The sequence below is a fragment of the Bacillus sp. SN1 genome, assembly GCF_002796895.1.
In the GTDB taxonomy this organism is placed as follows: domain Bacteria; phylum Bacillota; class Bacilli; order Bacillales; family Bacillaceae; genus Bacillus; species Bacillus inaquosorum.
Window position 1 is genome coordinate 479249 of sequence record NZ_PHIE01000002.1, and the last position, 57671, is coordinate 536919.

Here is a 57671-nt window from a genome sequence, read left to right on the forward strand (position 1 = left end):
GATTCATCAAATGGCGTACTCAAAGGGATCATTCCAAGTTCCCGGCATTTATCGAAGATTGGTTTATGCCATTCCCATGGGGTGTACGCTTGTTGATATAATGTATAGAGCGTTCTGCCGGACCAGAGACTATTCTCATCCTCAATTTTAAAATCTTTCGTATTCATATTTAATGTCATCGTGTCAGCGGTATATGTTTGTATTTTCAGAGCATGTGCACCTGCTTTGGCTGCTTCTTCTATAATGTTAAAAGCGCGCTCTAATGATTGATTATGGTTCCCGGACATTTCAGCAATAATAAACGGAGGATGATGCGGCCCGATTTTTCTTCCTTCTATATTGATTTCGTTCATTTTTGCACCTCCTTCTTTTTACAGTGATATCAGCCATGCAGCAAGGGACTTAGATCAAGTGATTTTTTTTTTCAGATCATCAGTTCATTAAAATTTGTATCAAGGTCTTTTTTATCTATTCCTCTTTCAGCTAATTTCTTCATCACTTTCGGTTTTTCCGCTATCCATTCTTCCTTTAAAAGACCGTATCTGATTACATCAAGATAGTTGTTATTCATTACGATATGGTTTCGGAAATGACCTTCTTTGCTAAAACCAAGTGATTGGTGATATGACAAGCTTTTTTCGTTATTCGACAGGACTTCTCCGTATACTTTCTCAACCTCTAACTGTTGAAACGCCCATTCTAATGCTAAAAATCCCATGACAGAACCGGAGCCTTTTGGACTCTGGGCCTCTCCGATGTAAAAACCCCAATAGCAATGGTTATTTTTATGGTCAACATCTTTAAAACTCACAAAGCCGGTGTCTGTATGATCAATTGTAAAGATAAAATAATGTTCTGTTTTGGAGGAATTCACATTCTTGAACCATTGCTGATGCTGTTTTTCAGTAATGATTTGGTCGTTATACATTGATTGCCTGATTCTTTCATCGTTCCGCCAACGGAGAACTGTGTCTAAGTCTTTTTCTTTTAATGTCCTAAGGGAGTATTTGAACACAGATTTATCCCTTCCTTACTTTAAAATTTCGAATAAGAGATTTTGGCGCTTATCCATATTTCCTTCTAGAAGCATGCGGGCCTTTTTTGACATTTGTATTAATGACGAGGGGTTATTTATCATTTCGTTAATGGCGGAGGCGATATCGGATTCCTTGACTGATTCTTTAGGCCCCAGATATTGAATAGCACCTAATTGATCAAGCGTTTGAGCGATCAGTTCTTGATTTTCAGCGACGGTGATGACGATGGCTGGAAGGCCAAGAAAGCAGCGCTCCCAAGCGGCAGTTCCGCCCGCACCTAGTGCAAGGTCGGCATTGTACATTAATTCTGCAATATGATTCACTTGGCAGTGAAAGCTGCAGAAAGCATGTTTTTTGCAAATGGATTCAATTTCATTCTTATGGGTATTGGTATTTCCAATCACGATGTCCAGCTCAATATCATGGGAGGAAAGCTGTTGAAAGGCATTAATGACCTTTTTCGTTTCATTGGTGGGATCAGTGCCTCCAAAAAAGACAAGAATCTTTCTTACACTCCCATCGCAGTTTTTGTTACTGGGATGAAATGAATAAAATTCGTCTCGCAATAAGACGTATTCCGGTCCTAAAAATTGTTTGCAGCTTTTGGGGACCAAATTGATATAACGGTCTTCATAATGAGGATAAAGATTCTGGTCTAATAAAATATCACAATCATGTAAACGATCAGCCAGGTCATCAATCACCATCATTTTTTTCACATGTTTTTTCACTTTCATCTCCCAATTGATATCAATTGCGTAGTGATCAATGATAAGGAGGGAGATGTCCTTGTTTATGTCTTTAATCGCACTAATGGTTTCAGTTGAGTCAACATGCCAAGGGACACCAAGCCAATCAGAATGGGGAGTTGCTTTAGGAATGAAAACATTCTTTTTAGGTTCTGAGAGCATAATGAGATCAAACTGCTGCGCGCGAATCACCTCGGCTAGATGACCCTGTAAGTTTCGGCAAACAAATGTAATATTAGCTCCCTTTTTACGCAAAGCATTAGCAAGCGTGAGGCACCTCATGACATGACCTGTGCCTATTTCAATTGAAGCATCTGTTCTGAAAAGAATGTTCATAACAGCACCTCATCATCACTTGTATTTGTCATTGTTGTCATTGAAGATTTTTTTTTGTTCTATTCGGGCGTTGAGTAAAGACCACTCCGGAAACGTGTTCAATAATGCTAATGTATCCTCTAAGCTAAAGTCAGGTTTAGTTGGATATAGTTTTTCAATGATTTTTTTGATTAATAAAAAGTCCTCAGGTGTGTCCACAGTCCATCTATGCTGTTTCTGATTTTCGGTATAGGCGATATTAGCCAAATTGAACCGGCCAGGATTCAGGAAAATAAAGGGTGTCACGTGTTCCCGTTCATGTTCAAGACTGGACTCGGCATGAGCCTTCTCTAACGACGAAGCTGAAAAAACTTCTATGTCCATACCGCGGGGATATGTTCTATTTAAAGTGTTAGAGACATAATCATATTGGCCATTTGAATCTAGATAAAATTTAATTACTTTGTCAATGACACGATGATCAATAATAGGGCAGTCAGAGGTTAAGCGGACGATCGTTTCCGCTTTGCTGATTTTTGCAGCTTCGTAATATCTTGATAAGACATCATTTTCTGACCCACAATAATAAGTAAGAGATAATCTCTTACTTAGCTCAACAATTGGTTTATCTATCGCATTTGTCGTGGTGGCGATCACAATATCATCAATAAGTGCCGCTCTTTTTATTCTTTCAATTTGATATTCAAGCAGAGGTTTATTCAGAACTTTTTTTAATACTTTGCCTGGCAATCTGCTGGACCCCATCCGTGCTTGGATAATAGCCGTTACTTTCAACTCATCACCTCCTACGAATAAAAATCTACTACTTTTTTCAATGCTTTTATCACGTCATTTGCATCTTTCTCGTTCATTGATTGAAACAGAGGTAAGGTGATAATTCCTTTATAAAGGTTTTCTGCATTTGGACATAGACCGGCTTGATAACCTAAACGCTGATAGTAAGGGTGTAAATAAACAGGTATATAGTGAACGTTAACTCCTATATTTTCCTGTTGCATAGCATTGAAAATATCATCGCGATTTCCTTTTAGCTGATCCAGCTTTAAGTTGATAATATAAAGGTGCCAGCTTGAAGTTGAGGCTGCATCTTGACTTGGGAGATGAATGTGGGAGATGGTTTTTAACTTTTCGTTATAGATCCTGGCAAGATGATTTCGCGTTTCAATAAAATCATCTATTTTTTTCAATTGGCTGACCCCTAATGAAGCTTGGATATCTGTCATCCGATAATTGAAACCAAGGAAGTGCATTTCATAGTACCACGATCCATGGTCTTGAGTTAATTTTTTAGGATCACGGGTTATACCGTGACTGCGGAATTGGAGCAGCTTCTCATAATAAGTTTTATTATTCGTCGTTATCATTCCGCCCTCGCCTGTTGTAATATGTTTAACAGGGTGGAAACTAAACATTGTCATATCACTGATTGAACCGATTTTTTCACCTTTAAATGAAGCGCCTAATGCATGTGCAGCATCTTCAATGACGATCAAGTTATTGGCTTTTGCGATTTTTTGAATCTGCTCGTGATTCACCGGTTGTCCTGTGAAGTCTACTGGTATAATGGCCTTTGTTTTTGGGGTGATCAGCTTTTCGATAGAATCAGGGTCGATATTGTATGTGAGCGGGTCAATATCTGCGAAAACCGGTTTGGCGCCCATGTACAAAATACAATTGGCGCTTGCCGCAAAGGTGATGGGTGTAGTAATGACTTCATCTCCCTGTGAAATTCCCGCAGCAAAGCAAGCTGCATGCAAAGCAGCTGTTCCGCTGGAAAATGCAACAGCATAGCTGCTGCCAGCATATTCAGCGACTTTTTGTTCGAATAAGTCAATTGTTGGTCCCGTCGTCAAATAGTCTCCTCGTAAAATATCGACTACCGATTGGATATCTTCTTCATCCAGCCATTGTCTGCCGTATGGAAGATAAGAATCTCTGACGGGCTTACCGCCTGTAATTGCCAATTTATTCTCACTTGTCATATTCAATTCTCCTATTAAATAAGATTCGTGCCCTTAATCCATTCTTCTGTTTTTCTTATTCCTTCCTCCAAACTGACCTGCGGGCTCCAATTAAGGATTTTCTTTGCCTTTTCGTAGTTGCATAACAATTTTGGAATTTCACTTTGAGGATGTATGTGCGCTACATGGCGAATGTTTTGTTTATCGCCTGCTATTAACTCTGCTAAATCATTAATAGAGATATCTCTTCCAAGGCCTGCGTTTATAATTTCACCGTTAGCTTTTTGGGAATAACCCGCCTGCACGACGAAATTGGCACAATCCTCTACATATAAAAGATCACGGGTTTGAGTGCCATCACCATATATATGCAGCTTTTTACCGTCCAATTTATTTTTTATAAAAATAGCGACTACTCCGCCTTCACCACCTGTTTTCTGGAAAGGCCCATACGTATTAAACGGACGTATAACCACCGCTGGAAGACCATACGCATGATAATAAGAGAGCACCATGTTTTCAGCCGCGATCTTTGCTCCTGCATAAGGAGAAGCGGGTTTAATAGGATCTGTTTCTTTGATGCCTTCAGCAAATGCAGCTCGGTCGTACACCATACAAGTACTCATAAAAACAACTTTCACATTATGCTTTTTACATAATTCTAAAATGTTAAAAGTACCGATTGTGTCATTTGCAAATGTGGTTTTCGGATCGTCAATGCTGTCTTGTACGTTTATGCTTGCACCCAAATGATAGCAAATGTCAAATTGTTTCAAGAAAAGATCTTCTAATGTGTTTAAATCCTTTATATCTCCATTAATAAACTCGATAAAACCCGGGGCGTTTTTCAGCTCTTCGAGATTTTCTAAACGCCCATTCGATAAATCATCCAGCACCCATACTTGATGACCGTCTTCTAATAACTTTTTCACAACCCATCTGCCAATAAAACCTGCTCCGCCGGTAACGAGAATATTCATGCCCATCTTCCTTCCCAGATTAAATTAGTTTTTGCGATTGTAATAATGTAAGGACTTCTCCTTTTGAAATTTGCTCCTGATCATTTGAACTATAGGTTCCTTCAGCTGCTTTTTTTGCTTGAGTATAATGATTTCTTTTCCCAAATGTTGAAGGGATCACAAACATTTCAGGCAGCTCAAAAGCCATTGTCGATTCATCATACGTCATAAGTTCTTCATACATTTTTTCTCCGGGCCGCAGCCCGATTTCTTGTATTTCAATTTCATTAATATCCAAATTGTGTTTTTTGCATGTTTCTTCAACAACGACTGACACTAAGTCACTCAGTGAGATAACCGGCATTTTTAATATGAAAATTTCTCCGCCCTGAGATTCTTTAAGCGCACTAATTAATAATGACGTCGCCTGATCCAGTGTCATCATAAAGCGGTTCATGTTTAAATCCGTAACCGTCACTTTTTTTTGCTTTAAGATTTGTTCTGTAAACAAGGGAACTACGGAACCCCTTGAACCCATTACATTTCCAAACCGAACACAAGAAAAAACCGTCTCGGCTTTTCCCTTGCTGTACTCTGCTGCGGAAATTAACCTTTCAGCTGTGAGTTTTGTTGCTCCATATGCATTCGTTGGTGAGATTGCCTTATCTGAACTTGTAAAAACGACTTTTTTCACGTTTTGGGCAACGGCTGCTTTAATGACATTATTGGTTCCTATAATATTTGTCAGGACCGCTTCATAGGGATTGTATTCGCAAGCGGGAACATGCTTCATGGCAGCCGTATGGAAGACGTAGTCAATGCTGTCCATTGCATTTAACACCCGGTCATAATCTCGCACATCTCCTATTAAAAATCTAATATCTTTTCTGGGCCCGATTTCGTTTTCTAGCATAAATTGTTTATATTCATCCCTGCTGAATATTCGAACAACCTTTGGTTGGTCCTTAAGAATTTGTTTTAGTAGGCTTTTTCCAATCGTTCCTGTTCCGCCAATTATGAGTATTTTTTTATCTTTGAAAAACACAAGTAACCCACTTCCTTTTTCTTGAATGGATGAAACAATGTCGGTTATTGGAGTATATGCTTGTTAGATAACTCTGTGTTTGCTCTAGCCTATTTGGATTCAACTATTATTTTGTCAATGGCGCGACAGTAACAGTAGATCCTGTCGGCCGGAGAAAACAGTCTTTCTCTTAAGAATGAAATGGAGAGATAGCAGGGGAGAAACATCCTGATTGGAGAGCGTGTCATGGAGGAATGGCGATAACGCAGAGATACATAATAAAAAGGCATGAGCCCGGTTCATTCAATACCAAACTCATGCCTTTGCTATTTGTGTCTAACTTTTTGAATCTCTATTCGAACACCGGATCATCCTCATAATAGTAAGAATCCGGATCTTCATACGTATTGGTGTTTTCAAAAGCGGCAATGCCGATGATCACCAGCATGAAAATGACTAAAATGATCCCAATCAGGCCAGTGACAATGCTGGATGCTGCGTAAAACAGCTGCATTTTAATAAATTTTCCGTAATTCTCAAGCATGTTTTCGCCAGCAGTGCCGGTAAGATTTCCTTCAGCTTCCGCGGCTGCTTTTGCTGAACGCATCAGAAAAACGCCTGAAATAATCAGCAGTACGCCCGGAATGGCGCCGATCACTGTCATCAAAGCAGACAGAGTGAGCAGCGAGCCCATAATGATCAGCAAAATGCCTGAAATTTTGCCCCACTTGGCAATGTCTGATAGCGACTTGACAGCAGAGGCGCTTAGCTGGCGGCTCTCACTTTCCGCAGGCACAATCTCCTGTTCCGTGGCACTGCTTTCTTCATTATGATGTTCAATCTCGTTTTCGTCTTTATCCAGACTAATCATGACAGCTCTCTCCCTAAAATTTTTAAATCGTATCTTTTGCCGTCCATTTCGGCAATGCCGGGGAATAGGCCCCATTCTGCAAACCCGTGCTTTTCAAACAGCTTCAGGCTTGGTTTATTATGTCCGAAAATGAAGGCCATAAGTGAGCGGATTCCAAGATTCGGCGCAATGCGAAGCGCTTCTTGGAGCAAATACGATCCGACGCCTTTGCCGCGGCATGCTTCGTCAATGTATATGCTGACTTCCGCTGTTTTATTATAGGCGGGTCTTCCGTAAAATGTTTCAAAGCTGATCCAGGCAGCAACGTTCCCGTTTTCGTCCTCGGCAACATAGAGCGGTCGTGCCTCTGTATGCCCCAAAAACCATTCCATCCGGTCTTCAAGTGTTACCGGCTCGGTATCGGCTGTTACCATTCTGGAGGTAATCGTTGAATTATAAATCGCAACAACTGCCTCCAGATCTTTATGTTCAGCAAGACGCAATGTCATGTTCATAAGTATTTGGCACTCCTCTCAAAAAAATGACATATTTTCGTATCAGTCTGCACAAACTACATCTAAAAAAGTTTTTTGTATAGGTGTATATATTTTCAGAAAAGTGTTCAGAATGTTGCTGAGGTGATGAAACAATGAGAGAGGAAGAAAAGAAAACTTCTCAAGTCAAAAAACTTCAGCAGTTTTTTCGTAAACGCTGGGTGTTCCCTGCAATTTACTTAGTCAGTGCGGCCGTCATTTTAACAGCAGTCCTTTGGTATCAATCTGTATCAAATGATGATGTAAAGGATCAGTTGGCTGATAACGGCGGAAACTCCGCATATGACAACAACGACGATGCAGTTGAAGTAGGAAAGTCAATGGAAAATGTCGCAATGCCGGTTGTTGATTCTGAAAACGTTTCTGTTGTGAAAAAGTTCTATGAAACCGATGCCGCAAAAGAAGAGAAAGAAGCAGCACTCGTTACCTATAATAACACGTACAGCCTAAGCAAAGGAATTGACTTAGCTGAGAAAGACGGAAAAGATTTCGATGTTTCTGCTTCTCTGAGCGGTACGGTTGTCAAAGCTGAAAAAGATCCAGTGCTGGGATATGTTGTAGAAGTTGAACATGCCGACGGCTTATCAACTGTGTATCAATCTCTTTCTGAAGTAAGTGTTGAGCAAGGTGACAAGGTGAAACAAAACCAAGTGATCGGAAAGTCTGGCAAGAACCTTTACAGCGAAGACAGCGGAAACCACGTGCATTTTGAAATCCGTAAAGACGGAGTCGCTATGAACCCGCTGAACTTTATGGACAAGCCGGTCTCTTCTATTGAAAAAGCAGCAGCTGCTGAAGAAAAAGCTGCAACTGAAGAAACAGAAGAATCCATTCAGCAATCTTCCGAGAAAAAGGATGGATCAACTGAAAAAGGAACAGAAGAAAAATCCGGTGAGAAAAAGGATGATTCAACTGACAAATCTGGTTCCAAAGAAAGCAGCACAACAGAAGACACTGAACAGTCTTAATGAAGAAAACGTCTATCCGTGTGATGGGCGTTTTTTTTTGTTACTTTTTGCTTTGTTTCACCGTCTATGTAGTTACACAAAGGCACGTATGTTATAAAGGAGGTTATGGCATGAACCGCCTACTGCTCGCAGTCTGGATCTTTTTTATTCTGCTCTCTGTCTGTACGGAGAGCTTCAGCGGCATGGTCGTATCGCAAACGGTGGCTTTTCATTTTCAGCCGCACCCTGATCTGTCTCAGTTTTTAGACATGGATTTTACTGAGCTTGCTGTACCTGTAGCGCTTATTCAAAAAATCGGGCACGCGTTTTCCTTCTTTGTGCTGACATATTTGCTGTGGAAACAGCGGGGCAGCATAAAATCAGCTGCAGCCGGCTCGTTTGCGTTTGCTTTTTTCACAGAAGTTCTTCAGCTCTTCTTCAGCAGGAACGGATGTATTCGGGATGTGCTCATCGATACTGTTGGAATTGTATTGTTTTGTGGTTTATATGTGTTGGCGAAGCGGAGAAAACATGAGATGTACGAAAAATTTTAAAGCCGGCTGTCTTGGATTCAGACGCCGGCTTTTTCTTTTCTAGAAATTTTGATCGGTTGGTTTTTTCGTCAGTTTATTAATGATGGCTTCATAGATTTTCACAATCAAATCGACGAATGGGCGAAGCAGATCTGAAAATCTAAAGAATAGGAACCCGATAATGATGGCGACAACAAGGCTGCCTAATACATCTACCGGATAGTGATGCCCTACCCAAATTCTCGAAAAGCCTGTCAAAAGCCCGAAAATAACAAGGGGCCAGCCGATTTTGCGGTTTCTGAAAAGCATCGCAATAGAAATCGCTAACGCACCTGTCGTGTGGTCACTCGGAAATGATGCATCCGCATCATGCGGAATCAGCGTATGCACTGTGTGCGTAACGAACGGGCGCGGTTCGAAATAAACTTGCGTAATCAAAAAGTTGATGACAAGACCTGCAATTCCTGTAAGGCCAGCGTAAAGCACATTTTTTCTGCTTTGCGTATTCCCGAACAGCCAAATTGCCAATAGGATAAGGGCATAGGCGACAATGGCATATTCCGTTATGAAGATCATAATCGAATCGAGAACCGAATTGTGATGAGATAGTCCATGAATAGCTTTAAAAATTTCGTAATTCAAATAATCACCTTTTACATTTTTAATAATAGACTCATTATACTCATAAAAAGTTTCAAATCAAAAAAGACTTTGCCAAAATGCGTGACGCTTGAAGAGAATTCGAAGGGGAGACAGCGTTTCTGGGGGTTTTTTCTATACGCAAAAAAGAGATTCGGAATTCCGAATCTCTTCTAAACGATTACAGTGCTTCAGGTCCTTCCTCGCCGGTGCGGATGTTGATCGTATTGCTGATTTCATAGACAAATATTTTTCCGTCACCAGGTGATCCTGTTTTCAGGACCCTTTTAGCGGTCTCAGTCACTTGATCAACAGGAACTTTGCTGACCACGATTTCAATTTTTAAACGTTCATATACATTGCTTTCTATTTTTACCCCTCGATAGAGCTCCGTATGTGCTTTTTGAAGGCCGCAGCCGTGAACATTGGAGAAGGTCAGAGAGGTGACCCCGATTTTTCCGAGTTCCTGCTTCAGCTTTTCAAAATTTGCCGGACGCGTTACAATTTCTACCTTGAACATTTGACCGCTCATAGCGTCACTCCTCACATAGAATCTTGATATGCTTTTTCCCCGTGCATCGTTAAGTCAAGCCCAAGTGATTCTTCTTCTTCGGTTGCGCGAAGGGGAAGGAAGAGGCCTACAATTTTAATAATAACGAAAGTGACAATAAATACAAAAACATAAGTGGCGGCGATGGCTACGATTTGTTTCCAGATTAAGCTTGCATCACCATAAAATAATCCGTCCGCGCCCGCTGAGTTAACAGAGGTTGTCGCGAATAATCCTGTTGCGATTCCTCCCCATGTGCCGCCGATGCCATGCAGGCCAAAGGCGTCGAGTGCATCATCGTATCCGAATTTCTTTTTAAGTGAGAATACGCCCCAGAAACAAACCGCTCCGCCAATGATGCCGATAATAATGGAAGAGAACGGTGTGACAAATCCTGCAGCCGGCGTAATCGCCACAAGCCCGGCGATTGCGCCGGATACCGCTCCGAGCATCGTCGGTTTTTTGTTAATGATCCATTCTACTAAGATCCAGCCGGCAATCCCAGCTGCTGCGGCAGTGTTTGTGTTGATGAAAGCGTACATGGCCACACCGTCTAAGGTCAGGGCGCTGCCGACGTTAAAACCGAACCAGCCGAACCAAATCAAAGCCCCGCCTAAGAACGTGTAAATGAGGTTGTGCGGAGAAGACGCTGTGCCGTCTTTCCGTTTGCCGAGCACAATAGCGAGAACAAGGCCTGCCACACCGGAGGAAATATGAACAACGTTGCCGCCGGCGAAATCGAGCGCGCCAAGCTGGCCGATCCAGCCGCCGCCCCATACCCAGTGCGCAACCGGCGTGTAAACCAAAGAAGCCCATAAAACCGAGAATAAAAGAAAAGCGCCGAATCGCATTCGCTCTGCGAAAGCCCCGGAAATAATTGCTGTTGTCAGAACAGCGAACGTCATTTGAAACATCATAAACAATGAGTGGGGAATGGTATCGCTATAATCTCCCGGATCAAATCCAACCCCTTTCAGACCGGCCCACTCCAGTCCGCCAATGATTGAATTGCCTGGTGCGAAGGCAAGTGTATATCCGAACAGCACCCAAACGATGGAAACGATGGCAATGGAAGAGAAACTGTGCATTGCAGTGCTCAGCACATTTTTGCTTTTTACCATTCCTCCATAAAATAACGCTAATCCCGGGGTCATCAGCCACACGAGTAAAGCGCAAAAGAACATAAAAACTGTATCGCCCATTTGCATGTCTCATTCCTCCGTATCTTTCAGAATTATTATATTTCTTCATTATAGAGAAAAAAGAATGATAAAACATTTTCATGTAAGATTTCCTAACATGGTTTTTTAGGGAATGTTATCGAGGGATGTAAAGAATGGAAAACGGCATTTTTTGCGATATAAGACTTTATATCTATAAAAGAAGCTATCTATATGAGCAGAAAAGAGAATTGACAATGATTAGAATGTTTTATACTGTATTAAGTGTACTAACTCGAATAATACACTAAGGGGAGATGCGTTATGAATAAAGGGGGCAGGCTGAGGAGAGCGGTAAGTAAATCGATTCCGGCGACGTTCCGATTGTTTTTAGCCTTTAATTTTTTCGTGTACGGCCTGGCGAAAGTGGTGATAGGCCAGTTTGGAGAGGTGACGCCTGAAATCGAGGCAGCCGCTGGGAAGGGGTTTACCATTGTGTGGACATTTTTTGGTTATTCTCACGTTTACGAACTGTTTATAGGTTTCGGTGAAATCCTTGCAGCTGTGTTACTGCTGATTCCGAGAACATCTGCATTAGGGGCAGTTGTTTTTATGCCGATTATTGTGAACATCGTCTTGATTAACTATTGTTTTCATATTGGTGTGCAGGATCTTAGCACGATATTAATGGTCATGTGTCTCATCCTGCTTTGGGTGGACCGCCGCAAATTCATGGGCATTTTCAGACAGGAGCCGTTAAACGGCGGGCAGGTGATGAAGCGATGACACCCCTTATGATTACAGTGCTTGCCGGTCTGTTCATATGCACGACCTGTTACTATTACATAAAAGAAAAATCATAAGAAAAGCGCTCCTTCTGAGAATTTCACAAGCATACTAAAAGAACTTAGGCAGAGTGAAGAGTAAAATAAGCAATGTGAGAAACACTAACAGCATCAGGAGGAGACGTATGATGACTACACTCAACATTGATTTTCAAAAAACAGCATTGGTTATCATTGATTTGCAAAAAGGAATTGTGCCGATAGATCAAAGCGGACAGGTTGTCCCAAATGCGAAAAAGCTCGTAGATGAATTTCGAAAACATAACGGGTTCATCAGCTTTGTGAATGTAGCCTTCCATGACGGAGCGGATGCGCTGAAGCCGCAAACAGATGAGCTTACGCAGGGAGGTTCAGGGGAAATGCCTGCGGACTGGGCCGAATTTGTTCCGGAAATCGGTGTGCAGGATGGAGATTACACTGTAACAAAACGGCAGTGGGGTGCATTCTTCGGCACGGATTTAGATTTACAGCTGAGGCGCCGCGGCATTGACACGATTGTATTGTGCGGCATCGCGACGAACATCGGGGTGGAAAGCACAGCACGCGAGGCATTCCAGCTTGGCTATCAGCAGATTTTTATTACAGATGCCATGTCCACGTTCAGCCAGGAAGAGCATGAAGCCACACTGCGCTTTATTTTTCCGAGAATCGGTAAATCGCGGACAACGGAAGAATTTCTAGCGCAAGTGAAATGATGATATCGAAAAAAAGCCGTGCTGTTTTTTTAACAGCGGTAGCTTCAGGGACGATGCTGAATCCGCTGAATTCGTCTATGATTTCTCTTGCGCTCCATAGCATCCAGCATGAGTTTCACCTGTCGTTTACGACGGTTTCCTGGCTGATTTCCTCGTTTTACCTGGCGAGTGCCGTGGCTCAGCCTGTAACGGGAAAGCTCGGCGATTTGATCGGGCGGAAACGCTTGTTTTTATTTGGGCTCATTCTTGTTGCGGTTTCTGCCATCGGGGCACCGTTTGCGCCAACATTTATGACATTATTGATCATGCGGCTGTTTCAATCGGTAGGGAGCAGTGCGATTTATCCGTCAGGAGTCGGGCTGATTCGGAGTCATATTCATGAGCGGCAGGCATCAGCCTTGGCTGTGCTCTCTATTTTTGCATCTGCCATGACGGCGCTCGGGCCGACAGTCGGTGGTTTTTTGATTGTGTGGGGCGGCTGGCCGGCGATCTTTATCGTCAATTTGCCGTTTATTATCCTCAGTTTCTTATTGGGCATGTATATGTTCCCGAAAGATCAGAAAAAAGGGGCAGGAATCAAAACGATTATCCGGCAGCTCGACATTCTTGGCATTGTTTTATTTGCCGGAGGAATCATTTTGCTTCTATCCTTTCTGCTGTCGTTCAGCACGTCGCCGCATGCGGTTGAAGGTGTGTTGGGGGTGCTTCTGCTCGGTGCCTTTGTCTGGCACGAGCTGAAGACGGATAAGCCATTTATTGATGTCCGTCTGTTTAAAACGCAGCGAAACTTGTCAGCCGTATATGTTCAGTTTATTTTACTGAATGTTTTCTTCTATTGTTTATTTTTTGGGCTGCCGAGTTATTTTCAAGACGAAATGCATCTTTCTGTTCAAGCGAGCGGTCTGTTTATGTTGTTTATGTCAGGGATGAGCATCGTTGTGTCACCTATTACGGGCAAATGGATCGACCGATCAGGCGTCGTCAAGCCGATCTTTGCGGGTGCGCTTTTGATGACGGCTGGAGCCGTGCTCTTAACCATCTTTTTTATCAACGCTCAGGTCATCGGGAAAGGCTTTATACTGTCAATCTTGGGTATGGGGTACGGACTTGGAAATGTCGCGCTGCAGGCAGCAATGCTCAAAACGAGTCCTTCTAACATGGTAGGGACGACTTCAGGGCTGTTTCAAACCTGCCGTTACTTAGGGTCGATTTTGTCTTCGGTGATCCTTGGTCTTCTTTTTGGAAAGGAAATCACGGCAGCCCATTTTGATATGATGGGAATCATCATGATCATAGCGGGCGGAGCGAGCCTGTTTATGGCTGTGAGATTTGCTGCATTAATGAAAACTGCATCATGAGAAAAAGAGACAGACACTGCGCCTGTCTCTTTTTCTTGTTTAGACTGTTCAAATAGAAGCGGGAAAATTGTATATCATAGCCAATGTTATTGTCTGACTTTTTAGTTATATTAAGTGACATCGAATGTCAGAAAAATGAACATATGACGAAAAACAGACAATATTGAAAGGGGAGCCGGCTATGAAATTAAAAGAGAGCCAGCATCAATCCAACAAACTGAGCAATGAAGATCTGCTGCCTTTAGGACAGGAAAAAAGGACATGGAAAGCAATGAACTTTGCCTCTATTTGGATGGGGTGTATACATAATATACCGACCTACGCGACGGTGGGCGGGTTAATTGCGATCGGTCTTTCGCCTTGGCAGGTGCTGGCGATCATTATTACGGCATCGCTTATCTTATTTGGCGCACTGGCCTTAAACGGCCATGCGGGGGCAAAATACGGGCTGCCGTTTCCTGTGATCATCCGGGCTTCTTACGGAATATACGGCGCGAATATCCCTGCGCTTCTAAGGGCGTTTACAGCGATCATGTGGCTCGGCATTCAGACCTTTGCGGGAAGCACGGCGCTGAACATTTTGCTTTTGAATATATGGCCGGGCTGGGGAGAAATTGGCGGCGGGTGGAACATTCTCGGCATCCACTTGTCCGGTTTGCTTTCTTTTGTATTCTTTTGGGCCATTCATTTACTCGTATTGCATCATGGCATGGAATCGATTAAGCGTTTTGAGGTGTGGGCAGGTCCTTTAGTGTATGTCGTCTTTGGCGGCATGGTATGGTGGGCCGTCGATATTGCCGGAGGGTTGGGGCCTATCTATTCTCAGCCAGGAAAGTTCCATACATTTTCAGAGACATTCTGGCCGTTTGCTGCCGGGGTTACCGGTATCATCGGCATCTGGGCGACATTGATCTTAAATATCCCTGATTTTACACGGTTTGCTGAAACGCAAAAAGAGCAAATCAAAGGGCAATTTTACGGTTTGCCGGGAACCTTCGCGCTGTTTGCGTTTGCCAGTATTACAGTGACTTCCGGTTCACAGGTCGCTTTCGGCGAGCCGATTTGGGATGTTGTCGAAATTTTGGCGAGGTTTGATAACCCTTATGTCATCGTATTGTCCGTGATTACGCTCTGCATCGCCACGATCTCTGTAAACGTCGCCGCGAACATCGTATCGCCGGCTTATGATATAGCGAATGCCCTGCCGAAATATATCAATTTCAAACGCGGCAGTTTTATCACTGCGTTGCTCGCTTTATTTACGGTTCCGTGGAAGCTGATGGAGAGCGCGACAAGCGTATATGCGTTTCTCGGCTTGATTGGAGGCATGCTTGGTCCGGTGGCAGGCGTGATGATGGCTGATTACTTTATCATTCGCAAACGGGAGCTCTCGGTAGATGACCTGTATTCCGAAACAGGGCGTTATGTGTATTTTAAAGGCTATAATTACCGTGCATTTGCAGCCACGATTTTGGGCGCGCTGGTCTCGCTGATTGGCATGTATGTTCCTGCATTGAAAAGCTTATACGATATTTCCTGGTTTGTCGGTGTGCTGATTTCATTTCTTTTCTATATTGTTCTGATGCGTGTTCACCCTCCGGCTCCATCGGTGATTGAGACGTTTGAATCTGAGCAGGTTCGTCAGGCTGAATAAGATCTATCTCACGGTATATTTTCATATTTTTGAAATGGTTTTCCATAAATAGAACATTTATAATTGTTTTAGAAATTATTCTAAAACGAAATGGGAATCGAATATGAGAAAATGGTATTTTATTCTTTTGGCAGGTGTGTTAACGTCCGTCATCCTTGCCTTTGTTTTTGATAAGACAAAAGCGAATGAGGAAGAGCAAGGGAATTGCATCTATGTTTCGCCAGAGGGCAGTGATCAAAATGAAGGCACGAAAGATAAGCCGTTTCGTACACTGGCACATGCTTCAGAGGAGGCTGCCGCCGGCACAACCGTCATGATTCGGGAAGGCACGTATCATGAAACCCTTGAGGTAAAGCACAGCGGTACGGACGGAAAGCCGATCACGTTCCGAAACTATGAAAATGAAAAAGTCGTGATTAGCGGAGGATCCGTTGCGGACGCAGAATATGAGGCACCGCTCATTCATATTCACGATAAACATGACATTGCCATCAGCGGTTTAACGATTCAAGATCTTACTGTTTCATCTGAGGCAGCAACTGCTATGGGGATTTATGTATCAGGCTCCAGCAGTCATATTGCCATTAAGAACAATCATGTCCGGGATATTAAGACAACAGCAGATGAAGGAAATGCCCACGGAATTGCAGTCTATGGAACTGGCAGCATGAAAGACATTCAAATCAAGGATAATACGGTTGAGAATCTGACGCTTGGAGCGAGTGAAGCGGTTGTGCTAAACGGAAATATTGACGGCTTCACCGTTGCGGGCAATGTGGTCCGCAACAATAATAACATCGGGATTGACCTTATCGGTTATGAGGGAACCGCGGACAAAAACGATTACGTGCGAAACGGAGTCGTAGAAAACAATACGGTTTATCAAAACTCGACTTACGGAAACCCAGCTTATGGAGATGATTACTCAGCGGGCGGGATTTATGTCGATGGCGGACACAGCATCGAGATTAAGAAAAACACAGTTTACGATAACGATATTGGGATTGAAGCAACGTCTGAACACAAAGGGAAATATGCAAATGATATTCAGATAACAGACAACAAAGTATACAACAATGCTTATACCGGTATTTCAATCGGAGGATACGACAAAAAGCGGGGCGGAACCAGCAATTCTCTGATTGCACACAACATTATGTACCGGAATGACACAAAGGGGCTGTATGGCGGACAACTGCTGCTGCAGTATGATACGAAAAACAACACAATCGAAAAGAATATTTTGACGGCCAGTGATTCAAGATTATTTATCGGAAACGATTTTACAGAAAATGAAGGCAATACGGTCAATCATAACGTGTACCATAAGGAAGCGGATCAAGACGGCATATGGATGTGGAAAAAGAATGAATACGATTCATTTTCGTCGTATCGAAAAGCAACAAATAACGATCAGCAATCCATTTATGCCGATCCGATGTATCGTGATGAAGATTCCTATGACTTTACGTTAGATCCTGATTCACCTGCGCGGCCGGTCATTGAATAATATGCCATTAGCGGCGTTCTCTTCCGTTCAACGGAGCAGGACGCCGCTTTTTATATGCAAAAAAGACTGCCGGCATATCCCGGCAGTCTGAGCGTTATTCTGCAATAGACACTTTTCCTTCAGCCTCAGCTGGTTTTTTCTGGCTCCATGCATAGAGAAGCAGAGCAATCAGAACGAACAGCCCCGCTGATAAATAAATGGCAGAGAAGCCGGCAGATGCTACAAACAATCCGAATACATACGACCCTACAGCAATTCCGCTGTCAAAGAAGGTAAAGAACGTTGCCGTCGCAAAACCTGAGCGGTGAGCCGGAGATTTCTGGATCGCCAATGTTTGCATACAAGGAACGATTGATCCGTATCCGAGACCGATAACCGCTCCTGAAAGAAGGAGCATCAAGCCGCTATGTGTGAAGGACAGCATGCAGAGCCCCACTGAGAAAATCAAGATTGATGGGTAAATGACAATGCCCGGTCCGACTTTGTCGAACAATTTCCCTGTGAATGGGCGTGCAATCATCATTGTCACCGCAAAGCAAACAAAGAAATATCCGCTGATATTCGAAAGATCAACTGATTTGGCGAATACAGACAAATACGCTGTGACAGTTGAATAACAGAAAGAAATAAATAAACCGACCGTCGCAATCTTAAGTGCGCCTTTTTCAAACATATCCGAGAACGAAAAACGAAATACAGTTGTGCCGCTGTCTTGGTTTTGAGGCACCTTTATCAAGAACGAAACAAGTAAGCCTGCAACCATAAACAGCGCAAAGGCTGTAAAGAATACAGAGAAGCTTACGACCTTCATCAAATTCAGTCCAAGGAAAGGCCCGATTGCCATGGCGAGGTTCATAGACATGGCAAAGTATCCAAGCCCTTCACCGCGGCGTTTGGCCGGAATAATGTCCGCTGCAATTGCACCTGTTACAGTCGTTAAAATGCTGAACCAAATCCCTTGAAAGAACCGCAAGCCAAGCAGTAAGTAAAAGTTATGAATGGGCATATACAGAAAAGATGAAAGGGCGAATAACGCCATTGATACAATCGCCATTCTTTTCTTGCCGAAACGCTCAACGATGGCTCCGGAGAAAGGCCGTGTAATGATTGCTGACAGAAGGAACAGGCTGATTAAAAGCCCGCCTTGTGATTCTGTGCCGCCAAGCTCTTGAAGCGTATAGATCGGCAGTACAGTTAAAAATGTATAAAAGAACACAAACACAAATAAATTGACAAGCAGGACCATAATAAAATCCTTGGTCCATATCGCATCCGCTTTTTTCAAATGTATGTCACTTCCTTATTTTCATTGTTGCAAAAACATGCGAAATAAATGAGAAAAAGCTTCCTTATCTTCATCCCGGAAATCTACAAGTAGTTCTTCCTCGAATTTCAGCATTTTCACATTGATTTCTTCGTATTTTTTCTCGGCTTCTTTTGTGAGGACAACAAGTTTTTCCCGTTTGTCTTCACCTTGCCGTCTCTGAACCCAGCCGTTTTCCTCCAGGCGTTTGATCGTCCGTGTTACAGTCGGCGCTTCCACATTTAAATAGGACCAAATCTCTTTTTGAGTCATTGGTCCGATCGTACGCAAACAATATAAAACTGACCATTGAGATGAATAAAGGCCGAATGGCTCCAGCTGTTCATTGGCTTTCTTGGCAATCAGGCGGGCGCTTTGGTTGATTTGATGAATGAGGTGTCTGTTGACGTAGGTCATTTCGGTCTCCTTCTAAAAAACTTACCTAAGTAACTAATTGCTTTTTTTATTTTACAGGAGCGCTGAATGGATGTAAAGATAAAAATTTAGTGACGCGAAATAGTTTGCCGAAGCTGAAAAAGTTCGTTTCACCCCTTGTCCTTATTGAGTTTTTAGCATATTCCCAAAAGAATGCTAATACACTGTTACAAACCTAACAAAGAGAGTGTTTGAGGTGAGGGATCGTGGGCACATTTCACAAACTTACTTTTAAAACCATACAACGAAGAAGCGGCATAATGAATGACTCTTTACAGAATACGGATCTCATTTCACACTTCTCACATCCATTTTAGGGAGGTCGAGTGGTGTGCACGATTACATCAAAGAGCGAACAATCAAGATAGGGAAGTACATCGTGGAGACAAAGAAAACCGTTCGTGTCATTGCGAAGGAATTTGGTGTTTCCAAAAGTACAGTACACAAGGATTTAACAGAGCGTCTGCCTGAAATTAACCCTGACTTGGCAAACGAAGTGAAAGAAATACTCGATTATCATAAATCCATAAGGCATTTAAGAGGAGGAGAAGCGACAAAACTCAAATATAAAAAAGATGAAATTCTCGAAGGAGAGCCTGTTCAGCAATCGTAATCACCTGCTGTCATCAGTTGGCATTGTCTTCTTGAAATCGTTCATAAAACATCCGCAAAAAATTGTAAAGAACTTAATGCGCTTCCAACTTTTTTTCTATATTTTATGATAATATATATAATTAGGGCACAATGTGGATATTTACTGTGAAACAGATTTTCAAGGAGGATATAAATAGATGTTTGCAAGGGATATTGGTATTGACCTCGGTACTGCAAATGTACTGATCCATGTTAAAGGTAAAGGAATTGTTCTGAATGAACCTTCCGTAGTAGCACTTGATAAAAACAGCGGCAAAGTGCTGGCGGTTGGCGAAGAGGCAAGACGAATGGTTGGACGTACACCTGGGAATATTGTTGCGATTCGCCCGCTGAAAGACGGAGTTATTGCTGATTTTGAAGTAACAGAAGCAATGCTGAAGCATTTTATTAACAAGCTGAATGTAAAGGGCTTGTTCTCAAAACCGCGCATGCTCATTTGCTGCCCGACGAATATTACATCCGTTGAGCAAAAAGCAATCAAAGAAGCTGCAGAAAAAAGCGGCGGTAAACATGTATACCTTGAAGAAGAACCTAAAGTTGCCGCTATCGGCGCGGGTATGGAAATATTCCAGCCAAGCGGTAACATGGTTGTAGACATCGGAGGCGGGACGACGGATATCGCGGTTATTTCAATGGGCGATATTGTCACCTCCTCTTCTATTAAAATGGCTGGGGACAAGTTTGACATGGAAATCTTAAATTACATCAAACGCGAGTACAAGCTGCTTATCGGCGAACGTACTGCGGAAGATATTAAGATTAAAGTCGCAACGGTTTTCCCAGACGCACGTCACGAAGAAATTTCCATTCGCGGACGGGACATGGTTTCCGGTCTTCCAAGAACAATTACAGTAAACAGTAAAGAAGTTGAAGAAGCCCTTCGTGAATCTGTCGCTGTTATTGTGCAGGCTGCGAAACAAGTGCTTGAAAGAACACCGCCTGAACTTTCCGCTGATATTATTGACCGCGGGGTTATTATTACTGGCGGAGGCGCGCTCTTAAACGGCCTTGACCAGCTGCTTGCTGAAGAGCTGAAGGTACCGGTCCTCGTCGCTGAAAATCCTATGGATTGCGTAGCCATCGGCACAGGTGTCATGCTTGATAATATGGACAAGCTTCCTAAACGCAAACTAAGCTGATTTCACAAACCTCATTCTGAAAAAGAATGGGGTTTTTTTATGAAAAAGCCTTCACGAATGGATAATATATGACGATAATAGGATAAAATACTGATTTTTATCATAGAACGAACGTTCCTATATGACAACTGGAAAAAATGCCATTTTAGAGGTGGGAAATTTGTTAAAAGGATTATATACAGCAACATCCGCAATGATTGCCCAGCAGCGAAGAACGGAAATGCTTTCAAATAATATTGCAAATGCAAATACATCCGGATATAAAGCAGATCAAGGCTCCATGCGCGCGTTCCCTGAGATGCTGCTCAGCAGAATAGAATCAAAATCTCCGGCCGGAACAACGAGGACGGAAGTCGGTTCCGTGAATACCGGTGTGTATATGCAGGAACTTAAGCCTCTTTTCACACAGGGAAGCCTGAAGTCCACAGATCAGCCTACAGATATCACATTGGTTGAAAATCAAGTTCCGGTTCATGCGGAAACCAATGAAAACGCGGCTCTTTTTTATCCGGTTCAGACAGCGGACGGAATTCGTTATTCAAAAAGCAGCACATTTTCACTAAATGAGAATAATCAGCTTACGATCAACGGAAATCCTATTTTATCAACGGATGGCCAGCCAATCACTGTGGATAATGAAAATTTTACTGTATCTGAAAACGGTACTGTGACAACGAACGGACAGACAGCCGGCCAGATTGATGTCAGAATGGCGGAGGATGTCCGCAACCTGAAACGGGACGGAAATAACTTGTACAGCACCGCGGACGGCAATGATCTGCCAAGCGCAGCTGATAATAACCAGGTATCCTATTCATTAAAACAAGGCGTCTCTGAGCTTTCAAACGTGGATGTGACAAGCGCCTATACAGAAATGACTGAAGCGTACAGATCGTTTGAGGCCAATCAGAAGGTTATTCAAGCTTACGATAAAAGTATGGATAAAGCAGCTAATGAAATCGGAAAAATCTAAGATAACGGAAGAAAAAACGGGGGACATCAACTATGCTCAGGTCAATGCTAACGGCATCAACAACCTTAAACCAGCTGCAGCAGCAGATTGACACAATCAGCAGCAACCTTTCAAACAGCAACACAACCGGCTATAAGGCAAAAGATACGAATTTTTCTGAGCTAGTCAGACAGCAATTCGATCAGGTTGATGAAAAAAATGAGGAAGTGGCAAAAGCCCGAAAAACGCCGCCCGGCTTGCGCCTCGGCGTCGGAGCGATGATGAATTCACGCCTTGTATCTGATCAAGGAAGCATTCAGAAGACGGATCGCGATCTGGATATCGCGTTTACGTCTCCATACCAATATTTTCAGGTGAACGTGAATGGAAACCGGCAGTATACGAGAGACGGAGCGCTGTATGTAACGCCGTCAGCTGCGAATGCCAACCAGCTTCAACTCGTTACTGGTAATGGGTATCCGGTGCTTGATGAAAACGGGAATACAGTCAACATCGACAGCTCAATGAAGAATATCACCATCAATAAAAACGGCACCTTAACCGCATCTGACGGAAACGCAGTCCAGCGGTTTAATCTCGGGGTTGTCCAAGTGAATAACCCTCAAGAGCTGAAATCGGAAGGGAATAATCTTTTCTCTATTGATAATGCGGCAGCTTTTGAAGAGCTGAATGGCGCGAATAGACAAAACATCGGCATGCAGCAGGGCTCGCTTGAGATGTCTAATGTCGATATTTCTGAACAAATGACAGATTTGATCACGTCCCAGCGTTCATATCAGCTGAACAGCAGAACGATTACAATGGGAGATCAAATGCTCGGTTTAATTAATTCAGTCAGATAAAAAGAAATGGGCGTTTTCAATCAGCCGCGCATGATAAAAAAAGCGGCTTTTTCGAAATCGTCCTTTTTTTTGTAGTATTCCGTGATATCTTCTAAAAGCACCTCTAAATCCACCCACGCTTCAATTTTTTCTAATTCAAGCACATATTCAAGCAGTTGATCATAGGGGTCTTCAACTGATGTGTAGAGCGCTTCAAGCGTTTTTAATTTTAAGTAAATGGTTTGAATGTCTACCTTTTCAGATAATTCTTTCCCTTTTTCCAGGACGGCTTTCGCTTCTGTGACCTTTCCTGTTTTAAAAAGCGCTCTGACAGATTCGTACACACAATGCAGATACGAGACTGGAGAATTCGTTTCAAATTCTTGATTCTTTAATACCTTTTTAAAGTAAAGAAGCGCTTCCTGGTCTTTTTTTTCGGTTGCTTTTAAAAAGCCAAGGTTATAATAAGCGTGGCATAGCAGGTTTTCGTCATGTAATTGCTGGGTTTTCCTAATGATGTCTTTGAAAAGCTGTTCAGCTTTTTCGTAGCGTTCTTGATCAATATAATTAACGGCGAGCAAAAGCTTGCAGGTGATTACCTTTTTTATATAGCCGAATTGATGCAAATAGATGTGTAATGCTTTTTTGACGTATTGGATGGAAAGCGGCGGTGATTTCATCAAGTAATAGGCGCCGGCGGTTTGATAATATAAATCAGCGGCTTCAAACGTATTTTGAATGGCGGCCAGGTACTGTTCAGCTTTTTTAAAATGATTCACTGCATGTTTCGGAGCTGTTTTTACCATTTCGTATAATCCTGAGAAAAAATACAGATAATATTTCAATTCATCATCCATTTTGTCTTCCAGACCGTACAGATCATCGAACAATGAATCAAGTCCGTTCTGGTTTTCAAAAAGCAGCTGATGGCGGGCCTGAAACAATTGATAACGCATCCAAAGTTTTGTATTCTTTTTGAGCTTCGGAAGGTGCTGGTCAATTTTCTCTTTCAGTGTGCAAACGTGATTCATTTTGCGCTTGCTCATTGCGGAATACCACTCGTCTAACATGTTTTGCATCCTTTTTTCAATAAACTTCGAAATCATTTTCCTACCTCTTTGCTATTGGTAAAATCTATAATTATCATATCATAACTTTTGACGGCTCTCATTGACAGTTGGTTACATTTTAGCGCGGTTGAAAAAGAGATTAATTCATAATATACTTTTCAAATGTACAGATTGGATCTTTGATGATTGCTATACATACTAATGCAGATGAAGGAGATGTCAAGAGAATGCTTGATACTCAGCAAATTAAAGAAATTATTCCTCACCGTTATCCGTTTTTGCTTGTAGACCGGATTACGGAAGTTGAAGAGGGCAAACGGGCAAAAGGCTATAAAAATGTAACTGCTAATGAAGAGTTCTTTAACGGACATTTTCCACAGTATCCAGTAATGCCCGGCGTATTAATTGTAGAAGCACTTGCTCAAGTCGGAGCTGTTGCGATGCTGATTAAAGAAGAAAACCGCGGCAGACTGGCGTTCTTTGCGGGCATTGACAATTGCCGGTTTAAAAAACAAGTCAAGCCTGGTGATCAGCTTCATCTTGAGGTTGAAATCACTCGTGCGCGCGGCACAATCGGGCGCGGAAAAGGCGTTGCCACAGTTGATGGCGAAGTTGTTTGCGAAGTCGAACTGACTTTTGCTCTCGGAGAATAACTGAAATAAGGCAGATGGGCAGCGGCACATTTGTCTTTTTTCATTCAAAACATGAAAGCAGGTGATTGTATGTGGAAAGAATTTAAGGCCTTTGCCATGCGCGGGAATATCGTTGACCTCGCAATCGGTGTTGTGATAGGTGGCGCGTTCGGCAAGATCGTCACATCTCTAGTCAATGATATCATCATGCCTTTGGTGGGCTTGCTGCTGGGCGGGCTTGATTTTTCAGGCTTGTCGTTTACGTTTGGCGAAGCTGTAGTGAAGTACGGCAGCTTTATACAGACGATTGTAAACTTCTTAATTATATCGTTCTCCATTTTTATTGTTATTCGGACTTTGAATGGGTTGAGACGCAAAAAAGAAGCAGAGGAAGAGGCGGCGGAAGAAGCGCCGGATGCGCAAGAGGAGCTGCTGAAGGAAATCAGAGATCTGCTGAAGCAGCAAACAAAGTCGCCGGAATAAAAAAGACTGCCGTTCTGAAACGGCGGTCTTTTTTATTTTCAATTCCTTTCACTTAATGCTGCGGGGCTTTCCGTTGTTTCAGCAAGATGAATAAGCATCGATACAGAGGTGCCGGTATCCGGAGTGCTGCTGATTTTCAACTCGCTTCCGCAAAAATGTTTCAGCCGCTGGTTGATATTTTTTAATCCGACGCTGCGGTCGAAACCCGAAGATAAGAGATCTTTTCGTTTTTCCGGAGCCATACCGACACCGTTATCTTCTACTTTGATGTAATACTCGTTCCTGTTTTGTTTTTTAGCTGTCAGCTTGATCCATCCTCCGCCTCTTTTCTTGCTGACGCCGTGAAGAACGGCATTTTCCACCAAGGGCTGAATCATTAAAGGCGGAAGGATAAAGTCAATGTCATTGTCTATATCGAAAAAAACCTCAAGCCGATCGCCGAAGCGCGTCTTTTCTATGGAAAGATAGGAACTGATAATAGAAAGCTCATGTTTGAATGAACTGATGGCTGATGTATTTTGGAAGTCGAAACTCATTCTTAAAAAGTTGGTAAATTCCTCTGTTACCTCCCGCGCTTTTTCAATATCCAAATGGCTGAGAGAAATGATCGTGTTTAATACATTGTAAAGAAAATGCGGCTTGATTTGCGATTGGAGAAATGCCATTTCCATTCTTGTGGCTTGATTTGCTGTATGTTTCATCATAATCAGGTTTTTGATACGCGCCATAAATTCAGAGTAATGATAAGGTTTTTGCAAAATGTCATTCGCTCCGGCATGAAAAGCCTTGTATTTGTCATGACCGATAATGGCTGCTGTAATCATCAGAACCGGGAGATCAACCAGGCTGAATCGTTCGCGAATTCTCATACAGACTTCGAAACCAGTCATATCCGGCATCATCAAGTCCAGAATAACCAAATCAAGCTTCGTGCAAGAGACAACTTCTAATGCCTCCATTCCGTTTTTCGCAGCAATCACATTGTAGGGAACGCCTTCCAGCATATCGATTAAGATTTTTAAACTGTCGATGTTATCATCGACAATCAAAATCGTTGGAGCGTCAATTTTCTCAGAATAATAAGGCGTGCTCATAGAGATATCTGACATATCTATCCCGGATTGTAAATCAGGAAGACCCTTCTTTGTTTCAGGTACAGGTTCATTTTGAGCAATCGGCAATGTGAAATGGAATGACGAACCTTTTCCCTCTTCCGATTCGACCCAAATGTCTCCGTTTTGTAGCTGAACCAGCTGTTTGACGATGCTTAGGCCAAGACCGGCTCCGTCGTCTTTATTTGTTTCGGCTTGCTGAAAAGACTCAAATATGGTTTGGCAATCGGCTTCTGAAATGCCGCTTCCGGTATCCGTTACTGTCACCTTGATCATGTTATCGTTCAGTCTTGAAGCAGAAAGTGTAATTTGGCCCTCCGCTGTATACTTGATTGCATTGTCTACTAGATTGGTTACAATTTGCCGAAAGCGGTTTTCATCTGTGAGTACCAAAGGAAGGCCGGCTGGAATATGATTTATAATGTTCAAGTTTTTATGTCTGGACAAGAGATTGTAGAAATTCATTTCCGAACAGATTAAAGTATAAATATCAACAGGAACTGGGTGAATCTGAAGCATGCCTTGCTTTATTTTTTCTAAATCCAGAATGTCATTCACCAGATTGGACAGCCTGTAGCCCATGCGGATGACAAGCTGCATGTTTTCTTTCTCTTCTTCTATCGTTCTTTTTCCTTTGCCGGCCAGCAACGTTTGGCATATATTAATAATGCTGTTCAGCGGCGTTTTGAATTCATGCGATGTTTTGGCGATAAAATCATCCTTTAGCCGGTCAATCCTGAGCAATTTCCACGACAGCACTTCATTTTCGCGGAAAGCGCCGGCAAATTGCTGTGCCATCAGAAGAACAATCGCCAGCAACGCAATGACGGTTGGCAATGAATAAATCGAATTAAATGAAAAGGCTGTTTTTCCGCTGTAAGCGGAGATGGTCGTTAAAATGACAAAAGCACTCATTGAAATAGAAGCGATTGTCAGATACAGGCTTCCTTCCATTTTGCGAATCGCTGCAATTGTAAAAATATATGTGATATAAATCAGGGTCGAAACGGCTAGCACAGAATGTAATATGTATGAGCCATGGTCGATAAACCCCACGGTTAAAAAATCTGTGATCAAGACCAGCCCGGAAGAAACGGTGGCTATGAGAATAAAACGTTTTGATACAATCTGCCGGTAAGCAAAATAGAGATAGAGAAAAACCGCTATACTGACAAACACAGTTGAGATTGCCCTCATTGAATTTAGCAATGAAAATGAAATGGACGGATTGAGGAGAAATATAATCCGCTCTTTTCCGATCATCAGAATAATGAACGAAAACAGAAGACACATAACAGAAAAAAACAACAAATGTTTATCCTTTTTTCTTTGCAGGAAAAAGCCCAGAAAATATAATCCGGTAATGAAAAAAGCTGTAATCATAATTGAATCATTAAGAAAGGAAATTTTGTTCTCCCGCAATATTTGGTCCTGCGTTCCAAAGGTAATCGGCTTTGCGATTCCCCACCCGGGCGTTTTTCCGAAGTTTGAAAATTGTACCACAAGTTCATTGTCACCCTTGTGAAGCGAAAAAAAGCTCGTATACGGTCTGTTTTGCGCCGTGAAATCAGGTTTATTTGAAGGGCTGCCGCTTTGCCCTATGAGTTGTCCATTAAAATAGATGCGATTTGCACTGTAAATAAACGACGTGCTGATCCCAAAAAGCTGATTATCTTGATTTGATCTGATAATCAGCTTGTACGTTCCGTAATCCACATTGATGCCCTGTTTGGTCACCTTCACATTGCTGGGAACATCAACGAAGACGGGATCTTTTCCTTTTGCTGAAGAAATCTCTTTTGGTGACAGCAGCTGATTGGGATATAATGTCCACTTTCCATTCAGCTGTACATTTCCATCCTTCTGAAAATCCCAGTTTTCCAGATTCATGACCCCATGCCTTGCCGCAGGAAGTGTTGATCCCGAAAAATGGTCAATGCCTATAAAAATCATAAAGAAAGCGGCATAACCAAAAATAATCGAAATAAAAATGAATTTTTCTTTCATATCAGTGCTCCTTTATCCCAATAGGATCATTCTTAATTCCCATTTTTTATAAATATTTTAAATGCAAACTTTCAAAAACTACAATAGAAAGAAAAAGAATCCAGATAAAGGGGCAATTTGGCATGATATAATAGAAGTTATTTACTGATATCTCGATTTTACATATAGGGTGTGATGTTTTGTGAAAGCGTTAATTGTTGATGATGAGCACCTGGCATTGCTTCACTTTAAAAATATGCTTGAACGGACAAACGCCTTTCAATCTATTATGGCGTATCAAGATCCGATTGAAGCTCTGGAGCATCCTGAGGTTGCTGCTGTAGATGCAGTGTTTCTTGATATTGAAATGCCGGGGGTAAATGGCATTGAGCTTGCTGAAGCGATTCAATCGATGAATGAAAACATCCAAGTCGTTTTCATCACGGCCTATAATGAATTCGCTATCAAAGCGTTTGAACTGAACGCTATTGATTATTTGTTGAAGCCTGTTAATTTCAAGCGGCTCGAGACAACTGTTGAACGAATCAGAACGAATAACAAGCTTAGAGCATCTATGGAAAATACCGAGGCGCATTATTTGATCCAATGTTTTGGGAACCTGCAGTTTCATCAGATCTTAAAGGAAGTTAAAACAAACATTCCCGTCAAGTGGAGAACGTCCAAAGCACGAGAAATATACACCTTTTTACTTCATAATCAAGGGCGTGTTGTCAGTAAAGACACGCTAATCGATCTTTTTTGGCCTAATTATGATGTCTCAAAAGCAAGCACCCAACTCTACTCTACCATTTATCAGATAAGGAAATTGCTCAGCCAGATCCCTTTCAGCCAAACAATCGAGAAGACCGGCACAGGATATATTCTTCGACTTTCAGGCGCAAAAATCGATGTTGTGGAATGGGAACAGTCACTAAAAGAGGCGCCCCCGCTCAATACAGCTACATTACATCTGCACATGGATATTTTCATGTCCTATCAAAATCATTATCTGATGGAGCATGGCTATTTGTGGGCAGAACCGGAAAAGACGCGTCTAGTCCAGCTTTGGCTAGGAAAGGCTTATGAACTGATCGATTTTCTCATTCGTGAAATGAAAGATCATCAAGCGATGGACATTTGCCTGCAGGCCGAGAAAATGGAGCCTTTTGATCATAAAATTATGCAATATAAGCTGCAGCTATTTAACAAAAGCGGGAAGGTAGAAGAGGCGATAAAAGAATATCAGCGCTACAAACAAATGAAGGATCAAATTAATTAAAGTATAAATATAGCAAAAATCCATATCCAGCCAGTGTGTGTCGATTGCCCTATCGAAGCACACTGGTTTTCTTTTTGTACATGTCATCTTCATGGAAAGCTCTCGCCATACGTCTCCGCTTGAAACTTCAAATCTCCAATTCATTCAGTTTTTAGTTGTACAGAATTTGTATAGTTCCATTTCATACAATGTAGTTTGGTTCGGCTTCGTTTTTAAACTCATTCGGCATTAGCAGTGGGGGGATGAGACATGATTCTATGGTCTCGCGGATCAATCGGCAAGTGAAAAATAGATATGAAAAGGGAGGAATGAAAAGTTGAGAAAGAGGAGCTTTCCCTCAGGGCTGAAAAAAAGCGGGCGGATATTCATGATCATAAGCCTGGCCATCTTTTTCTTCTTCAGCCAGATTGCCAGCTATACTCTTACAGCGGAGGCTGTGGGCGTATCGTCAAGCGACAGACAATTTTTCGATTCAGTGACAGTCAAAGACAGCAATCAGCAGGTTGTTGACGGGTCAAAAGGAAACGAACCGGCATTAAAGCCGGGGGATGAAGTGGCACTGACATATGAATGGTCATTAAAACATGATAAAGAAGCAGTAAGCGAACAGGACATCAATGTGGAGATACCTAAAAGCTTTACTTTTGATAAAGGTGCAGAAGGTGAGATCAAATCTGCTGATCAGGTCATCGGCAGCTATCAAGTGCCAGCGGGCAGCAGCACTCTGACGGTGAAATTAAATAGCACGTCCGCGGATTCTCCTGATGCCAAGGGGACTATTACACTGTCAGCCATGTTTACTGCAGATGTAAAAGACGATGAACATACAGCAGCCCTTTTTCAACTAGGGGGAGGCAACACCCAGCAGGTGATCATCCCTGTCAAGAAAGATGAGACACCAGATGCCGAGGCGGAAGAGCCAAAAAACGACTCTTCTGATACTGGGGGTGATCAGAAAGGGACAGATGGCAAATCTGCACCTTCAGTCAGCAAGGATCAAAAAGAAGAGGAACCAAAATCATCGGCAAACTCTAAGAGCAGTGATTCTCCTAAGAGCGATGATTCAAAAAAAGTGTCATCCTCAAGTCAATCAGCTTTCAAAAGCTTGCAAACTGAAGAAAAACAAATCACGCAACATATTTTAACCGGCGTGACATTGACGGACGAAAATGGAAAGCCATATGACAAGGGCAATCGCGCCGATACGAATTCTCCGGTGACAATTTCAATTGATTGGGCCATTCCTGACGATTTAGGAAAAACAATCAATGCCGGCGATAAATATGAATTTGATTTGCCTAAAGAATTTATTATGCATAATGACATTGTGAACCTGCCGTTAAGCGCCGGAGACACCACCCATGGGACATTTTCTATTGATACGAACGGACATGTGGTGATGACATTTAACGGCGAGGTAAAAGAAAGTTCTAATGTCAAAGGCACATTGGTTATCAATACGCAGTTCAACGAGAAAAAAATAACGGGATCGACAACACAAAAGATTCCATTCCCTGTGAATTCCGATACGCCTGAAACAACGGTTTATTTTAAGCCAAATGTGAGTAAAACCATTGATAAATCAGGTGTTCTGGATAAAGGCATCAACCCCGGTAAAGTAATATGGACGGTCGATGTCAATAAAAAATTGGATCAAGTCAAAAATGCCAAACTCACGGAAAGCCTTCCAGAGGGCTTAATCTACCGTTCAGTTAAAGTGTATGAACTCAATGTGAACATTGATGGTTCTGTCAGCAAAGGAAATGAAGTTTCTTCGGGCTACAGCGTTGATTCAAAAGGAAACGTCTCATTTGATGGGACAATTGATTCGGCCTACCGCCTTGTATACGAAACTGACATTGACAATGGTGCGAAGCCGAGTGAAGGCGGGAATGTGACGCTGAAGAACAAGGCGGCATTCAGCGGAGACAACCTGGAACCCATTTCTGCTGAAGCCACTGTTGCAGCCAAATATGGAAAAATGATTGCGAAATCATCGACCGGCTATGATGGAGAGTCTCAAACATTCAGCTGGGCTCTTTCATACAACTATGGTGAGAAACAGATCGACCAATCCAAGGCCAGCATTAAAGATTCTTTTGGAACTGGCGATTTGCACCTTGTGAAAGTTTCCTTGAAGGTTATTCCTATTACCTTTGGACAGAACGGCAGCGAGCAAGCGGGAACGCCTTTAAAAGAAGGCGAGGACTATACGCTGATCGATAATGGAAGCGGATTTGAAGTCAAATTTAATAAAACCATTACCAGCGCTTACAAAATCACATATCAAACAAAGGTCAACAGCGGAGTGATCATTGATAAATCGACAACATACACCAACAGCGTGGTGACCGGAACAGGTGATTCAAAAGAAGCTTCTGGAATAGCCATTCAGCAGAACCTCATCAAAGGGTATTCAAATGTTGATTATGAGAAGAAGACGGCTGATTGGACGATTACAGTTAATAAAAACAACTATGAGATGAACAATTGGACGCTGGATGATCAATTCGAAAGCGGCGGATTGGTTCTGATTGATGACTCGTTCAAAATTCAAGACATAACGAACAACAAAACATTGCAGAAAGACACAGATTATACGTTGACAAAAAAAACCGGCCATAAAGGCTTTACTTTGGCATTGATCGGGGATTACAAAAAAACAGACAGTCAATTTAAGATCACTTACACAACAACATTCAATGCTGATTATTCTAACGAAAGCGTCAAGAATACAGCTCAGTCAACATGGACTGATCAAAACGGCAACGAGCGCACGAATAAGGTATCAAGCGGTTTTACGCCGAATCATCAGACGACAAACAATGGTTTCAAAAACGGTTCATACAACGCGGTTTCAAAGGAAATCACGTGGAAAATCGGCGTCAATTATAATGGCGAGCCGACGAAAAACCCTTATATCAAAGATGTCATAACAGATCCTCAGCAATTTGTGCCGGGTTCCGTTGTGGTTAAGAGCTATACGATCAATAAAAACGGCTCCATCACAGAAGGAGACGCACTTGATCCTTCCAAGTATGATGTCGAAGAACCTTCTGCGAATAATGAACGCACTCTGACGGTACACCTTAAAACAGGCGATTCTGTACCATATCTGATTGAATTTAAGACATCACTCAAGGGGCAGGTCATTGATCAGAAACAGTACACAAACAAGGCAACATACCATAATGACGGTTATGCAGACCGCACGTTGACGGGCTCTGTTTCAGTTACGAACGGAGGAAATCTGGTTTTCAAAGGCGGCAAACAAAATGGAAGCTACATCGATTGGAACATTAATGTCAACTCCAGCCAATCAACGCTGGATGACGTAAAAGTTACTGACACGCCGGATGAAAATCAAATACTAGATGCAGATTCTTTTAAAGTATATCAAGCAAAATATGATGAAAACGGTGTGGTCAAAGACAGCAGCGGAAATCTGACCGCGGGCGATGTCGAGCTTCAAAAAGACAAAGATTACACGTTAGACATCAAAACCAACAATACAACAGGTGAACAATCGTTTGTCCTGACATTCATAGGCAGCTATAAGCAAATTGACCGTGCCTATGTGATCAAATACCGTTCTCTGATTAACATAGCCGGCACGAACGGCCACGTTAAAAATAAGGTGTCCATTTCAGGAACAAATGTGAAAGAGCAGACTCAGGAAAACAGCAGCTCGATCTTTGTTGCCATTTCTAGCGGCGACGGTTCCGGATCTGGAGAAAAAGGAAGCCTGACGATCTTTAAAACAAGTGAGGACGATAAAGCTCTAGAAGGAGCAGACTTTCAATTATGGTCTGAGGACGCCAAGCAGCTCCTGCGCAAGGGCACGACAGATGCTGGCGGGAAGCTTACATTCGGAAATATCCGCTACGGTTCCTACGTATTAAAAGAAGTAAAAGCGCCTGACGGATATACGATCAGCGATGCTTATGTAAAAGGAGTCTCTGTTAAGATAGACAGCAATTCCTCTAAGACAGGAACGCTGTACAAAGTCGTAAATGAACAGAACAAGGTGTCGCTTATCAAACAAGATGAACAACATAAGCCTTTGGCGGGTGCTGTTTTCAAGCTGGAGAAAAAGTCAAATGACGGCACCTATACTCTCATACGAACAGATATAAAATCTGATAAAAATGGAAAAGTGGAAATGAACGGTTTGCCGGCGGGCTACTATCGCCTGACAGAAACGAAAGCTCCGGCAGGCTTTATCGTGAATACAAAAGCGATTCACTTCTCCATCGCAAAAAATGAACAGAATCAGGTGTCCGACGTTAATTTGGGAGCAATGACCAACTACCAAGGAAAAGTCTCTCTGACGAAGGAAAATGCTGAGGGCGAGAAACTTGAAGGCGCAGTATTCAACATTGTCGATCAGGATGGAAATACCGTTCAAGAGGGGCTGACCTCGAATAAGGACGGAAAAATAGAGGCTTCGGGCCTTGCACCGGGCCGCTACGCTTTTGTTGAAACGAAAGCGCCAGCCGGCTATGTGCTGAACACGGAGAAAAAAGAATTTACGATTTCAGAATCAGCAGCAGGAAAGCCAGAATCCGCAGATGCCGGGATTGCCGTGAACGATAAAGGAGCAGTTGAGTTAACGAAGGAAGATGGCGACGGCCAGAAACTTGAAGGAGCCGTCTTTAAGATTATCGACAAGGACGGAAATACGGTTCAAGAAGAGCTGACCTCAGATAAAAACGGGAACATCACAGCTTCAGGCCTTGCGCCGGGCCGCTATGCTTTTGTCGAAACGAAAGCGCCATCCGGCTATGTGTTAAACACGGAAAAAATAGAGTTCACGATTTCTGAATCAGCAGCAGGAAAGCCTGAACCAGCAAAAGCCGGGATCGCCATTAACTATAAAGGCGCAGTTGAGCTGACGAAGGAAAATGCTGAAGGCCAAAAACTTGAAGGAGCCGTCTTTAAAATTATTGACCAGGAAGGAAATACGGTTCAAGAAGAGCTGACTTCCGATAAAGACGGGAACATCACAGCTTCAGGCCTTGCGCCGGGCCGTTACGCCTTTGTTGAAACAAAAGCGCCATCCGGTTATGTGTTAAACACGGAGAAAAAAGAGTTTACCATTTCTGAATCAGCAGCAGGGAAGCCAGAATCCGCAGATGCAGGGATCCTCGTGAACTATAAAGGCTCGGTTCAGCTGATGAAAGAAGATCAAGATGGAAAAGGCTTAGCAGGCGCAGTATTCAAAATCACTGACAGCAATGGGGAAACTGTGAGAGACGATCTAGTCTCAAAGGAAGACGGCAAAATTGAAGTTGACGGGTTAGCGCCGGGAAGCTATCAATTTATTGAAAAAGAGGCGCCAGATGGATATCTTTTATCCGAAAAACCAGTGTCATTCACCATTAAAGCTGAATATAGCGGCAAACCTGAACAAGTGAAAGTGACAGCGGTTAATACCAAGAACCTTGTTGTTCTCACCAAAGTGGATCAGCATGATAATAATAAAGTTCTGCAAGGCGCGGAGTTCAATCTGACAGACGCCAACGGAAAAGTACTGAAATCCGGCTTCACTACCGATGACAAAGGACAGATCACAGTACACGGTCTCAAAGCTGGCGAATATCAGTTTGTCGAAACAAAAGCGCCTAAGGATTATCATTTGGATCAAACACCTATATCATTCAAGATCACAAATACTGACACGAAGCCAGTCAAAATCACTGCGGAGAACATATTGGCACCAGGTGACGTGAAAGTGACCAAAGTGGATCAAGACGATAAAACGACAGTTTTGGAGGGAGCTGAATTCAAGTTATTGGACGCAAGCGGCAAGCCTGTAAAAACTGACGGCTTTGGCAAAGAGCTGCCTGAACTCTGGAAAACAGAGAATAAGGGGCAGTTCACAGTAAAAGGCCTTGCGCCGGGAAGCTATCAATTGATTGAAACAAAGGCACCAGAAGGTTACAAACTAGATGAAACACCGATTGAATTCACAATCGAAAAAGGACAGCCAAAAGCTGTCGAGGTCGTGGTTTCTAATCAGAAAGTAAAAACGCCACCAACGCCTGACAAACATGACAAACCTGATAAACCTGTGCCGGGTGGAGACGTGAAGGATGACGGAGATCACTCGAAAACCAATGGTACAGATGGCAGCTCGAATGGTCAGTCGAACACAGATAAAACCCTTCCAAAAACCGGAGATGCGGACAGCACGCTGACAGTAATGATCGGTATTCTGCTGCTTATGGCAGGCGGAGGCTTAGCTGTTGCCTCAAGAAAGAAGCAAAGAAAGGGATAAATATGAAAGCACCTGATCATTGAAGAATCGATCAGGTGCTTTTTTAAAAGTGACACAGCTCATTTTGAATGAAGCATAAGAAAGGAATTTTTGCATGTACAAGAAAATGATCATTACGTTGTTCATTCTTTTCGGACTGTTGCTTATCTGTTCCCCTTTTTTGAAAGGAGGAATCATAGTCTATCTTAGCAAAAGCCAGAATGAGTCGGCATTAACTGTGGAGCAGCTGAAAAAAAATAATGAGAAAGAAGCTGCTTTTGAATTTGACTCAATTCAGCCGCCTGATTTGATGGAAGCCATAAAGGCTGGCTTTGATCACGATCAGAAAGCGATCATCGGACGGATAACCATTAAAAGTGTCGATCTGGAGCTTCCGATCCTAAAAGGTACTACCAACGAAAATCTTCTGATCGGGGCGGCAACAATGCGCCCGGATCAGAAAATGGGCGAGGGGAATTATCCGTTGGCGGGCCATCATCTAAAGCAAAAGAGTCTTCTGTTTGGACCTCTGTTGAATATAAAAAAAGGCGCCAAAATTGTGATTACAGATTTTAAAAAAGACTATATTTACTCAGTGACATCAACAGAAACGATTTCAGAAATACATGCAGATGTGATTCAGGATACAAAAGAAAAGGAAATTACGTTAATTACCTGTGACAAAGCTGTGGAAACGAAAGGACGTCTAGCAGTTAAAGGGAAATTGATTGATGCTGTCGGCCATACAGATGATAGCAATAGCGAAATGTAAGTTTCTTGATGTCTTTCTTTTGCAGTGGATATTTACAGAAAAAAGACTGCCGTTTCCTAACGGCAGTCTTTTTTAATGCAGAACATATTTCTTCAAAATGTCCATTGTAATGCTTTTCGCTTCTGTTCCGGTTCCGTCAATGTTTGTCACGAAGCTGTACGCCCCGTGCTCGGTTTTAACAAAGCCGGCATACCAGCCGATGCCTGAGCCAGAACCGGTTTTTCCATAAAGCGTATAGTGGTCTTCATCTTCTTGAATCATCATCCGTTTTACCGTCTTCATGACGCTTTTGTCAAATGGGAGTTTTTCTTTGTATAACGATTCCATAAAATCAGTTTGTTCTAAAGGAGAGATTTTGAGAGTGCTGCTTAGCCAGAATTGATCAATTCCGCCGCTGATGTCTTGGTTGCCGTAACCTGTTTTCTCAACCCATTCCTTCATTCGCTTTTCTCCGATGTCCCGGGCCATTGCTTGGTAATACCAAACCACTGAATATCTCATAGCAGAGCCGAGCGTATGGTCTTGGTTCCAAACGTCGAGTTCCCGTTTCACGCCGTCCCAGTATTTGATGTCATATTCATCTTTAACAGCGCCTGTTTCTAATCCGATAAGCGCATTAGGAACTTTAAACGTCGACTGCGGCGCAAATCTTTGTTTTGCGCGCTGATCGTTGTAGACGAATGTTTTTTCGTTTTTTAAATCCCGCAAGATAAAAGTGCCGTCGTGATCTGTGAAAAACTCATCAACCTTCAGCTTTTTCGAATTTATGTTTTTCTCTGCAGCTTCAGCTTCTGTAGGTGTCTGTAAACTTGATGTCATGAGCAGAGCCGCACCGATAAGTGATAAAAAGAGTGCTTGCACCTTTCCCTTGCTCAATATCTTCACCTCAGAAATTTTTTATATTTTTTGCTTAAACGCCTCAATCAGTTTTGTTCCTGTATAGCCCTCTTTTACAAGGGACTCCAGAATGGTTTCAGTGCCTTGCTGTTTTCTTGTCACCATTTGTCCGTAGATTAAAACCTGTATGCTTTCTTCCAGCTTGACAATATTTTTCACTGCCGCTGTCAGCTGGGCGGGGCGGTTGCTTTTTTTCGTGATCGTTACAAATACTTTGGCTTCAGTTTGGCTGTTTTGAAGCTGTTCAAAAAAAGACAGGTGTTCTTTCGATACAAGCGCTTCAATCAGCCAGTGGTTTTCACCGTCTTCTTTATTTATAATCAGTCCGTCAATTAGGGGAAACTGTTCAATTGATTTTTCTTCCTTGTCCACTCGTTCCACATTCAGGTCAACCAGTTTAAAGGTTTTCATTTCTTTTCTCACCCCGATTACTTCCAAAGATTTCTTGCCTTCCATTATAACATAAACTTTTTAGAGGAAAAAACGCTGCAATGCCGGGGCTAAAGAATTTCATATTGGTGAAACATTTAATAATTTCTATTTTTTCATTATACTGTAACTGACTATGGATTACGGAGAGATGTGTATGAATCAATTTCGTTTAAAAGAAATTTACATTGACGGCACTCCTTCTGAAAACCGTTTGATTCAAAAGGATGAAGCATATATATTAAGCCGTAAAGAAGTTTTTGAAGTCCATTTGAACAAAAAAGGGAGGATGAGTTTTTTATACGAAACACACGACGGCATGGAACAGTATAAAATTGAGGTGTCATTGCCGGAAAAAAAACTGAGCTTTCAGTGGTTTGCATGGGATGGTTCTTCCTATGTGTGCATGAATACGCAAAATTGGCTGACAAAGCAAATCTTTTTCCGGTTTTTAAAAAGTACATATTTCTTTAAAGGGAAAAAACAAAAGATGTTTTTAGCTGAAGGAAAAATGAAAACGAAAGATAAAAACAGAGGCTGAAAGTCATTTTTAAGCGTTTTTCTTTTCTCATTGCATCATCTACAATACATATAACCGCAAGGAGAGGAGGAATCGCATGTTCAATCAGGTCATGCTTGTCGGACGTCTTACAAAAGATCCTGAGCTTCGCTACACTTCCGCCGGTGCGGCAGTTGCACACGTTACGCTCGCGGTAAACCGCAGCTTCAAAAATGCTTCAGGTGAAATCGAGGCCGATTACGTCAATTGCACACTTTGGAGAAAAACAGCTGAAAACACGGCGTTGTATTGCCAAAAAGGTTCTCTCGTCGGCGTAAGCGGGCGGATCCAGACAAGGAGCTATGAAAACGCAGAAGGCGTTAACGTGTATGTAACGGAAGTGTTGGCTGATACTGTTCGTTTTATGGACCCTAAACCCCGGGAAAAAACGGCCGATTGACATAACCCCTGCTCCTCCCGATTTCTATCCATTCACGATTATCCGGATCTCCGCATCATCCCCCTCAAAACTGACCAGTCGACCAGACTGGTTTTTTCTTTTTAGGAAAAATTGGTTCTTATGATGCGTTTTTGCTTAAATTCACTTAATAATGTTGATTGTAACTCAATAAAAACTTATAATTACTTAAAGATGATTGTTAAGAAAAGGAATGAGGGCGTGTACCAAGAAGAAAGATTAGTAGCGATTTTGGATTTTTTAAAACAGCATAACCGAATTACAACGGAGCAGATCTGTACGCTCCTTCAAGTGTCAAGGGATACAGCGAGACGTGACCTCGTGAAGCTGGAGGAACAGAATGCCATCATCCGCACAAGGGGCGGTGCCATTTTGCCGACTGTGCATCAGAAAATTCAAAGTTATTCAGGCCGATTGAAAACAGTGTCCGAGGAAAAAAACAAGATCGGCAGGCTTGCCGCATCGCTCATTCATGATGGTGACCGGGTGATTTTAGACGCCTCTACAACCGTACAGGCATGTGCAAAGCATTTGAATGCGGATGATTGTACGGTGATTACCAACTCGATTAATCTCGCGGAAGTGCTGTCCGATAAAGAGGGAATTGAAATCTATCTGCTCGGAGGCAAGTTGGAAAAGGAGCACCGGTTTCTGTACGGCGCCTCTGTGATTGAAAAGCTTTCAAGCTATCACGTCGATAAAGCGCTGATCGGTGTGGTCGGTATTTCTGAGCATGGCATTACAATTGCGCATGAAGAAGATGGCATGGTAAAGCGAAAAATGATTCAGCAGGCAAAGCAGGTGATCGCACTTGCAGATCATTCGAAACTCGGAAGTACCAGTTTTTATCAGTATGCGGAGCTGAGTGAAATCGATCTGTTGATCACAGACAGGCTGCCGAATCAGGCGTTTTGTGACTTGCTTGACTGTAACGGTGTGGAACTTCTCGTGACAGAGCAGGATGAAGGAAAGGGCTGACAAACGTGAAATTAATTGCGATTGACTTAGATGGAACCTTACTCAACAGCAAGCATCAGGTAAGCTTGGAAAATGAAAATGCGCTGCGTCAGGCGCAGAAAGACGGCATTGAAGTGGTGGTGTCAACTGGGCGCGCTTATTTTGATGTTGAATCGATTTTTGAGCCGCTCGGGATCAAAACGTGGGTCATCAGCGCAAACGGCGCCGTCATTCACGATCCTGACGGCAGGCTTTATCATCAGGAAACCATTGAGAAACAACGGGCGTATGACATTCTCTCATGGCTTGAGTCAGAAAACTATTACTACGAGGTATTCACAGGTTCAGCCATTTACACGCCGCAACACGGCAGAGAGCTTCTTGAGATTGAGCTGGACCGATTCAGAAGCGCGAATCCGGAAGCAGATCTTTCTGTCCTTATGCAGGCGGCCGAGGTTCAATACAGCCAATCCGGCTTCGCTTACATCGGCTCGTTTCAAGAGCTGTTTGAGGCTGATCAGGAGATCGACTTTTATAATATTCTCGGTTTTTCTTTCCTCAAAGAGAAGCTTGAGGCAGGCTGGAAAAGATATGAGCATGCTGAAGATTTGACGCTTGTCAGTTCGGCTGAGCATAACTTTGAGCTTTCTGCCCGCAAAGCTTCCAAGGGGCAGGCGCTGGAGAGGCTCGCGGCACGGCTGAGTATTCCGATCGAAGAAACTGCAGCTGTAGGTGACAGTTTAAATGACAAATCGATGCTGGAGGCTGCGGGAAAAGGTGTAGCGATGGGCAATGCGCGGGAAGATATCAAAGCGATGGCCGACGATGTTACCTTGACCAATGACGAACACGGCGTCGCCTATATGATTAAGAATTTGCTGTAGGTTTATATGCTGCACCAAACGTGCACCCTGTTGATAACCGGCGTAACGGATTCTTTGAAAATCCGGCGTGACGGCTATGAACGGAAAAAAGCTGGCTCTTTTAGGAGCCAGCTTTTTTATAGTCAATTATTGCGCTGAGGCGCTTAATGTAAACAATTCTTCGAGTTCCTGTGTGGAAAGCTCGGTAATCCAGTTTTCACTTTGGATAATTTGATCGTTTAGGGTTTGCTTCGATTCGAGCATGACATCAATTTTTTCTTCGATTGTTCCCGTTGTAATCATTTTATGAACGTGGACAAAGCGCTCCTGGCCAATGCGGTATGCCCGGTCAGTCGCTTGATTTTCAACCGCCGGGTTCCACCATCTGTCATAATGGATAACGTGATTGGCGGCGGTCAAATTAAGTCCGGTGCCTCCAGCTTTGAGTGAAAGAATGAGTGTCGGGTATTCTTTCTTCTGGAATCTCTCAACGAGTGAATCCCGCTCTTGCTTGGAGAGGCTCCCATTTAGAAATTGCACAGGTTCGCCGAACGTTTTTTCAAGCAGCCTTTTCATCATGTTCCCCATCTGAATGTATTGCGTGAAAATGAGGCAGCTTTCGTTTTGGGCGCGAATCGCTGTCATGAGTTCCAGCAATTTTTCGAGCTTGACTGATCTGCCGGCCAGCAGCTCGGTTTGATCTTCTTTTAAATAGAGTGCAGGATGGTCGCAAATTTGCTTGAGCCGTCCGAGCATGCTGAGAATCAGCGCTTTTCTCTGCATGCCGGTCAGTGACGTCATATGGTCAAATGTGTCTTTGACAAGCTGTTCATAAAGTGACGCCTGTTCAGCTGAGAGCGGGATAAATTCTTTTTCTTCCAGCTTCTCAGGAAGATTAAGCGCGACCTCCTCATCCCGTTTCGTCCGCCGGAGAAGGAACGGCCGTATTAATTGCTGAAGCTGACCGATTCTCTTTTCGTCCCGGTCTTTTTCAATCGGCAGCACATACCGTTTATGGAAGCCTGTCAAACTGCCGAGGTAGCCTTTATTCATGAAGTCAAAAATGGACCACAGCTCGGTCAAACGGTTTTCCATCGGAGTCCCGCTCAGCGCGATATGGTGAAGCCCTTTGAGCTTTCTGATTGCGCGTGATTGCTTCGTATGCGCATTTTTAATATTTTGCGCTTCATCAAGGCAGATCGTGTTCCATGTCACAGAAGACAGCTCTTCAGCATCGGCATGCGACAGCCCGTATGAAGTGAGTACCACATCTGCGGTTTCATAATGCTCAGAGAAATCATCACCCTTTGGACGGCGCGGCCCATAATGGAGCGCGACAGACAGATCAGGGGCAAAGGTTTGGAGCTCCCGCTGCCAGTTGCCGAGTACGGATGTCGGCGCAATAATCAAATTCGGCGTTTTTTGCCGGCCGCTTTCCTTCACGTGAAGGAAATAGGCGATCATTTGAATCGTTTTTCCAAGACCCATATCGTCAGCCAGACAGGCGCCAAAACCGCTTTCCCGCAGAAACAGCAGCCAGTTCATGCCGTATTTCTGATAAGGTCGGAGTGTCCCTTTGAAAGAAGGACTGACTTCGTGCTCCGGCAGGTTTTCCGCGGCAGTGAGCTTCCGAATCAGTGACCTGAGCTGTTTGGACAGATCAAATTGAATGCCGGCAAAAGCGGATGTATCAATCAGATCTGAATCCTCAAGCCCGCCTTCTTGCTGATCCATTAGCTCGCGGGCCAGAATATCAGACATGTGGAGTCCTTCTGATTCCGCTTTTTCCATCAGTCGCTTCATCTGTTTAATAAACTGCGGATCAATTTTTACCCATTGCCCGCGGATATTAACGAGGCGTCTGTTGCTGGCGACAAGCTCATTAAATTCAGCCTCAGTCAGCTCAATTCCATTTGTCGCAAACCGCCAGTTGAAATCAAGCAGCGCATTCATGCCGACAAATGACTCGCCGCGCGGGGCGGACGACACCTTTGCTTTCAGCATCATGCTGCTGTCTCTGACAATCTGCCACCAGGACGGGAGGAGAATTTCAACGCCCATATCGACAAGCGTCTCACTCGCTTCTGACAGGAAGATCCAGGCTTCTTCCTCTGAAATCAGCGTTGTCCCGGAATCAAATGAGAGCCACGGAACCGTTCTGTGAAAGCGGTCCTGTTCACGCGCGATTTTATCGCTGTATGCCTGCCACGATCTTTTGAGGCTCTTCAGCCCGTCAAAGAATTCAACAGCGCCGCTCTTTTTATCGCGTAAAAACATTTCGATTTTCCAATCGTCTCCGTCAAAGTCTGGTTCATTTAAGCGCAGGCCGACTGTAAATGGAGATTGATCGTCAATCCAGCCGATCCCTTCAAGAAAATCCTCTTCATCGAGAAAATGTCCGCGGAATGTCGTGACCGCAGGCGATTTCTCCTTGATGTGTTCCCATTTCTCCCGTAGGTCATCGTCGTATTGGATGTAGTCCTGCACTGCAGCGGAAAACCAATCCGCAGTAAAGCCATCCAGTATATTGTCGCGGTCCTTCCAGCGAAAAACACCGTTTGTCCATGCTTCATAGTCAGGCAGAAAATCGCCGTCTGCGATAAATTCATAGATGGTCGATGCCGCCTCGATCAGCGGCTCCGTTTCTTCAGTAAGCTGTACGGAGCTGAATGAGTTGAACGAGTTTTTGCCGAGAAGCTCTACAGTCATCCATGGAGAAAGCAAAACAGCGGTTGTCCCGATGAAGCTGACATCCTCAAGAAAGGTTCCGTAAAATGAGGATTCGTGCCATTGGAACAAATGCTTTTTCATATGGCTGTAGGGAAGTGGCTGCTCATTCTCATCAAAAGCTGAGAGTGTAAATGACCCATCTTCCATTTGTTCGACGTGAATGAGAATTTCTTTAAGACTCGCCATCAATCAACTTTCCTTTCTGCAGTTCTTCTTGAAGTGCGCGCAGGCGCTTATAATGCGAGCTCAGCTGCTGAATATACCGCTCCCACACCTTCAGTTTCTTCGCTTTTCTGTACAGGGTGCGCAGTTTTTTCAAATACCGGGCGGCTTCCTTGTACGAGCTGCGGTTCTTCTGATCGATGAAAAAGGCCACTTCTCTGTGATAAGCCGGTATAAGCGCCTCCGGGTCGCTCGCTGCAATTTCCTTCAGCATGATTTTATCCATTTCATAGATGGAAAAGCCGACAAGGCTGTGAATCTCGATCCACTCGGCATATCGTTTTTTCTCATATAAATGATGGCTGTATTCTGTGAACGTATACGGCAGACAGCCCGCAGCATAGCGTTCAAACAGCGCTTGGTCATTGGTTTGCTTCACATAGGCATTCAGCAGAAGGAACAGCTCGCCGATCACGTCGCGAATCTCTTTAAACGGCTTATCCAGCTTCGTATAACCCATCGCAATCGGTTCAATCCGCTGGTACCATGTTTTCAGCCGTTTCCAATCCTTCTTGGCAGTGATTTCACTCAGCCACTGAAATGTATACGGCAGCGCTTCCGGCGGGAATTGATCAGCTTCCGCAAAAATAACGTCATCATTTTTCTGCAGGAATTCCAAATGCAGGCGGCCGAATTGCAATTCAGGAGAAAAACGCCGTCCGGCTTCTTTTTTCAAAATCTCCTGTTCGCGGGCCACCCATTTTGGCCGCGACAGCAGCGCACTCCAAATTTCACCGAAGATGCGGATGCGTTCATATTGAAAAATTTCTTCTTTCAACAGCAAGTTTCGAACAACATCCGGTGTTTTTTCCAAAAACGGATCAAGCGCAAAAGACAGCGCGTATGTTTTTAATTTATCAATAGAGCTGTAGATTGTATCCATTAGCTGTTCAACGTACGGATTGAGGGAATAAAAGTCTTGCTCGGGGTTTAGCTTGCCCGCTTCAATCAATGTGAACATGCGAAGCCAAACCGAAATCGCGGAATGAATCTGATACAGGCTTTTCAGCTCCGGTTTGTTCGGCGCGTGCTTTTTTAATGCGGACAGGTAGCCGTAATAGAGGCCCTGCATGTTTTGGCTGCCTTCCGGCGTGCGCGCCTGCCAGAGAGAAAACTCTGAATCAAAAAAAGCAAGCCAGCTTGAGAGCGATTCTTCATTAGGCAGCACCTTTTCCTGAAACTGGCGGCGGACGAGCTCTTTGCTTTCCTCAAGCTTTTCCCTCTCCAGCCAATACTCTGTAAAAGTACCCACTCGCTCGAACATTGCATATACATATAAAAACACAGCCAGCATATGGCGGCAGATTCTTCCGGACGGACATGAACAGCCGCTTTTGACTATAACAAACAAGTTCAATGTGACCCGCACAGGCACAACATCCTGCACATAAGCCGTAACTTCCGTCGGACTCACTGCTTGTAAACGATAGACTGAATCCTGCCGATATAAAATAAGGGCTTTTTTGATCAGCTGAACATTTTCCTCATTGTAAGGAAGAAGTTCTTTTAGCTGTTCAGCAGATGCCAGCACATCGTCTTTGGAAATCATATTCTGAAGCATGATTATCGCTCCTAACCGAGTCACGTAATAAAAAGATCCAATTTCTCTATTATATCGCAACCCATCGGCCTGAAAAAGTTTTTCCTAAAAAAGGACATAAAAAATGGGATGTGTCGAATGATGTATTAGAGATTGCAAATTGATAACCGGCATCATATAATAATCGTGTTTTCAACTTAATGGAAGCTGAAAGGAACAAAAAGATGAGTGAAAAGAAATTGAATCAAGAGGAATTTCTGAAAATTTTGATGCATGCACATGAAATTGGTGAGCGGTCATCTGAGATGACGACGAAGGAAATGCTTGAAAATTTGATTTCTCATATTAAAAATGGATATGCAACATAAGAGTCCCGCACGCCTTTTGCGGGATTTTTTTATGCGAGATTACGTGGCTGCCTGAATAGGAGAAAAAGAGACAGCATTGTCAAAACAGTAAATAGAGCGCTTACATAAAAAGTCACAACATAACGTTTTGTAAAAAAATGTCGAATCATGTCACGTGAAAAGCTGGAGAAATGCGGTTTCTACGTTGTATAATCGTAGATGGAAAAGGATGCTATAAGAGATTTGGAGGTATCATGGGAGAATCTACTAGTTTAAAAGAGATATTATCAACGTTAACAAAACGCATACTTTTGATTATGATTGTAACCGCAGCTGCCACTGCTGCCGGCGGACTCATCAGTTTCTTCGCACTTACACCCATCTATGAAAATTCAACTCAGATTCTGGTCAATCAATCGAAAAACGACCAAAAAGAAGTCCAATTTAACGATGTCCAAACCAATCTTCAGTTAATCAATACGTATAACGTCATCATTAAGAGCCCTGCCATTTTAGATGAAGTCATTAAAGAAATGGGCCTGTCGATGACATCTCAAGAGCTGAATGACAAAATTACCGTATCCAGCGAACAGGACTCCCAAGTGGTCAACATATCAGTCAGGGATGAAAACGCGGAAACAGCGGCACATATTGCCAATACCATCGCATCTGTCTTTAAAGACAAAATCACATCCATTATGAATGTTGACAATGTCAGTATTCTGTCAAAAGCCGAGGTTTCAGAACATCCGTCACCTGTATCGCCAAAGCCGCTTCTTAACATTGCCATCGCGTTTGCGGCCGGATTGGCGGGAAGCATCGGACTGGCCTTCCTGCTTGAGCATTTGGATAATACGATCAAATCGGAAGAGCAGCTCGAATCCTTGCTGGACATACCGGTTTTAGGGACGGTTTCCACCATTGCGAATGAGCCGAAAACAGCGAAGAGCTTACACGGTATCCAATCTGAAAAAGCGGGGAGTGGACATTTTGGCGTTTAGAAAAAGCAGGGGCTCATGGATGCGCAGGAATGTCATTGCGATGACAGAGCCGAAATCCTTGAACTCTGAACAATATCGGACGATTCGTACAAATATAGAATTTGCTTCAGTGGACCGCCAGATGAAATCAGTGATGATCACATCGGCCTGTCCCGGAGAAGGAAAATCAACGACGGCCGCTAACCTGGCTGTCGTATTTGCCCAGCAGGGAAAAAAAGTGCTCCTGATTGATGCTGATTTGCGAAAACCCACGGTACATACGGCCTTTCATCTTGAAAATATGAATGGCTTAACATCAGTTCTATTAAAGAAAAGCTCACTGGAGCAGGCTGTACAAGCCTCAAATGAAAAACATCTTGAAGTGCTGACGAGCGGCCCGATCCCGCCAAACCCGGCCGAGCTTCTCTCCTCGAAGTGGATGAAAGAGCTTGCAGACAAAGCGTGTGCGGCGTATGATATGGTCATTTTTGATACGCCGCCTATTCTCGCCGTAGCGGATGCGCAGATTTTAGGCAACGTAGCAGACGGTTCTGTTTTGGTCATTTCAAGCGGAAAAACAGAAAAAGAACAAGCGGCAAAAGCAAAAGAGGCGCTCGAATCATGCAATAGCAAGCTCCTTGGGGCGATTATGAACGGCAAAAAGCTTTCGAAGCACTCTGAATACGGATATTACGGAAACAAGGAAAATTTCATACAAAATAAATAACGTGCATCTTGCCCGTTATTTATTTTTGCGAAAAAAGGGGGCTAAGACATGATAGATATTCACTGTCACATTCTTCCGGCAATGGATGACGGGGCAAGTAATTCAGCCGACAGCATAGAAATGGCAAGAGCCGCTGTTCGTCAGGGAATCCGGACTATCATTGCGACACCGCATCATAAGAACGGGATGTATGAAAACGAGCCAGCCGCAGTCAGAGAAGCGGCAGATCAGTTAAACAAACGTTTAATCAAAGAAGATATCCCTTTAACCGTGCTTCCGGGGCAGGAAATCAGAATGTACGGCAATTTGGAACGGGACCTTGCGGAACAGCAGCTGCTTTCGCTTAACGATACTAAGTACATTCTGATTGAGTTTCCGTTTGATCAGGTTCCCCGATATGCGGAGCAGCTTTTTTATGATTTGCAGCTGAAAGGATACATTCCGGTAATCGCCCATCCTGAACGCAACAGTGAAATTCGCGAAAACCCGTCCTTGCTGTATCATCTTGTAGAAAAAGGAGCAGCATCTCAGATAACTTCAGGAAGTCTTGCGGGGACTTTCGGTAAACAGCTGAAAGCATTTTCTCTCCGGCTGGCTGAAGCCAATTTGATTCATTTCGTAGCCTCAGATGCCCATAATGTGAAAACGAGAAACGTTCACAATCAAGAGGCCCTTTATGTGCTAGAGAAAGAATTCGGTCCGGAATTTCCTTATTTGCTGACGGAAAACGCCGAGCTTCTTCTGCAAAATCAAACGATCTACAGGCAGCCTCCGCAACCGGTCAAAAGAAGAAAATTATTTGGGCTCTTTTAAACAGCCGGTTCTCATTTCACCACTTTCTTTCTGAGAGCGATATAATAGTATACTGTATGATTGAATCACATTTCAGAAATCTGTACAGGCTGTACCCGACAGGCTATGCGGGAGATCATCCGCATTCATGATAGGATGTTCTCATACGATAATACGAAAGCTGCAAAGCAGCAATTTAACTGTTGGAGGGAAACAATGAATATAACAGTCATCGGAACAGGCTATGTCGGTCTTGTGACAGGTGTTTCTCTTTCTGAGATTGGACACAATGTAACCTGCATTGATATTGACGCTCACAAGATTGATGAAATGAGAAAAGGCATTTCGCCCATATTTGAACCGGGTCTTGAAGAGCTGATGAGAAAAAATACAGCTGATGGACGGCTGAACTTTGAAACGAGCTATGAGAACGGCTTGGCACAGGCAGACATTATTTTTATAGCGGTCGGCACACCGCAGAAAAGCGACGGGCACGCGAATCTGGAGCATATTACAGATGCGGCCAAACGTATTGCCCGGCATGTCAAACGGGATGCCATCGTGGTAACGAAAAGCACAGTGCCCGTCGGGACAAACGATTTGATTGAGGGGCTGATCTCTAAACATCTTGCGGAGCCTGTCTGCATTTCGGTCGCATCCAATCCGGAATTTTTGCGTGAAGGGTCAGCGATCTATGACACGTTTCACGGCGACAGGATCGTGATCGGAACAGCGGATCAGACAACAGCAAAGACGCTTGAGGAGCTTTTCCGCCCGTTTCAAATTCCGATTTATCAAACGGATATCAGAAGCGCCGAGATGATCAAATATGCCTCAAATGCATTTCTTGCCACTAAGATCAGTTTTATAAATGAAATTTCGAATATATGTGAAAAGGTCGGCGCCGATATTGAAGCTGTCGCGTACGGCATGGGACAGGATAAGCGGATCGGGAGTCAGTTTTTAAAAGCGGGCATAGGCTACGGCGGCTCTTGTTTTCCAAAGGACACAAACGCTCTCGTGCAAATTGCCGGCAATGTGGAGCATGATTTTGAACTGCTGAAATCGGTCATCAAAGTCAACAACAATCAGCAGGCGATGCTGGTGGATAAAGCGCTGAACAGGCTCGGCGGGGTGACGGGAAAAACGATTGCCCTTTTAGGTCTGTCATTTAAACCGAATACGGACGATATGAGGGAAGCGCCGTCGATTGTCATTGCAGACCGTCTCGCTGCGCTCGACGCCCGTATGAAAGCCTACGATCCCATTGCCGCAAGCCATGCGAAGCATGTTCTCCCGCAAGCTGTTGAATATAAAGAGACGATCGAGGAAGCTGTCAAAGGTTCCGACGCCGTCATGATTTTAACCGACTGGGCTGACATTAAACAATTCCCGTTAGCAGCCTATCGAGATTTGATGGAAACGCCGCTCATATTTGACGGCAGAAACTGCTACACATTGGATGAAGCTGCAACTGCAGGGGTAGAGTATTATTCTGTGGGGCGGAAGGCGGTTGTTCCGTCTGGTGCAATTCAATAATTGGAATAGAGAAAACTGGCTGGAAGCCAGTTTTTTTCTATTTTAATAAGGTCTAAAGCGAAAAAAAACAACAAAAATCAGAATGTGCTATTACGACAAGAGACAGATCATCAACATCTGTCTCTTTCAAGTGTCTTTGTAACTATGACTTCAGGCATTTCAATGTTATAAAACGCTTTTATTGGCTGTATAACGAACAAAAACAAGATCATAGACCTACATATCGAGAGCGTTATAAGCCTAAATTAAGCCATTTACCCTATTTAAGCCGCCTTCTGGCTATTTTAAAATATAATATATGGAAATAAAGTATGGAAAAGTCTATCTTCATCAGCCCCTCCATACGACTTTTTGAGTATTAAGAGGTGATTCAGATGGGTTATGAAAGTGTATTAGCGGATATCAAAAGTTCACTTAACGGAAAAATTTCCGACGTGGAAGACAAGATCGAAAAGCTGAAAAAAGCAAAAAAGGACATAGACACACTGCAAGAAGAGGCAATCACTGAAATCAAAGAAATTGTGAAACCGGAATTGGGCAAGCACTGGACAGGAACGAAAGCGGATGATTTCGACAAGGGCAGAGAAGAGGCGAAATCGGAAGCATCCAAGATTGTGAATAATAAATATAACGATTATATGGCTTCAATTCAATTCAAAATATTCACTCTTGAAGCAGAGAAATTTGAGCTGAACTTGACCAAGAGCGCAGCGAATGCCGCAGGCGATCTTCTTGCTAAGGGAGAAGAGTTCATGGAAGAAGCAGGAAAACAAATTAGTAAACTAAAATGGTGGTGATCTTTTTTTATGTCAGAAATTAAGCTGAAATACGGCACAGTCATCAAAACATTGGATTCTGTCAAAGATGCGCTTGCTGACGTATCAATCGGCGCCGCGGGCTCCAATGGAAAAAATAGCCTTGATTACACGAAAAAATATCATGAGCGTGAGGAGAACATCAAGACCATGCTCGGAGATTATAAAAAAGCGGTACAGAAAAATATCGAGGACACAAAGGATAACGTTGATTCACTCAAAGAGCAGGACGAGGCGATAGCTGTAAAATAGAAAAGAAAGGGCAGTGCGATGAGCAAAGTATTTGAATCACAATCTTTAATCGATGAAGCAAAGAGCAGAAAAAAGCAATATGAGACGCTTGAGGAGCAGCTGAATACGCTGAAAAAAGCGTTTCAGGGAGTTGCAGATTTAGGTGACGATTTTAAAGGAAAAGGCGCGGACAATATTAAAGCTTTCTTTCAGGGACAGGCGGAAATCGTCGACAGCTGGCTGACGCTTGTCTCTGCTCAAATTGCGTTTTTAAATGGCATTTCGGGAGATATTAAAGATCAAGAACTGAATGATTCATATGTGGAAACTTCTTTTTTGGATCATGAGCTGCCCAATGGAGACTTGAAAGCCTCAGAGATTGTCTCCGCTCATAAAGAAGAAATCGATTCTATTTTGTCAGGCATCAGCGATATTATTGATCTCGACATGTACACGCTTGTCGACTATGCAGATAAGATGGGCGATGCCCAAAAAATCAGACGGGACACGATCACGGCAGTCGATAAGCTTGATGAATCCCTGACCACTGAATATCAAAATTTAGAATCTCTGGACAACGCAGTGCTCACCAAATATTCTGTTCTCATGCAGGCCACCAGCAACGGGAAGAGCGCATCCCCTATGTACTATGACAAAAAAGCCTTCCACAGCAATGAAGTCTACAAAAGCGTCATTGAAGTAGAAAAGCAAGGAACGACCTATATCGATGCAAAAGCCCAGCAAGCCGAAGCAAGGCGGCTTCAGGAAAAGGCTGAAGAAGAAGCTAACAAACCTTGGTACGAAAAAACATGGGATGGAGTTTGCAACTTCACTGGAGAAGTCACTGGCTATTATGATTATAAAAGAGCAACCGAAGGCGTTGATCCGGTTACTGGCGAAAAGCTCTCCACCGCAGAACGTGTGACAGCAGGAGCTATGGCCGCAGCTGGCTTCATACCGGTCGTCGGCTGGGCAGGCCGCGCTTTCAAAGGCGGAAAAGCCATCTACAAAACCGGAAAAGCGGCTATCGCAGCCGAACACGCTTTAGACGCCTACAAAACCGGCAAATCCTTAGACATTCTCAAAATGTCAGAAATGGGCGCATACGGCCTAATTGCGTCAAACGGATTCTCTGAAGCTGTCACAGGTAAAGATATGTTTGGAAATAAAGTGTCTGAGGAGAAGCGGAAGCAAGGGGCGCTGGAAGCGGCATTAAGCCTCGTTGGAGCCGGCGCACTGGCGAAACATATAGACAAAGGCATACCGCTTGCAACCCATTCAAAAGTCCAAAAAGCTAACAAGACACTAGAAAAAGTAAAACAATTCAAAGTCCCAACAAACGTCCGTGTATACGCAGAACGCCCAGTAACAACGAATGGCTTTACATTCGGATTCCCGACAGTCCGTGTAGATGTGGAAACGACTGCTGTGAAGGATCTTGGGATTGTGAAGATGGTTAGTGATGGCATCCATAAGGGAAGATCTCATAGTCCTAACATTTCTAAAAATCACGATAAAGTAGCGCATGATGGATATTATGGTCGTAAAGAATTTAGAACGATGCTTAATAATGCTTCGTTCACTCCGCATGGACATAAACATGTTAAGGCTAAGACACCTGAAGAAGCAAAACGTTTTAGTATGACAGGTAAAAAAGCTGCTCAGTACTTACCAGATGTGAATAACAAAGCTTTAGAAAAAGAGGCACTTCTAAAAGGTCATATTATTGATAATGGAAATAACAACTATTATTTCATTTATGATGCAGGAAAAACAGTCGGTTATGATCTAGGTACACCAACAAGTTGGATTAGAGCGGAGTTTTCTGGTGGTGAATATCATGGTCATCCGATTGCCGGCAGTCGATTAGATAAGTATTTAAAACAACTTGGTATTGATAAGTAATAGGAGGCTTTTATGAGAAAGATAAAAAAAATGCCAGAAATAAGTTTACAATCCTTAAGAATTCCAAAAGGATGGACCATAAATCAAAATAGTTTTAGAGAAATTGATCCGAAAAACCTAGCACCAGACGATGAAAAGTGGTTATTTTTTTCACAAGATTTATTGCAATTAACATACTCTCGTAAAAATTACTTACTTGATTTAGGGTGGTATCCAGATGCGGATGCTAATGGATTTTATCAACTAGTTTTGATACAAAATGAGGATTGGGATCAACCCATGTATGAATTTCAGTCAAATAGCCATATTGAAATAGTTGAAAATATAGAATTTATATTAAACAAAGTTACGAATAATGAAATGTAGTTAAACATTCATTTAAAAAAGCTTGCAGAACCTGGAGTTGTAAGTTTTTAACTAGAATTTTTAAAGTGAAAAAATACAACAAAAAACAGACACTAGTTAACAAGAGGTAGGATTGATTTTAGATGCATGTTAAACAAATACATTTATTTAACCTAAACAAAGAAGAATTTGTAAAAATACAACACATCCTTCAACCTAAAATCAACCTATCACCCACCATCACCCCAGACTCCATCAACACCTGCGCAGGCGTCGACCTCGCTTATTGGGAACAGGACGGCGAACCATACGGGGTGTGCAGTATCATCGTGATTGACGCTGATACAAAAGAAGTGATTGAAAAAGTGCACAGCATAGGGAAAATCAGCGTGCCGTATGTGTCCGGGTTTCTTGCGTTTCGCGAGCTGCCGCTGATCATCGAGGCGGCCAAAAAGCTGGAAACGGATCCGGATGTGTTTTTGTTTGATGGCAACGGGTATCTGCATTACAACCATATGGGCGTTGCCACCCATGCGGCTTTTTTTCTCGATAAGCCGACAATTGGAATTGCGAAAACGTATCTCAAAATCAAAGGCTGTGATTTCGTGATGCCTGAAAATGAAGTCGGTGCATATACCGATATTATCATTGACGGCGAGGTATATGGCCGGGCTCTGCGGACGCGGCGGGACGTGAAGCCTATTTTCTTGTCTTGCGGAAATAACATTGATTTAGAAAGCAGCTATCAAATCACGATGAGCATGATCAGTCATGAAAGCAGACTGCCGACCCCTGTCCGCCTGGCCGACCTTGAAACGCATGTTTTGCGAACGTTTTATCAGAAAAATCACGTGTAAAACTTGCAGGCCGAGAGCTGCAAGTTTTTTTATTGACTCCTATATACAGGATATTCTGAAGGCACAGTCCTCGGTTAAACACCGATTCGCCCCATGTTAAACAATCTGTGAGAATAGAAGGAACCATATATCAAACGGCATTTCTGACCAAAATAAAAAAGCACCTGTCTAGGTGCTTTTTCTACAAATGAGGGATCACAAGCCCCCCATACAAAAACGCCGCGATAATCAAAAATGCCGGGTGCATCTTGAATTTTGTCATGGCAAGGAGGGAAATTCCCGCAATTACTAGTGATTGAATCCATCCGATCGCTTTGATGCCGTCTGCGCCGATTTGCCAGGTAAGAATGAGCATCATGACAGCGATGACAGGCTGAACGGACAGCGTCATGCCTTTGATGACGGGTGATTGGCGGAAGCGCTGAATGATACGCAGAAGGACAATCAATGCGAGCGCCGACGGTACGACAGTTGCGATCAGCGCAATCAGGAAGCCGGGCCACCCGCCTGCGCTGTAGCCGACATACGCGGCGATTTTGGTTGCGATCGGGCCCGGTAATGCGTTCGCAAGGGCGAGCATGTTTGAAAATTGGTCGTTTGACAGCCAGCTGTATCTGTTAACGACTTCTTCAAACATCAGCGGGATAGACGCAGGCCCGCCGCCATACCCAAGTACGTTTGCGATAAAAAACGCCAGAAATACATACATCATGATCATGAGGCCGACATTCCTTTATCTTTTGAATGTTTATTTGTCATTTTGTCCTTCAGTTTAAAATGAAACGCGCCGTACGCTAAGAAAATGATAATGACAAGGCCGGGATTGATCTGTAACGTTTGCAGGCCGATAAAAGCGATGATGAAAAACAGGATGCCGGTAACCCAGCCGAAACCTTTAAGCGCTTTTTGGCCAAACTCGTACGCCATGATTCCGAGCATTACGGCAATCACCGGCGTTACGGCACCAATCATGCCGGCAACAACTGCTGAATGGCTTAAGACATTTACAGCCGCAAACAAACCCACCATAGCAAGACATGTAGGCAGAATATGGGCGAGAGTTGCCACGATTGCGCCTAACGTGCCCTTTAGCTTGAAGCCCAGATACGCGGCCATTTTTGTGGCAATCGGTCCGGGAAGTGCATTAGCAATCGCTAATATTTCTCCGAATTCATCATCATCAATCCATTTATATTTATTGACCGCTTCATGGCGGATCAGCGGAATCACGGAAGGCCCGCCCCCGAACCCTAATATTCCAGTGCGCACCATTGCGGCCGTCATATCCCGATAAGGATGGTTTTTCATTCGTTTCTCTCCTTTACAGCTTCATTCCCATACGGCTTTTGTAGCGTTTGATGAGCATCTGACAATCAACGCTGACGACGCCTTGCAGCGGATACAGCCGCTTTGTTAAAAATTCTTCCATCTCTTGATCGTTGGCAAAGATCCCATGCATATGCAGCTTGCTCGGGCCTGTCATGTGATAAAGGCTGGTGACCGCAGGCTCTTCCTCAAGCTTAAGAGCGACCTCTTCTAAAAACTGCGGTTCGACCTCGACATTGAAAAACACGGATACATGGATGCCGATTTTAGCGGGATTGATAACAGCGGTGAATTTTTCAATCACACCGGCTTCGATTAATTGGTTAATTCGAGCCTGTACAGCGACCCGTGACAAATCAACTCTTTTGCCAAGATCCGTATAAGATATCCTGCCTTCCTCATGCAAAATGGTGAGAATTTGTTTGTCGATCCCATCAAGAACAAGGTTGGGAATTTGATATTCGTGACTCAATAGCTCCACCTGCTTTCGTAGCCTTTTAGACATCATTTTATCATAAAATTTACGTTTCGAATGTAAATTTTATGATTCGTTTTCAAAATGAATGGAAATATATCTTATTATTTGCGAAAAGGATAAAGTTCGTCAGTTTTTCTGCCGGATCAGTAGATGTGGAAAATCAGGCTCCCTATACTGAAGAAAATCTCTTAAAAAGGGGACTTGTGATGAACAAATCTGTCATCGGTACAAAGCAAATGGTCGTCAGTCCGCATTATCTCGCTTCACAAGCTGGAAACCGCATACTGGACAAGGGAGGAAACGCGTTTGACGCCGCCGTTGCGGTGAGTGCTTGTCTGGCAGTTGTGTATCCGCATATGACGGGGCTTGGGGGAGATTCCTTTTGGCTGACCTTTCACCAGGAAACAAAGGAGGTAAGAGTCCATAATGGCAGCGGACGTTCAGGGAAAAATGTAACGAGAGATGTATACAAGGGAAAGAGCGCGATTCCGCTGCGCGGAATCGACAGTGCCATTACCGTGCCAGGAATGGTTGATAGCTGGGATGCGGTACTGAAGGAGTACGGGCGTATGTCTCTTGCGGACGTATTGGAGCCTGCACGCGATTATGCCCAAAATGGTTTTCCAGTATCAGCCGATCAGTGCCGTCACACAGAAACGAATCTTGAACTGCTGGTCTCCACGCCTTATACGGCCGATATCTTCACGAGAAGCGGCCAAGCGCCTGTCCCGGGAGAGCGGTTTGTGCAAAAAGAGCTTGCAGACAGTTTGAACATGATTGCCGAAAAAGGAAGAAGCGCATTCTATGAAGGAGATATTGCTCAGCGGATTGTCTCGTATTTACAGCATAACGGCAGTTGCATGACACTCGATGATTTTAAAGCGCACCGGGGAGAGTGGACGAAGCCTGTATCAAGTGATTACCGAGGATACAGTGTGTACCAGGCGCCGCCGAATTCTCAGGGGTTTACCGGTTTATTAACACTGAACATTCTGGAAAACTATGATTTCACCCAAATCGAACACGGTTCATTTGAGTATTATCATGTGCTTGTGGAGGCGTTGAAAAAGAGTTTCCTAGATCGGAATGCCGTCTTGACTGATCCGGCGTTTGCTGACATTCCGCTTGAAAGGCTTTTGGATAAAAATTATGCAAAACGATTGGCGGGAGAAATCGGCTATCTGGCAGAACCGGCAGAAAGCAGGCCAGTGGGAAGTGATACGGCATATGCGGCCGTAATCGATGCGGATGGCAACGCAGTGTCATTCATTCAAAGCCTGTACTTTGAATTTGGCTCTGCAGTCACTGCCGGTGATACAGGCATATTACTGCAAAACCGCGGGTCATTTTTCTCATTGGATAAAAATCATGTCAATACGCTTGAACCGAGAAAGCTTAGCTTCCATACGCTTATGCCGGCTATGGTCTGTAAAGGCGGAAAACCGAAAATTCTGTACGGCACACAAGGCGGCGAGGGACAGCCGCAGACGCAGACGGCCATCATTACCAGAATGCTGGACTACGGAATGCATCCTCAGCAGGCAATCAGCGAACCGCGCTGGGTATGGGGCAGAACGTGGGGAGAGAAATATGAAGGTCTCAGAGTCGAAGGCAGGTTCACAGAGAAAACAATTGAAAAGCTGAAAGACAGCGGGCATCTCGTTGAGGTTGTCGGTGACTATGATCCGCTGATGGGGCACGCAGCAGCAATCAAAGTTGATGAAGAAGGCTTTCTTCAAGGCGGAGCCGATCCTCGGGGAGATGGGGCAGCTGTGGGGATTTAAATAACTAAATGATACAAATATAAATCAAAAGGGTAAACATGAGGGAGACCTCTATCATGTGGTACATATACTGCTTATCTTCAGGTCTATACTTCCATTCCATAAAAATACGAAGTGAGTCAATCACAATAAAAAATAAAAGAAGCATATATTCAACTGGAAAAAAGGGGAGTGAGAATACAAATAAAATAAGTAAAATGATTTCGATCCATTTGTGTGTATTGCTGACATGCTTATACCGCCAGTTGGATTTATCAATACCAAATTTTTTCTTTATATAAAATTGAGAGGCAGTGCTGATGGTAATAGCGATCAGCATTAACATCCAAAAGTTTGCCATTCCAATCCCTCCTATCTGCCTTTTATACGAAGAAAAAGGGAAGAATGTTTCATAAAAAACACCCGGACTTTCTCCGGGTGTTCTTTTTTAAAAGGTAACATTTTGTGATCACGAGGTCTTTTTGACTAGTTTCTTCTATTTAAATAGTCCCTTTGTTCAGCTGGGTCGAACCAGCGTAAATTCTTCACCGAGCTTCGCATAGTGGTTTCCCGCCAATCTTGAGGCTGGCTTTAATTCATCTGTCAAAACATACCCTTTTTCGGCATCATACACTTTTTCATCCAGATGGAAGCAGACAACTCTGCCGATGA

Annotated in this window: 57 protein-coding genes and 1 pseudogene (2 of these 58 running past the window's edge); 32 read left to right on the top strand and 26 right to left on the bottom strand. The window is 43.3% G+C overall.

The genetic code is table 11. From position 1 onward, the window contains the following. The 9 genes from pseI to CVV77_RS11225 all read right to left on the bottom strand — a co-directional run. On the bottom strand, positions 1 to 353 hold the 5' portion of the coding sequence (gene pseI / locus CVV77_RS11185) for a pseudaminic acid synthase (RefSeq protein ID WP_019259708.1). It extends 697 nt beyond the left edge of the window; the window shows 353 of its 1050 coding nt (coding positions 1–353); it begins with the start codon at positions 351 to 353; its stop codon lies beyond the left edge, outside the window. Between the two features lie 71 nt (positions 354 to 424). Further along, the gene (gene pseH, locus CVV77_RS11190) at positions 425 to 1015 is read right to left on the bottom strand and encodes a UDP-4-amino-4,6-dideoxy-N-acetyl-beta-L-altrosamine N-acetyltransferase (RefSeq protein WP_100275409.1); all 591 of its coding nucleotides are present in this window, start codon (positions 1013 to 1015) and stop codon (positions 425 to 427) included. Positions 1016 to 1030: 15 nt separating this feature from the next. Continuing rightward, positions 1031 to 2122, bottom strand: coding sequence for a UDP-2,4-diacetamido-2,4,6-trideoxy-beta-L-altropyranose hydrolase (gene pseG, locus CVV77_RS11195; RefSeq protein ID WP_100275410.1), 1092 nt, complete (start codon positions 2120 to 2122; stop codon positions 1031 to 1033). Positions 2123 to 2137: 15 nt separating this feature from the next. Next, positions 2138 to 2896 carry a cytidylyltransferase domain-containing protein gene (locus tag CVV77_RS11200; RefSeq protein ID WP_100275411.1) on the bottom strand — a complete coding sequence of 253 codons (759 nt, stop codon included), beginning with the start codon at positions 2894 to 2896 and terminating at the stop codon, positions 2138 to 2140. An 11-nt stretch (positions 2897 to 2907) separates the two neighbouring features. Next, positions 2908 to 4104 carry a UDP-4-amino-4,6-dideoxy-N-acetyl-beta-L-altrosamine transaminase gene (gene pseC, locus CVV77_RS11205; protein WP_100275412.1) on the bottom strand — a complete coding sequence of 399 codons (1197 nt, stop codon included), beginning with the start codon at positions 4102 to 4104 and terminating at the stop codon, positions 2908 to 2910. 14 nt (positions 4105 to 4118) lie between these two features. Next, entirely contained in the window at positions 4119 to 5063 is a 945-nt protein-coding gene (locus CVV77_RS11210; protein WP_088111923.1) for a dTDP-glucose 4,6-dehydratase, read from the bottom strand. A gap of 19 nt (positions 5064 to 5082) precedes the next feature. Beyond that, a complete protein-coding gene (locus tag CVV77_RS11215) occupies positions 5083 to 6087 on the bottom strand; it encodes an SDR family NAD(P)-dependent oxidoreductase (protein WP_100275413.1) in 1005 nt (334 codons plus the stop codon). Positions 6088 to 6418: 331 nt separating this feature from the next. Next, the gene (locus CVV77_RS11220) at positions 6419 to 6937 is read right to left on the bottom strand and encodes a DUF5362 family protein (protein ID WP_100275414.1); all 519 of its coding nucleotides are present in this window, start codon (positions 6935 to 6937) and stop codon (positions 6419 to 6421) included. Beyond that, positions 6934 to 7425: a GNAT family N-acetyltransferase gene (locus CVV77_RS11225; protein WP_080030786.1), complete on the bottom strand. Its 492-nt coding sequence runs from the start codon at positions 7423 to 7425 to the stop codon at positions 6934 to 6936. Before CVV77_RS11225 ends, CVV77_RS11220 begins: the two co-directional genes overlap by 4 nt. A 140-nt stretch (positions 7426 to 7565) precedes the next feature. On the opposite strand from CVV77_RS11225, the gene spoIIQ reads away from it, so the two are divergent. Both spoIIQ and CVV77_RS11235 read left to right on the top strand, forming a co-directional pair. Further along, complete coding sequence (gene spoIIQ, locus CVV77_RS11230) at positions 7566 to 8438, top strand: stage II sporulation protein SpoIIQ (RefSeq protein ID WP_003235692.1); 873 nt, start codon at positions 7566 to 7568, stop codon at positions 8436 to 8438. Between the two features lie 110 nt (positions 8439 to 8548). Beyond that, the gene (locus CVV77_RS11235; protein WP_088111925.1) at positions 8549 to 8971 is read left to right on the top strand and encodes a VanZ family protein; all 423 of its coding nucleotides are present in this window, start codon (positions 8549 to 8551) and stop codon (positions 8969 to 8971) included. A gap of 39 nt (positions 8972 to 9010) precedes the next feature. Here CVV77_RS11235 and bcrC read toward each other — a convergent pair whose 3' ends face one another. The 3 genes from bcrC to amtB form a co-directional block, all read right to left on the bottom strand. Beyond that, complete coding sequence (gene bcrC / locus CVV77_RS11240; RefSeq protein ID WP_100275415.1) at positions 9011 to 9592, bottom strand: undecaprenyl-diphosphate phosphatase BcrC; 582 nt, start codon at positions 9590 to 9592, stop codon at positions 9011 to 9013. A gap of 178 nt (positions 9593 to 9770) precedes the next feature. Then, on the bottom strand, positions 9771 to 10121 hold the full coding sequence (locus CVV77_RS11250; protein WP_003221829.1) for a P-II family nitrogen regulator: 351 nt from the start codon (positions 10119 to 10121) through the stop codon (positions 9771 to 9773). A gap of 11 nt (positions 10122 to 10132) precedes the next feature. Further along, the gene (amtB, locus tag CVV77_RS11255) at positions 10133 to 11347 is read right to left on the bottom strand and encodes an ammonium transporter AmtB (protein ID WP_003235687.1); all 1215 of its coding nucleotides are present in this window, start codon (positions 11345 to 11347) and stop codon (positions 10133 to 10135) included. Between the two features lie 276 nt (positions 11348 to 11623). Between amtB and CVV77_RS11260 the strand changes: the two genes are divergently transcribed. From CVV77_RS11260 to CVV77_RS11280, 5 genes are all read left to right on the top strand, one after another. Next, complete coding sequence (locus CVV77_RS11260; protein ID WP_100275416.1) at positions 11624 to 12085, top strand: hypothetical protein; 462 nt, start codon at positions 11624 to 11626, stop codon at positions 12083 to 12085. A gap of 184 nt (positions 12086 to 12269) precedes the next feature. Then, positions 12270 to 12839 carry an isochorismatase family protein gene (locus CVV77_RS11265; RefSeq protein ID WP_100275417.1) on the top strand — a complete coding sequence of 190 codons (570 nt, stop codon included), beginning with the start codon at positions 12270 to 12272 and terminating at the stop codon, positions 12837 to 12839. Further along, positions 12839 to 14197 (top strand): MFS transporter, encoded by a 1359-nt coding sequence (locus tag CVV77_RS11270; protein ID WP_100275418.1) that lies wholly within the window; start codon positions 12839 to 12841, stop codon positions 14195 to 14197. Before CVV77_RS11265 ends, CVV77_RS11270 begins: the two co-directional genes overlap by 1 nt. Positions 14198 to 14378: 181 nt before the next feature. Beyond that, complete coding sequence (gene pucI, locus CVV77_RS11275) at positions 14379 to 15851, top strand: allantoin permease (RefSeq protein WP_100275419.1); 1473 nt, start codon at positions 14379 to 14381, stop codon at positions 15849 to 15851. Between the two features lie 103 nt (positions 15852 to 15954). After that, a complete protein-coding gene (locus CVV77_RS11280; RefSeq protein ID WP_100275420.1) occupies positions 15955 to 17361 on the top strand; it encodes a right-handed parallel beta-helix repeat-containing protein in 1407 nt (468 codons plus the stop codon). A 94-nt stretch (positions 17362 to 17455) separates the two neighbouring features. Here the strand turns inward: CVV77_RS11280 and CVV77_RS11285 are convergent, their stop codons facing one another. Then, entirely contained in the window at positions 17456 to 18646 is a 1191-nt protein-coding gene (locus CVV77_RS11285; RefSeq protein WP_019259691.1) for an MFS transporter, read from the bottom strand. 21 nt (positions 18647 to 18667) lie between these two features. Then, positions 18668 to 19081 (bottom strand): MarR family winged helix-turn-helix transcriptional regulator, encoded by a 414-nt coding sequence (locus CVV77_RS11290; RefSeq protein WP_100275421.1) that lies wholly within the window; start codon positions 19079 to 19081, stop codon positions 18668 to 18670. A 224-nt stretch (positions 19082 to 19305) separates the two neighbouring features. On the opposite strand from CVV77_RS11290, the gene CVV77_RS11295 reads away from it, so the two are divergent. The 5 genes from CVV77_RS11295 to flhP all read left to right on the top strand — a co-directional run bounded on the left by CVV77_RS11295 (position 19306) and on the right by flhP (position 22707). After that, positions 19306 to 19416 (top strand): protein usd, encoded by a 111-nt coding sequence (locus CVV77_RS11295; RefSeq protein WP_080010888.1) that lies wholly within the window; start codon positions 19306 to 19308, stop codon positions 19414 to 19416. Positions 19417 to 19430: 14 nt separating this feature from the next. Beyond that, positions 19431 to 19712, top strand: a complete 282-nt coding sequence (gene spoIIID, locus CVV77_RS11300; protein WP_003221804.1) for a sporulation transcriptional regulator SpoIIID — start codon at positions 19431 to 19433, stop codon at positions 19710 to 19712. A gap of 178 nt (positions 19713 to 19890) precedes the next feature. Beyond that, positions 19891 to 20892, top strand: coding sequence for a cell shape-determining protein Mbl (gene mbl, locus CVV77_RS11305; protein ID WP_003227776.1), 1002 nt, complete (start codon positions 19891 to 19893; stop codon positions 20890 to 20892). 160 nt (positions 20893 to 21052) lie between these two features. Then, positions 21053 to 21865: a flagellar hook-basal body complex protein FlhO gene (flhO, locus tag CVV77_RS11310; protein ID WP_084991078.1), complete on the top strand. Its 813-nt coding sequence runs from the start codon at positions 21053 to 21055 to the stop codon at positions 21863 to 21865. A gap of 32 nt (positions 21866 to 21897) precedes the next feature. Then, positions 21898 to 22707: a flagellar hook-basal body complex protein FlhP gene (gene flhP / locus CVV77_RS11315; RefSeq protein WP_100275422.1), complete on the top strand. Its 810-nt coding sequence runs from the start codon at positions 21898 to 21900 to the stop codon at positions 22705 to 22707. Positions 22708 to 22727: 20 nt separating this feature from the next. Here flhP and rapD read toward each other — a convergent pair whose 3' ends face one another. Further along, positions 22728 to 23792, bottom strand: coding sequence for an aspartate phosphatase RapD (rapD, locus tag CVV77_RS11320; protein ID WP_003235665.1), 1065 nt, complete (start codon positions 23790 to 23792; stop codon positions 22728 to 22730). Between the two features lie 191 nt (positions 23793 to 23983). Here rapD and fabZ point away from each other — a divergent pair, with 191 nt between their 5' ends. Together fabZ and mscL are read left to right on the top strand one after the other, a co-directional pair. Next, positions 23984 to 24409, top strand: a complete 426-nt coding sequence (fabZ, locus tag CVV77_RS11325; protein ID WP_003235662.1) for a 3-hydroxyacyl-ACP dehydratase FabZ — start codon at positions 23984 to 23986, stop codon at positions 24407 to 24409. Positions 24410 to 24478: 69 nt separating this feature from the next. Beyond that, the gene (gene mscL, locus CVV77_RS11330; protein ID WP_100275423.1) at positions 24479 to 24871 is read left to right on the top strand and encodes a large conductance mechanosensitive channel protein MscL; all 393 of its coding nucleotides are present in this window, start codon (positions 24479 to 24481) and stop codon (positions 24869 to 24871) included. Positions 24872 to 24909: 38 nt separating this feature from the next. Here mscL and CVV77_RS22390 read toward each other — a convergent pair whose 3' ends face one another. Together CVV77_RS22390 and CVV77_RS22395 are read right to left on the bottom strand one after the other, a co-directional pair. Continuing rightward, the gene (locus CVV77_RS22390) at positions 24910 to 25980 is read right to left on the bottom strand and encodes a response regulator (RefSeq protein ID WP_309300184.1); all 1071 of its coding nucleotides are present in this window, start codon (positions 25978 to 25980) and stop codon (positions 24910 to 24912) included. 72 nt (positions 25981 to 26052) lie between these two features. Further along, a pseudogene (locus CVV77_RS22395) lies at positions 26053 to 27990 on the bottom strand (sensor histidine kinase); the annotation flags it as partial. Between the two features lie 181 nt (positions 27991 to 28171). Here CVV77_RS22395 and CVV77_RS11340 point away from each other — a divergent pair. The 3 genes from CVV77_RS11340 (at position 28172) to CVV77_RS11350 (ending at position 36279) form a co-directional block, all read left to right on the top strand. Beyond that, the gene (locus tag CVV77_RS11340) at positions 28172 to 29248 is read left to right on the top strand and encodes a response regulator (protein ID WP_019259686.1); all 1077 of its coding nucleotides are present in this window, start codon (positions 28172 to 28174) and stop codon (positions 29246 to 29248) included. A 316-nt stretch (positions 29249 to 29564) separates the two neighbouring features. Continuing rightward, the gene (locus tag CVV77_RS11345; RefSeq protein ID WP_100275425.1) at positions 29565 to 35528 is read left to right on the top strand and encodes a SpaA isopeptide-forming pilin-related protein; all 5964 of its coding nucleotides are present in this window, start codon (positions 29565 to 29567) and stop codon (positions 35526 to 35528) included. Positions 35529 to 35622: 94 nt separating this feature from the next. Further along, positions 35623 to 36279 carry a class A sortase gene (locus CVV77_RS11350; RefSeq protein WP_181280839.1) on the top strand — a complete coding sequence of 219 codons (657 nt, stop codon included), beginning with the start codon at positions 35623 to 35625 and terminating at the stop codon, positions 36277 to 36279. A gap of 72 nt (positions 36280 to 36351) precedes the next feature. Here CVV77_RS11350 and blaOXA read toward each other — a convergent pair whose 3' ends face one another. Together blaOXA and CVV77_RS11360 are read right to left on the bottom strand one after the other, a co-directional pair. Beyond that, the gene (blaOXA, locus tag CVV77_RS11355) at positions 36352 to 37155 is read right to left on the bottom strand and encodes a class D beta-lactamase (RefSeq protein ID WP_019259683.1); all 804 of its coding nucleotides are present in this window, start codon (positions 37153 to 37155) and stop codon (positions 36352 to 36354) included. Between the two features lie 21 nt (positions 37156 to 37176). Then, positions 37177 to 37587: a YwpF-like family protein gene (locus CVV77_RS11360; RefSeq protein ID WP_029316918.1), complete on the bottom strand. Its 411-nt coding sequence runs from the start codon at positions 37585 to 37587 to the stop codon at positions 37177 to 37179. A 175-nt stretch (positions 37588 to 37762) separates the two neighbouring features. Between CVV77_RS11360 and CVV77_RS11365 the strand changes: the two genes are divergently transcribed. The 4 genes from CVV77_RS11365 to CVV77_RS11380 all read left to right on the top strand — a co-directional run bounded on the left by CVV77_RS11365 (position 37763) and on the right by CVV77_RS11380 (position 40423). Beyond that, positions 37763 to 38146 (top strand): hypothetical protein, encoded by a 384-nt coding sequence (locus tag CVV77_RS11365; protein ID WP_019259681.1) that lies wholly within the window; start codon positions 37763 to 37765, stop codon positions 38144 to 38146. Positions 38147 to 38222: 76 nt separating this feature from the next. Beyond that, complete coding sequence (gene ssbB / locus CVV77_RS11370; protein ID WP_003235640.1) at positions 38223 to 38564, top strand: single-stranded DNA-binding protein SsbB; 342 nt, start codon at positions 38223 to 38225, stop codon at positions 38562 to 38564. Positions 38565 to 38783: 219 nt separating this feature from the next. Then, positions 38784 to 39560, top strand: coding sequence for a transcriptional regulator GlcR (gene glcR, locus CVV77_RS11375; protein WP_100275426.1), 777 nt, complete (start codon positions 38784 to 38786; stop codon positions 39558 to 39560). A gap of 5 nt (positions 39561 to 39565) precedes the next feature. Continuing rightward, complete coding sequence (locus CVV77_RS11380; RefSeq protein ID WP_100275427.1) at positions 39566 to 40423, top strand: Cof-type HAD-IIB family hydrolase; 858 nt, start codon at positions 39566 to 39568, stop codon at positions 40421 to 40423. Between the two features lie 126 nt (positions 40424 to 40549). Here the strand turns inward: CVV77_RS11380 and CVV77_RS11385 are convergent, their stop codons facing one another. Both CVV77_RS11385 and CVV77_RS11390 read right to left on the bottom strand, forming a co-directional pair. Next, a complete protein-coding gene (locus CVV77_RS11385) occupies positions 40550 to 43318 on the bottom strand; it encodes a DEAD/DEAH box helicase (protein WP_100275428.1) in 2769 nt (922 codons plus the stop codon). Then, entirely contained in the window at positions 43305 to 44915 is a 1611-nt protein-coding gene (locus CVV77_RS11390; RefSeq protein ID WP_100275429.1) for an SWIM zinc finger family protein, read from the bottom strand. Before CVV77_RS11390 ends, CVV77_RS11385 begins: the two co-directional genes overlap by 14 nt. A gap of 203 nt (positions 44916 to 45118) precedes the next feature. Here CVV77_RS11390 and CVV77_RS11395 point away from each other — a divergent pair, with 203 nt between their 5' ends. The 10 genes from CVV77_RS11395 (at position 45119) to CVV77_RS11440 (ending at position 53432) form a co-directional block, all read left to right on the top strand. Beyond that, positions 45119 to 45262 (top strand): YwzD family small protein, encoded by a 144-nt coding sequence (locus CVV77_RS11395; RefSeq protein WP_003221769.1) that lies wholly within the window; start codon positions 45119 to 45121, stop codon positions 45260 to 45262. 233 nt (positions 45263 to 45495) lie between these two features. Further along, positions 45496 to 46242 carry a protein-tyrosine kinase activator TkmA gene (tkmA, locus tag CVV77_RS11400; RefSeq protein ID WP_084991062.1) on the top strand — a complete coding sequence of 249 codons (747 nt, stop codon included), beginning with the start codon at positions 45496 to 45498 and terminating at the stop codon, positions 46240 to 46242. After that, positions 46232 to 46948: a CpsD/CapB family tyrosine-protein kinase gene (locus CVV77_RS11405; protein ID WP_100275430.1), complete on the top strand. Its 717-nt coding sequence runs from the start codon at positions 46232 to 46234 to the stop codon at positions 46946 to 46948. The genes tkmA and CVV77_RS11405 overlap by 11 nt, the downstream gene beginning before the upstream one ends. Before the next feature lie 48 nt (positions 46949 to 46996). After that, positions 46997 to 47761, top strand: coding sequence for a tyrosine-protein phosphatase (locus CVV77_RS11410; RefSeq protein WP_100275431.1), 765 nt, complete (start codon positions 46997 to 46999; stop codon positions 47759 to 47761). A 195-nt stretch (positions 47762 to 47956) separates the two neighbouring features. Beyond that, the gene (uglF, locus tag CVV77_RS11415; protein WP_100275432.1) at positions 47957 to 49279 is read left to right on the top strand and encodes a UDP-glucose 6-dehydrogenase UglF; all 1323 of its coding nucleotides are present in this window, start codon (positions 47957 to 47959) and stop codon (positions 49277 to 49279) included. A 374-nt stretch (positions 49280 to 49653) separates the two neighbouring features. Beyond that, positions 49654 to 50076, top strand: a complete 423-nt coding sequence (locus CVV77_RS11420; protein ID WP_100275433.1) for a YwqH-like family protein — start codon at positions 49654 to 49656, stop codon at positions 50074 to 50076. A gap of 9 nt (positions 50077 to 50085) precedes the next feature. Next, positions 50086 to 50346, top strand: a complete 261-nt coding sequence (locus CVV77_RS11425; protein WP_003235626.1) for a YwqI/YxiC family protein — start codon at positions 50086 to 50088, stop codon at positions 50344 to 50346. Positions 50347 to 50364: 18 nt separating this feature from the next. After that, positions 50365 to 52230 (top strand): ribonuclease YeeF family protein, encoded by a 1866-nt coding sequence (locus CVV77_RS11430; RefSeq protein ID WP_100275434.1) that lies wholly within the window; start codon positions 50365 to 50367, stop codon positions 52228 to 52230. Positions 52231 to 52242: 12 nt separating this feature from the next. After that, a complete protein-coding gene (locus CVV77_RS11435; protein ID WP_100275435.1) occupies positions 52243 to 52596 on the top strand; it encodes a hypothetical protein in 354 nt (117 codons plus the stop codon). 122 nt (positions 52597 to 52718) lie between these two features. Next, the gene (locus CVV77_RS11440) at positions 52719 to 53432 is read left to right on the top strand and encodes an endonuclease V (RefSeq protein ID WP_100275436.1); all 714 of its coding nucleotides are present in this window, start codon (positions 52719 to 52721) and stop codon (positions 53430 to 53432) included. 181 nt (positions 53433 to 53613) lie between these two features. Here CVV77_RS11440 and chrA read toward each other — a convergent pair whose 3' ends face one another. The 3 genes from chrA to chrS are packed head-to-tail and all read right to left on the bottom strand — an operon-like array spanning position 53614 to position 55230. Next, complete coding sequence (chrA, locus tag CVV77_RS11445) at positions 53614 to 54150, bottom strand: chromate resistance efflux protein ChrA (RefSeq protein WP_100275437.1); 537 nt, start codon at positions 54148 to 54150, stop codon at positions 53614 to 53616. Continuing rightward, positions 54147 to 54740, bottom strand: coding sequence for a chromate efflux transporter subunit ChrB (gene chrB / locus CVV77_RS11450; RefSeq protein WP_039075273.1), 594 nt, complete (start codon positions 54738 to 54740; stop codon positions 54147 to 54149). The genes chrA and chrB overlap by 4 nt, the downstream gene beginning before the upstream one ends. Before the next feature lie 13 nt (positions 54741 to 54753). Beyond that, positions 54754 to 55230 (bottom strand): chromate efflux transcriptional regulator ChrS, encoded by a 477-nt coding sequence (gene chrS / locus CVV77_RS11455; protein WP_100275438.1) that lies wholly within the window; start codon positions 55228 to 55230, stop codon positions 54754 to 54756. Between the two features lie 212 nt (positions 55231 to 55442). Here chrS and ggt point away from each other — a divergent pair, with 212 nt between their 5' ends. Then, positions 55443 to 57020: a gamma-glutamyltransferase gene (gene ggt, locus CVV77_RS11460; protein ID WP_100275462.1), complete on the top strand. Its 1578-nt coding sequence runs from the start codon at positions 55443 to 55445 to the stop codon at positions 57018 to 57020. A gap of 4 nt (positions 57021 to 57024) precedes the next feature. Here the strand turns inward: ggt and CVV77_RS11465 are convergent, their stop codons facing one another. Both CVV77_RS11465 and CVV77_RS11470 read right to left on the bottom strand, forming a co-directional pair. After that, a complete protein-coding gene (locus CVV77_RS11465; RefSeq protein ID WP_100275439.1) occupies positions 57025 to 57360 on the bottom strand; it encodes a DUF4181 domain-containing protein in 336 nt (111 codons plus the stop codon). 156 nt (positions 57361 to 57516) lie between these two features. Beyond that, positions 57517 to 57671, bottom strand: the end of a protein-coding gene (locus tag CVV77_RS11470) for a flavin reductase family protein (protein ID WP_100275440.1). 463 nt of this gene lie beyond the right edge of the window; only the last 155 of its 618 coding nucleotides appear in the window; its start codon lies beyond the right edge, outside the window; it ends in the stop codon at positions 57517 to 57519.

What these genes read in the sequence shown, in the direction of transcription:
- tkmA (WP_084991062.1), top strand. Translation starts at nt 45,496, where the DNA reads ATGGGAGAATCTACTAGTTTAAAAGAGATATTATCAACGTTAACAAAA.
- CVV77_RS11290 (WP_100275421.1), bottom strand. Translation starts at nt 19,081, where the DNA reads ATGACCTACGTCAACAGACACCTCATTCATCAAATCAACCAAAGCGCC.
- CVV77_RS11210 (WP_088111923.1), bottom strand. Translation starts at nt 5,063, where the DNA reads ATGAATATTCTCGTTACCGGCGGAGCAGGTTTTATTGGCAGATGGGTT.
- CVV77_RS11440 (WP_100275436.1), top strand. Translation starts at nt 52,719, where the DNA reads ATGCATGTTAAACAAATACATTTATTTAACCTAAACAAAGAAGAATTT.
- uglF (WP_100275432.1), top strand. Translation starts at nt 47,957, where the DNA reads ATGAATATAACAGTCATCGGAACAGGCTATGTCGGTCTTGTGACAGGT.
- CVV77_RS11225 (WP_080030786.1), bottom strand. Translation starts at nt 7,425, where the DNA reads ATGACATTGCGTCTTGCTGAACATAAAGATCTGGAGGCAGTTGTTGCG.
- CVV77_RS22390 (WP_309300184.1), bottom strand. Translation starts at nt 25,980, where the DNA reads ATGTCAGATATCTCTATGAGCACGCCTTATTATTCTGAGAAAATTGAC.
- pseG (WP_100275410.1), bottom strand. Translation starts at nt 2,122, where the DNA reads ATGAACATTCTTTTCAGAACAGATGCTTCAATTGAAATAGGCACAGGT.
- chrB (WP_039075273.1), bottom strand. Translation starts at nt 54,740, where the DNA reads ATGAAAAACCATCCTTATCGGGATATGACGGCCGCAATGGTGCGCACT.
- pucI (WP_100275419.1), top strand. Translation starts at nt 14,379, where the DNA reads ATGAAATTAAAAGAGAGCCAGCATCAATCCAACAAACTGAGCAATGAA.
- CVV77_RS11430 (WP_100275434.1), top strand. Translation starts at nt 50,365, where the DNA reads ATGAGCAAAGTATTTGAATCACAATCTTTAATCGATGAAGCAAAGAGC.
- amtB (WP_003235687.1), bottom strand. Translation starts at nt 11,347, where the DNA reads ATGCAAATGGGCGATACAGTTTTTATGTTCTTTTGCGCTTTACTCGTG.
- CVV77_RS11465 (WP_100275439.1), bottom strand. Translation starts at nt 57,360, where the DNA reads ATGGCAAACTTTTGGATGTTAATGCTGATCGCTATTACCATCAGCACT.
- CVV77_RS11435 (WP_100275435.1), top strand. Translation starts at nt 52,243, where the DNA reads ATGAGAAAGATAAAAAAAATGCCAGAAATAAGTTTACAATCCTTAAGA.
- pseC (WP_100275412.1), bottom strand. Translation starts at nt 4,104, where the DNA reads ATGACAAGTGAGAATAAATTGGCAATTACAGGCGGTAAGCCCGTCAGA.
- spoIIQ (WP_003235692.1), top strand. Translation starts at nt 7,566, where the DNA reads ATGAGAGAGGAAGAAAAGAAAACTTCTCAAGTCAAAAAACTTCAGCAG.
- rapD (WP_003235665.1), bottom strand. Translation starts at nt 23,792, where the DNA reads ATGATTTCGAAGTTTATTGAAAAAAGGATGCAAAACATGTTAGACGAG.
- CVV77_RS11220 (WP_100275414.1), bottom strand. Translation starts at nt 6,937, where the DNA reads ATGATTAGTCTGGATAAAGACGAAAACGAGATTGAACATCATAATGAA.
- CVV77_RS11270 (WP_100275418.1), top strand. Translation starts at nt 12,839, where the DNA reads ATGATATCGAAAAAAAGCCGTGCTGTTTTTTTAACAGCGGTAGCTTCA.
- mbl (WP_003227776.1), top strand. Translation starts at nt 19,891, where the DNA reads ATGTTTGCAAGGGATATTGGTATTGACCTCGGTACTGCAAATGTACTG.
- fabZ (WP_003235662.1), top strand. Translation starts at nt 23,984, where the DNA reads ATGCTTGATACTCAGCAAATTAAAGAAATTATTCCTCACCGTTATCCG.
- CVV77_RS11365 (WP_019259681.1), top strand. Translation starts at nt 37,763, where the DNA reads ATGAATCAATTTCGTTTAAAAGAAATTTACATTGACGGCACTCCTTCT.
- CVV77_RS11260 (WP_100275416.1), top strand. Translation starts at nt 11,624, where the DNA reads ATGAATAAAGGGGGCAGGCTGAGGAGAGCGGTAAGTAAATCGATTCCG.
- CVV77_RS11385 (WP_100275428.1), bottom strand. Translation starts at nt 43,318, where the DNA reads ATGGCGAGTCTTAAAGAAATTCTCATTCACGTCGAACAAATGGAAGAT.
- CVV77_RS11235 (WP_088111925.1), top strand. Translation starts at nt 8,549, where the DNA reads ATGAACCGCCTACTGCTCGCAGTCTGGATCTTTTTTATTCTGCTCTCT.
- chrA (WP_100275437.1), bottom strand. Translation starts at nt 54,150, where the DNA reads ATGATCATGATGTATGTATTTCTGGCGTTTTTTATCGCAAACGTACTT.
- CVV77_RS11250 (WP_003221829.1), bottom strand. Translation starts at nt 10,121, where the DNA reads ATGAGCGGTCAAATGTTCAAGGTAGAAATTGTAACGCGTCCGGCAAAT.
- CVV77_RS11280 (WP_100275420.1), top strand. Translation starts at nt 15,955, where the DNA reads ATGAGAAAATGGTATTTTATTCTTTTGGCAGGTGTGTTAACGTCCGTC.
- flhP (WP_100275422.1), top strand. Translation starts at nt 21,898, where the DNA reads ATGCTCAGGTCAATGCTAACGGCATCAACAACCTTAAACCAGCTGCAG.
- CVV77_RS11350 (WP_181280839.1), top strand. Translation starts at nt 35,623, where the DNA reads ATGTACAAGAAAATGATCATTACGTTGTTCATTCTTTTCGGACTGTTG.
- CVV77_RS11360 (WP_029316918.1), bottom strand. Translation starts at nt 37,587, where the DNA reads ATGAAAACCTTTAAACTGGTTGACCTGAATGTGGAACGAGTGGACAAG.
- CVV77_RS11390 (WP_100275429.1), bottom strand. Translation starts at nt 44,915, where the DNA reads ATGCTTCAGAATATGATTTCCAAAGACGATGTGCTGGCATCTGCTGAA.
- CVV77_RS11395 (WP_003221769.1), top strand. Translation starts at nt 45,119, where the DNA reads ATGAGTGAAAAGAAATTGAATCAAGAGGAATTTCTGAAAATTTTGATG.
- ggt (WP_100275462.1), top strand. Translation starts at nt 55,443, where the DNA reads ATGAACAAATCTGTCATCGGTACAAAGCAAATGGTCGTCAGTCCGCAT.
- CVV77_RS11265 (WP_100275417.1), top strand. Translation starts at nt 12,270, where the DNA reads ATGATGACTACACTCAACATTGATTTTCAAAAAACAGCATTGGTTATC.
- ssbB (WP_003235640.1), top strand. Translation starts at nt 38,223, where the DNA reads ATGTTCAATCAGGTCATGCTTGTCGGACGTCTTACAAAAGATCCTGAG.
- CVV77_RS11425 (WP_003235626.1), top strand. Translation starts at nt 50,086, where the DNA reads ATGTCAGAAATTAAGCTGAAATACGGCACAGTCATCAAAACATTGGAT.
- CVV77_RS11410 (WP_100275431.1), top strand. Translation starts at nt 46,997, where the DNA reads ATGATAGATATTCACTGTCACATTCTTCCGGCAATGGATGACGGGGCA.
- CVV77_RS11420 (WP_100275433.1), top strand. Translation starts at nt 49,654, where the DNA reads ATGGGTTATGAAAGTGTATTAGCGGATATCAAAAGTTCACTTAACGGA.
- mscL (WP_100275423.1), top strand. Translation starts at nt 24,479, where the DNA reads ATGTGGAAAGAATTTAAGGCCTTTGCCATGCGCGGGAATATCGTTGAC.